Annotated in this window: 48 protein-coding genes and 2 pseudogenes (1 of these 50 cut by a window edge); 45 read left to right on the top strand and 5 right to left on the bottom strand. The window is 40.1% G+C overall.

The genetic code is table 11. The features are described 5' to 3' along the window. From mnmA to purH, 17 genes are all read left to right on the top strand, one after another. On the top strand, positions 1-234 hold the 3' end of the coding sequence (gene mnmA / locus HMPREF2780_RS06175) for a tRNA 2-thiouridine(34) synthase MnmA (RefSeq protein WP_105026378.1). It extends 888 nt beyond the left edge of the window; 234 of the gene's 1,122 nt are visible here — the last part of the coding sequence; its start codon lies off the left edge, out of view; the stop codon is at positions 232-234. Between the two features lie 137 nt (positions 235-371). Next, entirely contained in the window at positions 372-2,291 is a 1,920-nt protein-coding gene (gene mnmG, locus HMPREF2780_RS06170) for a tRNA uridine-5-carboxymethylaminomethyl(34) synthesis enzyme MnmG (protein ID WP_105026391.1), read from the top strand. Positions 2,292-2,633: 342 nt separating this feature from the next. Next, entirely contained in the window at positions 2,634-4,613 is a 1,980-nt protein-coding gene (locus HMPREF2780_RS06165) for a DHH family phosphoesterase (RefSeq protein WP_199774048.1), read from the top strand. Then, a complete protein-coding gene (gene rplI, locus HMPREF2780_RS06160) occupies positions 4,610-5,062 on the top strand; it encodes a 50S ribosomal protein L9 (RefSeq protein WP_011999581.1) in 453 nt (150 codons plus the stop codon). The genes HMPREF2780_RS06165 and rplI overlap by 4 nt, the downstream gene beginning before the upstream one ends. A 26-nt stretch (positions 5,063-5,088) precedes the next feature. Then, positions 5,089-6,444 carry a replicative DNA helicase gene (gene dnaB, locus HMPREF2780_RS06155; protein WP_008808062.1) on the top strand — a complete coding sequence of 452 codons (1,356 nt, stop codon included), beginning with the start codon at positions 5,089-5,091 and terminating at the stop codon, positions 6,442-6,444. Position 6,445: 1 nt separating this feature from the next. Next, the gene (locus HMPREF2780_RS06150) at positions 6,446-6,736 is read left to right on the top strand and encodes a Veg family protein (protein ID WP_011999582.1); all 291 of its coding nucleotides are present in this window, start codon (positions 6,446-6,448) and stop codon (positions 6,734-6,736) included. Positions 6,737-6,860: 124 nt separating this feature from the next. After that, positions 6,861-8,048, top strand: a complete 1,188-nt coding sequence (locus HMPREF2780_RS06145; protein WP_048777298.1) for a pyridoxal phosphate-dependent aminotransferase — start codon at positions 6,861-6,863, stop codon at positions 8,046-8,048. Beyond that, entirely contained in the window at positions 8,026-8,808 is a 783-nt protein-coding gene (recO, locus tag HMPREF2780_RS06140; RefSeq protein WP_105026376.1) for a DNA repair protein RecO, read from the top strand. The genes HMPREF2780_RS06145 and recO overlap by 23 nt, the downstream gene beginning before the upstream one ends. Next, a complete protein-coding gene (plsX, locus tag HMPREF2780_RS06135) occupies positions 8,805-9,806 on the top strand; it encodes a phosphate acyltransferase PlsX (protein ID WP_045772604.1) in 1,002 nt (333 codons plus the stop codon). The genes recO and plsX overlap by 4 nt, the downstream gene beginning before the upstream one ends. Then, the gene (locus HMPREF2780_RS06130; RefSeq protein ID WP_008808067.1) at positions 9,803-10,042 is read left to right on the top strand and encodes an acyl carrier protein; all 240 of its coding nucleotides are present in this window, start codon (positions 9,803-9,805) and stop codon (positions 10,040-10,042) included. Before plsX ends, HMPREF2780_RS06130 begins: the two co-directional genes overlap by 4 nt. Before the next feature lie 152 nt (positions 10,043-10,194). Beyond that, on the top strand, positions 10,195-10,902 hold the full coding sequence (gene purC / locus HMPREF2780_RS06125; RefSeq protein WP_048777302.1) for a phosphoribosylaminoimidazolesuccinocarboxamide synthase: 708 nt from the start codon (positions 10,195-10,197) through the stop codon (positions 10,900-10,902). Between the two features lie 18 nt (positions 10,903-10,920). Beyond that, positions 10,921-14,664 carry a phosphoribosylformylglycinamidine synthase gene (locus tag HMPREF2780_RS06120; protein WP_105026375.1) on the top strand — a complete coding sequence of 1,248 codons (3,744 nt, stop codon included), beginning with the start codon at positions 10,921-10,923 and terminating at the stop codon, positions 14,662-14,664. Between the two features lie 83 nt (positions 14,665-14,747). Further along, entirely contained in the window at positions 14,748-16,190 is a 1,443-nt protein-coding gene (purF, locus tag HMPREF2780_RS06115; protein WP_105026374.1) for an amidophosphoribosyltransferase, read from the top strand. A 42-nt stretch (positions 16,191-16,232) separates the two neighbouring features. Further along, complete coding sequence (purM, locus tag HMPREF2780_RS06110; RefSeq protein ID WP_061584782.1) at positions 16,233-17,255, top strand: phosphoribosylformylglycinamidine cyclo-ligase; 1,023 nt, start codon at positions 16,233-16,235, stop codon at positions 17,253-17,255. Further along, the gene (gene purN / locus HMPREF2780_RS06105) at positions 17,252-17,803 is read left to right on the top strand and encodes a phosphoribosylglycinamide formyltransferase (protein ID WP_105026373.1); all 552 of its coding nucleotides are present in this window, start codon (positions 17,252-17,254) and stop codon (positions 17,801-17,803) included. Before purM ends, purN begins: the two co-directional genes overlap by 4 nt. A gap of 59 nt (positions 17,804-17,862) precedes the next feature. Continuing rightward, positions 17,863-18,570, top strand: coding sequence for a suppressor of fused domain protein (locus HMPREF2780_RS06100; protein WP_061596350.1), 708 nt, complete (start codon positions 17,863-17,865; stop codon positions 18,568-18,570). A gap of 32 nt (positions 18,571-18,602) precedes the next feature. After that, positions 18,603-20,150: a bifunctional phosphoribosylaminoimidazolecarboxamide formyltransferase/IMP cyclohydrolase gene (purH, locus tag HMPREF2780_RS06095; protein ID WP_061596348.1), complete on the top strand. Its 1,548-nt coding sequence runs from the start codon at positions 18,603-18,605 to the stop codon at positions 20,148-20,150. A gap of 328 nt (positions 20,151-20,478) precedes the next feature. Here purH and HMPREF2780_RS06090 read toward each other — a convergent pair whose 3' ends face one another. Further along, on the bottom strand, positions 20,479-21,195 hold the full coding sequence (locus HMPREF2780_RS06090) for a GntR family transcriptional regulator (RefSeq protein ID WP_008808077.1): 717 nt from the start codon (positions 21,193-21,195) through the stop codon (positions 20,479-20,481). A gap of 106 nt (positions 21,196-21,301) precedes the next feature. Here HMPREF2780_RS06090 and HMPREF2780_RS06085 point away from each other — a divergent pair, with 106 nt between their 5' ends. From HMPREF2780_RS06085 to HMPREF2780_RS06055, 7 genes are all read left to right on the top strand, one after another. Further along, positions 21,302-23,128 (top strand): glycoside hydrolase family 35 protein, encoded by a 1,827-nt coding sequence (locus tag HMPREF2780_RS06085; protein ID WP_199774047.1) that lies wholly within the window; start codon positions 21,302-21,304, stop codon positions 23,126-23,128. After that, the gene (locus tag HMPREF2780_RS06080; protein WP_008808079.1) at positions 23,125-23,601 is read left to right on the top strand and encodes a PTS sugar transporter subunit IIB; all 477 of its coding nucleotides are present in this window, start codon (positions 23,125-23,127) and stop codon (positions 23,599-23,601) included. The genes HMPREF2780_RS06085 and HMPREF2780_RS06080 overlap by 4 nt, the downstream gene beginning before the upstream one ends. 26 nt (positions 23,602-23,627) lie before the next feature. Continuing rightward, positions 23,628-24,542, top strand: a complete 915-nt coding sequence (locus tag HMPREF2780_RS06075; RefSeq protein WP_105026372.1) for a PTS mannose/fructose/sorbose/N-acetylgalactosamine transporter subunit IIC — start codon at positions 23,628-23,630, stop codon at positions 24,540-24,542. Then, positions 24,529-25,347, top strand: coding sequence for a PTS system mannose/fructose/sorbose family transporter subunit IID (locus HMPREF2780_RS06070; RefSeq protein WP_105026371.1), 819 nt, complete (start codon positions 24,529-24,531; stop codon positions 25,345-25,347). Before HMPREF2780_RS06075 ends, HMPREF2780_RS06070 begins: the two co-directional genes overlap by 14 nt. Positions 25,348-25,358: 11 nt before the next feature. After that, positions 25,359-25,766 (top strand): PTS sugar transporter subunit IIA, encoded by a 408-nt coding sequence (locus HMPREF2780_RS06065; RefSeq protein WP_008808082.1) that lies wholly within the window; start codon positions 25,359-25,361, stop codon positions 25,764-25,766. 150 nt (positions 25,767-25,916) lie between these two features. Beyond that, positions 25,917-27,080: an SIS domain-containing protein gene (locus tag HMPREF2780_RS06060; protein ID WP_061596346.1), complete on the top strand. Its 1,164-nt coding sequence runs from the start codon at positions 25,917-25,919 to the stop codon at positions 27,078-27,080. A 225-nt stretch (positions 27,081-27,305) separates the two neighbouring features. Next, positions 27,306-28,340 carry an aldose epimerase family protein gene (locus HMPREF2780_RS06055; protein ID WP_105026370.1) on the top strand — a complete coding sequence of 345 codons (1,035 nt, stop codon included), beginning with the start codon at positions 27,306-27,308 and terminating at the stop codon, positions 28,338-28,340. Positions 28,341-28,435: 95 nt separating this feature from the next. Here the strand turns inward: HMPREF2780_RS06055 and HMPREF2780_RS06050 are convergent, their stop codons facing one another. Genes HMPREF2780_RS06050 through HMPREF2780_RS06040 form a run of 3 tightly spaced genes read right to left on the bottom strand, consistent with a single transcriptional unit; the run spans position 28,436 to position 30,342 of the window. Beyond that, positions 28,436-29,449, bottom strand: a complete 1,014-nt coding sequence (locus tag HMPREF2780_RS06050) for a DUF4097 family beta strand repeat-containing protein (protein WP_061596342.1) — start codon at positions 29,447-29,449, stop codon at positions 28,436-28,438. After that, entirely contained in the window at positions 29,442-30,026 is a 585-nt protein-coding gene (locus HMPREF2780_RS06045) for a DUF1700 domain-containing protein (protein WP_061596340.1), read from the bottom strand. The genes HMPREF2780_RS06050 and HMPREF2780_RS06045 overlap by 8 nt, the downstream gene beginning before the upstream one ends. Then, positions 30,013-30,342 (bottom strand): PadR family transcriptional regulator, encoded by a 330-nt coding sequence (locus HMPREF2780_RS06040; RefSeq protein WP_061596338.1) that lies wholly within the window; start codon positions 30,340-30,342, stop codon positions 30,013-30,015. Before HMPREF2780_RS06040 ends, HMPREF2780_RS06045 begins: the two co-directional genes overlap by 14 nt. 209 nt (positions 30,343-30,551) lie before the next feature. Here HMPREF2780_RS06040 and HMPREF2780_RS06035 point away from each other — a divergent pair, with 209 nt between their 5' ends. From HMPREF2780_RS06035 to HMPREF2780_RS05955, 17 genes are all read left to right on the top strand, one after another. Continuing rightward, a complete protein-coding gene (locus HMPREF2780_RS06035; RefSeq protein WP_011999604.1) occupies positions 30,552-30,683 on the top strand; it encodes a teichoic acid D-Ala incorporation-associated protein DltX in 132 nt (43 codons plus the stop codon). Positions 30,684-30,728: 45 nt separating this feature from the next. Then, entirely contained in the window at positions 30,729-32,252 is a 1,524-nt protein-coding gene (gene dltA / locus HMPREF2780_RS06030; RefSeq protein ID WP_414261551.1) for a D-alanine--poly(phosphoribitol) ligase subunit DltA, read from the top strand. Beyond that, positions 32,249-33,496, top strand: a complete 1,248-nt coding sequence (dltB, locus tag HMPREF2780_RS06025) for a D-alanyl-lipoteichoic acid biosynthesis protein DltB (RefSeq protein ID WP_105026369.1) — start codon at positions 32,249-32,251, stop codon at positions 33,494-33,496. The genes dltA and dltB overlap by 4 nt, the downstream gene beginning before the upstream one ends. Before the next feature lie 20 nt (positions 33,497-33,516). Further along, complete coding sequence (gene dltC, locus HMPREF2780_RS06020; RefSeq protein ID WP_005591431.1) at positions 33,517-33,756, top strand: D-alanine--poly(phosphoribitol) ligase subunit DltC; 240 nt, start codon at positions 33,517-33,519, stop codon at positions 33,754-33,756. After that, a complete protein-coding gene (dltD, locus tag HMPREF2780_RS06015) occupies positions 33,749-35,017 on the top strand; it encodes a D-alanyl-lipoteichoic acid biosynthesis protein DltD (protein WP_045634520.1) in 1,269 nt (422 codons plus the stop codon). The genes dltC and dltD overlap by 8 nt, the downstream gene beginning before the upstream one ends. Before the next feature lie 109 nt (positions 35,018-35,126). Further along, positions 35,127-35,612 (top strand): GNAT family N-acetyltransferase, encoded by a 486-nt coding sequence (locus tag HMPREF2780_RS06010; protein ID WP_105026368.1) that lies wholly within the window; start codon positions 35,127-35,129, stop codon positions 35,610-35,612. A gap of 631 nt (positions 35,613-36,243) precedes the next feature. Beyond that, a complete protein-coding gene (locus tag HMPREF2780_RS06005) occupies positions 36,244-36,537 on the top strand; it encodes a WXG100 family type VII secretion target (protein ID WP_008808099.1) in 294 nt (97 codons plus the stop codon). Positions 36,538-36,606: 69 nt separating this feature from the next. Beyond that, entirely contained in the window at positions 36,607-39,969 is a 3,363-nt protein-coding gene (gene esaA / locus HMPREF2780_RS06000; RefSeq protein WP_105026367.1) for a type VII secretion protein EsaA, read from the top strand. Between the two features lie 9 nt (positions 39,970-39,978). Next, positions 39,979-40,476 carry a type VII secretion protein EssA gene (gene essA / locus HMPREF2780_RS05995; RefSeq protein WP_158672298.1) on the top strand — a complete coding sequence of 166 codons (498 nt, stop codon included), beginning with the start codon at positions 39,979-39,981 and terminating at the stop codon, positions 40,474-40,476. Continuing rightward, positions 40,476-40,730, top strand: a complete 255-nt coding sequence (locus tag HMPREF2780_RS05990) for an EsaB/YukD family protein (protein WP_061411952.1) — start codon at positions 40,476-40,478, stop codon at positions 40,728-40,730. The genes essA and HMPREF2780_RS05990 overlap by 1 nt, the downstream gene beginning before the upstream one ends. A 21-nt stretch (positions 40,731-40,751) precedes the next feature. Beyond that, on the top strand, positions 40,752-41,912 hold the full coding sequence (gene essB, locus HMPREF2780_RS05985) for a type VII secretion protein EssB (protein WP_105026365.1): 1,161 nt from the start codon (positions 40,752-40,754) through the stop codon (positions 41,910-41,912). Next, positions 41,890-46,356, top strand: a complete 4,467-nt coding sequence (gene essC / locus HMPREF2780_RS05980) for a type VII secretion protein EssC (protein WP_105026364.1) — start codon at positions 41,890-41,892, stop codon at positions 46,354-46,356. Before essB ends, essC (HMPREF2780_RS05980) begins: the two co-directional genes overlap by 23 nt. Positions 46,357-46,375: 19 nt before the next feature. Further along, complete coding sequence (locus HMPREF2780_RS05975; RefSeq protein WP_061599920.1) at positions 46,376-46,795, top strand: DUF5082 domain-containing protein; 420 nt, start codon at positions 46,376-46,378, stop codon at positions 46,793-46,795. A 9-nt stretch (positions 46,796-46,804) separates the two neighbouring features. Continuing rightward, complete coding sequence (locus HMPREF2780_RS05970; protein ID WP_061597396.1) at positions 46,805-47,101, top strand: hypothetical protein; 297 nt, start codon at positions 46,805-46,807, stop codon at positions 47,099-47,101. Beyond that, positions 47,101-47,841: a DUF4176 domain-containing protein gene (locus HMPREF2780_RS05965; RefSeq protein WP_008808107.1), complete on the top strand. Its 741-nt coding sequence runs from the start codon at positions 47,101-47,103 to the stop codon at positions 47,839-47,841. The genes HMPREF2780_RS05970 and HMPREF2780_RS05965 overlap by 1 nt, the downstream gene beginning before the upstream one ends. Next, entirely contained in the window at positions 47,841-50,564 is a 2,724-nt protein-coding gene (locus HMPREF2780_RS05960) for a polymorphic toxin type 15 domain-containing protein (protein WP_105026363.1), read from the top strand. The genes HMPREF2780_RS05965 and HMPREF2780_RS05960 overlap by 1 nt, the downstream gene beginning before the upstream one ends. A 16-nt stretch (positions 50,565-50,580) precedes the next feature. Beyond that, positions 50,581-51,120 (top strand): T6SS immunity protein Tdi1 domain-containing protein, encoded by a 540-nt coding sequence (locus HMPREF2780_RS05955; protein WP_061599914.1) that lies wholly within the window; start codon positions 50,581-50,583, stop codon positions 51,118-51,120. A gap of 45 nt (positions 51,121-51,165) precedes the next feature. On the opposite strand, the pseudogene HMPREF2780_RS05950 reads toward HMPREF2780_RS05955, so the two are convergent. Next, positions 51,166-51,777 (bottom strand): annotated as a pseudogene (locus HMPREF2780_RS05950) (transposase); the annotation flags it as partial. Between the two features lie 293 nt (positions 51,778-52,070). Here HMPREF2780_RS05950 and essC (HMPREF2780_RS05945) point away from each other — a divergent pair. From essC (HMPREF2780_RS05945) to HMPREF2780_RS05930, 4 genes and pseudogenes are all read left to right on the top strand, one after another. Next, a pseudogene (gene essC, locus HMPREF2780_RS05945) lies at positions 52,071-54,560 on the top strand (type VII secretion protein EssC); the annotation flags it as partial. Positions 54,561-54,572: 12 nt separating this feature from the next. Then, the gene (locus HMPREF2780_RS05940) at positions 54,573-54,908 is read left to right on the top strand and encodes a hypothetical protein (RefSeq protein ID WP_061582603.1); all 336 of its coding nucleotides are present in this window, start codon (positions 54,573-54,575) and stop codon (positions 54,906-54,908) included. A 19-nt stretch (positions 54,909-54,927) separates the two neighbouring features. Then, a complete protein-coding gene (locus HMPREF2780_RS05935; RefSeq protein ID WP_061599087.1) occupies positions 54,928-57,105 on the top strand; it encodes a hypothetical protein in 2,178 nt (725 codons plus the stop codon). After that, the coding region (locus tag HMPREF2780_RS05930) for a hypothetical protein (RefSeq protein ID WP_158672297.1) at positions 57,106-57,671 on the top strand (566 nt) is incomplete at its 3' end.

The raw sequence follows: 57,671 nt of genomic DNA, 5'->3' as shown, positions 1-57,671 counted from the left end.
AAAGAAATGCCAGAAGAATTTACTATGGAATGTACAGCTAAGTTCCGCTACCGTCAGCCTGATTCTAAGGTGACAGTACATGTCAAAGGAGACAAGGCAGAGGTCATCTTTGCGGAGCCACAGCGCGCCATTACACCAGGACAGGCAGTTGTCTTTTACGATGGCGAAGAGTGTTTAGGTGGCGGTTTAATTGACAAAGCTTATAAGAATGGTCAAGTCTTGCAGTACATTTAGATTGACAATTCAGTACAATCTGCTAAAATAAGATAAGCAATACCTATGATGGTCAAAGCTCATGGATGTTGCAGGCTTTTTTGTCCTGCACTTCTGGAGACTTGGCCTTTTTTGGTGAAAAAACGAAGGAAAAAGAAATGTCACACAATTTTACTGAAAGTTATGATATTATCGTGATTGGAGCAGGGCATGCTGGGGTTGAGGCATCGCTGGCTGCTAGTCGAATGGGTTGCAAGGTTCTTTTAACAACCATCAATATTGAGATGCTGGCCTTTATGCCTTGTAATCCCTCTATCGGAGGGTCTGCTAAAGGGATTGTTGTCCGTGAAGTAGATGCATTGGGCGGAGAAATGGCCAAGAATATTGACAAGAGCTATATCCAGATGAAAATGCTTAATACCGGCAAAGGCCCTGCAGTTCGGGCTCTTAGGGCCCAGGCGGATAAAGAGCTTTATTCCAAAGAAATGCGGAAGACTGTTGAAAATCAAGAAAATCTGACCTTGCGGCAAACCATGATTAATGAAATCTTGGTAGAAGATGGTAAGGTCATTGGGGTTAAAACGGCAACTCATCAGGAGTATGCAGCTAAAGCCGTCATTGTTACGACTGGAACAGCTTTGCGGGGAGAAATTATTATTGGTGATCTCAAGTATTCATCTGGTCCAAACCATAGCTTAGCAGCAATTCCTTTGGCAGATAATCTGCGTGACCTAGGATTTGAAATTGGTCGTTTTAAAACTGGAACTCCTCCACGTGTTAAGGCGTCATCTATCAATTATGACGTGACTGAGATTCAGCCAGGTGATGAAAAAGCCAATCATTTCTCTTACACATCTCGTGATGAAGACTATGTGAAAGATCAAGTGCCTTGCTGGTTGACTTATACCAATCCAGAAAGTCATGAAATTATTCAAAATAACCTGCATCGTGCTCCTATGTTTTCAGGTATCGTTAAGGGTGTGGGTCCTCGCTATTGCCCGTCAATTGAGGATAAGATTGTCCGTTTTGCGGACAAGGAACGCCACCAGCTTTTCTTAGAACCTGAGGGTCGTGATACAGAAGAGGTTTATGTGCAAGGGCTGTCAACTAGTTTGCCAGAAGATGTGCAGAAGGACTTGGTTCACTCTATCAAGGGTCTAGAAAATGCCGAAATGATGCGGACAGGCTATGCCATTGAGTACGATATGATTATGCCTCACCAGTTGCGGGCAACCTTGGAAACCAAGAAAATTTCAGGTCTCTTTACAGCAGGTCAGACAAATGGGACTTCTGGCTATGAAGAAGCTGCAGGTCAAGGGATTATCGCTGGGATTAATGCGGCCTTGAAAATCCAAGGTAAGCCGGAGTTAATCTTGAAGCGCAGTGATGGATACATTGGAGTCATGATTGATGATTTGGTCACCAAGGGAACCGTAGAACCTTATCGACTTTTGACTAGCCGAGCTGAGTACCGTTTGATTCTCCGCCATGACAATGCCGATATGCGTTTGACAGAGATGGGGCGAAAAATTGGTCTGGTAGATGATGAGCGCTGGGCTCGTTTCGAGATTAAAAAGAATCAATTTGACAATGAAATGAAGCGTTTGGAATCCATCAAGCTAAAACCTGTCAAGGAAACCAATGCTAAGGTAGAAGAGCTTGGCTTTAAGCCTCTGACAGATGCAGTAACTGCCAAAGAATTTATGCGACGTCCGGAAGTGTCTTACCAGGATGTGGTTCAGTTCATTGGTCCGGCGGCAGAGGAGCTTGATGAAAAGATTATCGAGCTAATTGAAACAGAGATTAAGTATGAAGGCTATATTTCCAAAGCTCTTGATCAGGTTGAAAAGATGAAGCGCATGGAAGAGAAGCGCATTCCGGCTAATATTGACTGGGATGATATTGATTCGATTGCGACAGAAGCAAGACAGAAGTTTAAGAAAATCAATCCAGAAACAATTGGTCAGGCGAGTCGTATTTCTGGTGTCAATCCAGCAGATATTTCTATTTTGATGGTTTATTTGGAAGGAAAAGCACGTAGTATTTCAAAAAATAAAGAAAAACAAAACCACGTTTAATAAAAAACGTGGTTTTTACACTATATTTACAATATTGTAAATATAGTGTAAATAATATTCGCCTGATATGGATTGAGTTTAAAAGCTTGTGAAAAAAAGAATTTTTAATTATTAAACATGACTAAATAACTAGCTTTCTTGAGTGGAGTAACCAATATGTTTACTTTGCTGTAAAATTGTTTTACAACTATGACAACAAACAATTAACTAGAGGATGATGCAATCCATCGAGAAATAATTACTAATTTTACAAAAAGTTTAAACATCACAAATAAGCTTAGAACCAGTAGAAACTCGCTTTTTTCTTGAATTTATGGTAAAATGGCGGATAAGAGGTTTGTGATGAAAAAATTTCATTTTGCCCCAATTCACTTTGTAATGCTGGGCGTTATTTCTTTTGGAATCTTAGCAGTTTTACTGCGAGCGTTTGGTGAAGGAACGCTTGTTTTGCTTGCTGCCTTCTTGGTGCTGGCCTTTTTGGTTTCCCTTCTAATTTATCAACAAAAGTTTTTTGAAACAGCAGAATTTGAACAAATTCAGTATGTTAATCACCATGCAGAAAATAGTTTGGCATCTTTACTAGATAAAATGCCTGTTGGAGTCATTAAAATTAAAGAAGAAACTGGTGAAGTTGAGTGGTTTAATCCCTATGCTGAGTTGCTTTGTACAACAGAAGATGGGGATTTTGATACACAAATGCTACAGCAGATGATGGAGACAGGCTTAGAAGGTTCTGGTCGCTACATGACAATCGGTGACAAGAAATATTCGATTTATCTGGATCGTTCCTCTAATGTTTTCTACTTTTTTGATGCTTCTAATGAGTATGATGCAACTGCAGAATTAGCAACTACACGCCCTGTTATTGGTATTATATCTGTTGATAACTATGATGATTTAGAAGATGTTGTATCAGATTCGGATATCAGTCAGATTAATAGTTTTGTTGCCAATTACATTGCTGAATTCTCTGATCGCCATCGTATGTTTTATCGTCGTGTAGGTATGGATCGTTTTTATCTTTTTACAGATTTTACGGTACTTGATCAGTTAATGCAGGATAAATTTTCAGTTATTGATCAATTTAGAATCGAGGCCAAGAATCGTGAAATTCCTCTGACTCTCAGTATGGGCTTTGCTTATGGGGATGGGGACCACGATCAAATTGGTAAAACGGCTTTGTTAAATCTAAACCTAGCTGAGGTTCGTGGAGGAGATCAGGCTGTTGTAAAAGAAAATGCTGATGGCAAGAATCCTATCTTCTTTGGAGGTGGCTCTGCTGCAGCTGTGAAACGTACACGTACACGTACTCGGGCCATGATGACAGCTATTTCGGATAAAATCCGTAGTGTTGATCAAGTTTTTGTTGTAGGTCATAAGAATTTGGATATGGATGCCTTGGGTTCGGCAGTTGGAATGCAACTTTTTGCAAGCAATTTAATTGATAAGACGTATGTTGTCTATGATCAGTATCAAATGGCTGCAGATATTGAGAGAGCTGTCAATAAACTCCAAGACGAAGGTCAGACTAATTTGGTAACTGTTGCAGAAGCTATGACGATGGTGACGGGAAACTCCTTACTCATTATGGTTGACCATTCTAAGCTCAGCTTGACCCTATCTAAGGATTTTTATAAACAGTTTTATCAGACTATTGTAATTGATCATCATCGACGGGATGATGACTTCCCAGAAAATGCTGTCATTACTTATATTGAAAGTGGAGCCAGCAGTGCTAGTGAGCTTGTGACGGAATTGCTTCAGTTCCAAAATTCTAAGAAAAATAGATTAAGTAAGATGCAAGCCAGTGTTTTGATGGCTGGAATGATGTTGGATACTAAGAATTTCACATCTCGCGTTACTAGTCGGACATTTGATGTGGCTAGTTATTTACGGACACGGGGCAGTGATAGTGTGACCATTCAAGATATTTCTGCAACTGATTTTGATGAATATCGGGCGGTCAACGAGCTGATCCTACGAGGTAATAAGATATTACCAAACGTCATCGTAGCTAGTGGGCCAGAAGATAAGAGTTATCAGACGGTCGCAATCAGTAAGGCAGCGGACACTATGCTTGCTATGTCGGGGATCGAAGCAACCTTTGTGGTAAGTAAAAATACGCAAGGTTATGTTTCGATTTCAGCTCGAAGTCGTAGTAAGATTAATGTCCAACGCATTATGGAAAATATGGGTGGTGGCGGCCACTTTAATCTAGCAGCTGCTCAGATTAAAGACCTTACGGTTGCAGAGGTTACTCGGAAATTAAATCAAGAAATCATTGATGAAGTGATCAAAAAAGAAGAGGAGATAGTAGAATGAAAGTTATTTTTTTAGCAGATGTGAAAGGTAAGGGCAAAAAAGGGGAAGTAAAGGAAGTTCCTACAGGATATGCTCAAAACTTTTTGATTAAGAAAAATTTAGCGAAAGAAGCAACTGCTCAAGCTATTGGTGAGTTGCGGGGTAAACAGAAATCTGAAGAAAAAGCTCATGCTGAATTAGTGGCAGAAGCTCAAGCAATTCAGGCCAAATTAGCAGAAGAAGCGACTTTGGTTGAATTTACTGAAAAAGTTGGTCCGGATGGTCGGACATTTGGCTCTATTACCAGCAAAAAAATTGCAGAAGAGTTAGAAAAACAATTTGGTATTAAGTTGGACAAACGCAATATCAAAGTGGATTCACCGATTCGTTCAGTAGGTCTGATTGATGTTCCAGTGAAGATTTACCAAGATATCACAGGTGTCATCAATCTGCGTGTCAAGGAAGGATAAGTAAGTAGGGGAGAGAGGAGTTCTTTATGGCAGAGATTGATGAATTACGAGCACAGCCTCAAGATATTTTAGCTGAGCAGTCTGTTCTGGGAGCTATTTTTCTTGATGAGAGCAAGCTCGTTTTCGTTCGTGAATATATCGAGCCAGCTGACTTCTTTAAGTATGCCAATCGTTTGATTTTCAAAGCCATGATTGATCTGGCTGATCGTGGTGATGCGATTGATGCGACGACTGTTCGCAATATTCTGGATAGCCAGGATGATTTACAGAACATTGGTGGACTCAGCTATTTGGTTGAAGTGGTTAACTCAGTGCCAACCTCTGCCAATGCGGAATATTATGCTAAAATCGTAGCTGAAAAAGCTATTTTGCGTCGCTTAATTGCTCGGTTGACAGACTCTATCAATCAAGCTTACGATGGAGCAAGCCCAGCAGATGAAATTATTGCTGGGGCGGAGAAGGCGCTCATTGATGTCAGTGAGAATGCTAACCGTAGTGGTTTTAAAAACATCAAAGATATCTTGAATATCAACTTTGAAAACTTGGAGGTTCGTTCTCAACAAACTTCTCATATCACAGGGATTGCGACTGGCTATCCTGAGTTGGATAAGATGACCACAGGTCTACATGAGGAAGAATTGATCATTTTGGCAGCACGTCCTGCGGTCGGAAAAACTGCTTTTGCCCTTAACATTGCTCAGAATATTGGGACCAAACTAGATAAGACTGTCGCTATTTTCTCTTTGGAAATGGGGGCAGAGAGCTTGGTAGACCGGATGTTGGCTTCTGAAGGAGTTATCAATTCGCATTCTATCCGTACAGGACAACTAAGCGATGAAGAATGGCAGAAAGTAACCATCGCTCAAGCAAATCTGGCACAAGCCAGCATTTATATTGATGATACACCAGGGATTCGGATTACAGAAATTCGCTCGCGGGCGAGAAAGTTGGCTCAAGAAACAGGCAATTTAGGCCTAATTTTGATTGACTATTTGCAGTTGATCACAGGAACCGGACGCGAAAATCGTCAGCAAGAGGTATCAGAAATTTCTCGTCAGCTGAAGATTTTAGCAAAAGAGTTAAAAGTACCAGTAATCGCCTTGAGTCAGCTCTCTCGTGGAGTAGAGCAACGACAAGATAAACGGCCAGTGCTGTCTGATATCCGGGAATCTGGATCTATCGAGCAGGATGCGGATATCGTAGCCTTTCTCTATCGGGATGATTATTATGATCGTGCTGGCGAGGAAGAAGAAGGTATTCCAAATAACAAGGTGGAAGTTATTATCGAGAAAAACCGTAGCGGTGCGCGTGGTACGGTAGAATTGATTTTCCAAAAAGAATACAACAAGTTCTCAAGTATTTCTAAAAGGGAGGAAGTATAAAATGAGTGATGCATTTACAGATGTAGCAAAAATGAAAAAAATTAAAGAAGACATCAAGGCACATGAGGGGCAGATTGTCGAGATGACTCTGGAAAATGGGCGGAAGCGTCAAAAGGATAAAAAAGGACGTTTGATTGAGGTTTATCCTTCTTTATTTATAGTAGAATATACAAATGACAATGTTCCAGCTGGAGACTCTGCAAGTACTTATGTAGAATCTTATACTTACTCAGATATTTTGACAGAAAAGAACTTGATTCGCTATTTTGATGATGAAAGCGAAGAACAATAAAGAAAGGATACAAGATTGGGCTTGAGCTGCAATCTTTTTCCTTTTGTGTGATTACAGTCAGTTTTTGCGACGGTCTTTTATTTGTAGTATAATATTTGAAAAGATAAAGATACGGAGGCAATGTATGGATTTAACGAAACGTTTTAATAAGAATTTAGATAAAATTGAAGTATCGATGATTCGTCAGTTTGATCAGTCCATATCAAGTATTCCCGGGGTTTTACGCCTAACTTTAGGTGAGCCAGATTTTACAACTCCGAACCATGTAAAAGAAGCGGCTAAGGTTGCCATTGATGCCGATCAGAGTCATTATACCGGTATGAGTGGTTTGCTTGAGCTAAGACAGGCAGCGAGCGAGTTTGTCAAAGAAAAATATAATTTAGACTATAAACCAGAAAGCGAAGTGTTGGTGACTATTGGTGCAACAGAAGCTTTGTCTGCAACCTTGACAGCTATCTTAGAAGAAGAAGATGTTGTTTTACTTCCCGCACCTGCTTATCCAGGATATGAGCCGATTGTTAATCTTGTAGGAGCTAAAATTGTCGAGATTGATACAACAGAAAATGATTTTGTCTTGACCCCTGAAATGCTAGAAAAGGCTATTTTGGAGCAAGGTGAAAAAGTCAAGGCTGTCATCCTGAACTATCCAGCCAATCCAACTGGTGTGACCTATTCTAGGGAGCAAATCCAGGAATTGGCAGTAGTGTTGAGTAAATATCCAGTCTTTGTTGTCTGTGATGAAGTTTATTCGGAGTTGACTTACAGAGAAGAGGCTCATGTTTCCATCGGTCAGTACCTACCTAAGCAAGCCATTGTTATCAATGGTCTTTCCAAATCTCATGCTATGACTGGTTGGCGATTAGGCTTTATCTTTGCGCCTGCTGAGTTTACCGCTCAGATCATCAAGAGCCACCAATATTTGGTAACAGCTGCAAATACTATGGCCCAATTTGCAGGGGTAGAAGCCTTATCGGCTGGAAAAGACGATGCTCTTCCTATGAAGAAGGAATACATCATAAGGCGAGATTATATCTTGGAAAAGATGAGGGACTTAGGCTTTAAAATTATAAAACCAGACGGTGCTTTTTATATCTTTGCTAAGATTCCGGATGGATTTACGCAGGATTCGTTCGCTTTTCTAAAAGATTTTGCTGAGAAAAAAGCTGTTGCTTTTATTCCAGGTGCAGCTTTTGGCCAGTATGGGGAAGGCTATATTCGGCTTTCCTATGCAGCTAGTATGGAGGTCATTCAAGAGGCTATGAAGCGACTCAAGGAGTACATGGAAGAATATGATGCAGTCCATCACGAGTAAAGCGTTGGTCCTCTATAATCGAAACTTTCGTGAAGACGACAAATTAGTAAAAATCTTTACAGAACAGGCTGGCAAGCGTATGTTTTTCGTGAAACATGCCACCAACTCTAAGCTGAGTCCTGTTATTCAACCCCTTACATTGGCAAATTTGCTTATGAAGGTGAATGATGATGGTCTGAGTTATATTCAGGATTACCAGGATGTCCAGCCTTTTACTCGGATTAATAGTGATTTATTCATCATGGCCTATGCAACCTATGTAGCAGCTCTGGCAGACGCTAGTATTCAGGATAATCAAGCAGATGCAGCTCTTTTCGCTTTTCTGACAAAAACCTTAGAGCTAATGGAAGCCGGTTTAGACCATGAGATTTTGACAAATATTTTTGAAGTTCAGATTTTGTCTCGTTTTGGTGTTTCTCTGAATTTCCATGAATGTGTCTTTTGTCACCGAACTGGATTACCTTTTGATTTTTCCTTTAAATTCAATGGTGTCCTCTGTCCAGACCACTATCATGAAGACGATCGTCGTTGTCATCTTCATCCTAATATCCCATTTTTACTTAATCAATTTCAGGCAGTGGAATATAGCACTCTGGAAACTATTTCACTAAAAGCAGAAATTAAGCAACAACTGCGCGAATTTATAGATCAAATTTACGACGATTATGTTGGAATTCATTTGAAATCAAAGAAATTTATTGATTCTCTAGGAGACTGGGGAAGTATTTTAAAAGATAAAGAAAATAAGGAGTCAATATGAAAAAAATTGCCATTGATGCTATGGGAGGCGACTTTGCCCCCCAAGCCTTGGTAGAAGGAGCTAATCAAGCTCTTCAAGAGTTTTCAGATATCGAGCTGATTTTATATGGAGATGAGGCCAAGATCAAGCAGTATCTGACTGCAAGTGAGCGAGTTAGCATTGTCCACACAGATGAAAAGATTAATTCTGATGATGAGCCAACCAAGGCCATTCGTCAAAAGAAGAACTCTAGCATGGTCTTAGCTGCTAAGGCTGTTAAAGCAGGAGAAGCAGATGCTGTTCTTTCTGCTGGGAATACAGGTGCACTTTTAGCGGCAGGCTTCTTTATCGTAGGTCGCATTAAAAACATTGATCGACCAGGTCTGTTGTCAACTCTACCAACCGTTGATGGTCAGGGATTTGATATGCTAGATTTAGGAGCTAATGCGGAAAATACAGCTCATCACCTATATCAGTATGCCAAGTTAGGATCTTTTTATGCTGAGAGCGTGAGAGGAATTAAGAAACCACGTGTAGGTCTTTTGAACAACGGGACAGAAAGTAGCAAGGGTGATCCTTTACGTAAGGAGACCTATGAACTACTTGCTGCAGATTCCTCTCTTAATTTTATTGGAAATGTGGAAGCGCGTGAGTTGATGAATGGTGTAGCTGATGTTGTAGTGACAGATGGATTCACCGGAAACGCAGTCTTAAAGTCTATTGAGGGAACAGCGCTCAGCATTATGGGGCAGCTTAAGAAGAGTATTTTAGGTGGTGGTCTCAAGGCCAAGTTGGGTGCCTTGCTTTTAAAAGATAGTCTGAAGGAACTAAAGTCTAGACTAGATTATTCTGATGCTGGAGGAGCCGTATTATTTGGTCTAAAAGCACCAGTTGTTAAGACTCACGGCTCAAGTGATGCAAAAACAGTTTGCAGTACGATTCGTCAAATTCGAACAATGCTACATACGGATGTGGTTGGTAAATCAGTTACAGAATTCTCAAAGGAGGAAACACAATGACGCAGGAAACAATCTACCAAAAGATCGTATCTATTATTCAAGAACGCCAAGGTAAAAGTTTTGAGGTAACTCCGGAATTAAGCTTTAAGGATAATCTTGGGGCGGATTCTGTTGATATGATGGAATTTATTCTGACCTTAGAAGACGAATTTGGAATTGACATTTTAGATGAAGATATTGATCGTCTATGCAGTGTTGCAGATGTAGTAGCATATATTGAGAAAAAAACAAAGTAGGCCTTGACCTACTTTTTTCTATATTTTGATAAGGAAGGTAGTTTAAATAAAAAAATCAATGGAAGTTAGACATAAAATACGGATACAGCTTGTAAATATCTAGTTCGTATGATAAAATGAAGGCATAAAAATTACGAAAGGCGAACATTAAAATGTCAAATAAATTGATATATTCGGGAAAAGCCAAAGATATTCTTGCTACAGATGATGAGGATGTGATTGTAGCACATTATAAGGATCAAGCTACCGCTTTTAATGGGGTTAAGAAAGAACAGATTGTTGGTAAGGGAGTACTCAATAATCAGATTTCATCATTTATTTTTGAAAAACTGAATGCTGCGGGTGTAGCCACGCATTTTATTGAAAAGATTTCAGATACAGATCAACTCAACAAAAAAGTAAAGATTATTCCATTAGAAGTAGTGCTTCGGAACTATACAGCAGGATCTTTCTCTAAGCGTTTTGGAGTAGAAGAAGGGATTGCACTTGAGACCCCGATTGTGGAATTTTACTACAAAAATGATGATTTGGACGATCCTTTCATCAATGATGAGCATGTAAAATTCTTGAAGATTGCTAACGACGAAGAAATTGCCTTTTTGAAAGAGGAGACTCGTCGGATCAATGAGCTTTTATCAGACTGGTTCCGCCAAATTGGATTGAAATTGATTGATTTCAAGTTAGAGTTCGGCTTTGACAAAGAAGGAAAAATTATTCTAGCAGATGAATTTTCACCTGATAACTGCCGTCTCTGGGACGCAGAAGGACACCACATGGACAAGGATGTTTTCCGGCGTGGTCTTGGTGAATTAACGGATGTTTACCAAGTTGTTTGGGAGAAGTTGCAGGCGATTAAGTAAGGACGGGTGTGAAAAGTCATGGACAAGCGTATTTTTGTAGAGAAGAAAAATAACTTTGGTATCAAGTCACAGAGTTTAATGAAAGAGCTGATATATAATCTCCAGTTAAAAACATTATCAGATCTTCGTATAATTCAGGTTTACGATGTTTTTCATCTGGCAGAAGACTTGTATACTCGGGCTGAAAAACATATTTTTTCTGAGCAAGTAACAGATAGATTGCTGACAGAAGAGGAAGTAGAGGTTGCACTTGCAGAAACAGCGTTTTTTGCTATCGAAGCTCTGCCGGGTCAGTTTGACCAACGCTCAGCTAGCGCTCAGGAGGCTTTATTGCTCTTGGGCAGTGATAGCAATGTAATTGTAAATACAGCTCAACTTTATTTAGTCAACAAAAATATTGATGCCAATGAACTGAAGGCGATTAAGCGTTATCTTCTAAATCCTGTGGATTCTCGCTTTAAAGATATTCTCTCAGGCCTCCGTCCTCAGGAATTTTCAAGCTCTGACAAGGAAATTCCAAATTTAGACTTTTTTGAAAACTATTCGGCAGAAGATTTTTTGCTCTACAAGTCTGAACAAGGTTTAGCTATGGAAGTCGATGACCTCCTATTTATTCAGGATTATTTCAAATCCATTGGGCGCGTGCCAACAGAGACAGAGCTAAAGGTCCTAGATACTTATTGGTCTGATCATTGCCGTCATACAACCTTTGAGACTGAGTTGAAAACGATTGATTTTTCAGCCTCTAAGTTCGAAAAACAATTGCAGGCTACTTATGATAAATACTTAGCTATGCGCAATGAGTTGGGACGTGGGGAAAAACCGCAGACTCTCATGGATATGGCGACTATTTTTGGTCGTTACGAAAGAGCCAATGGGCGTCTAGATGATATGGAAGTGTCTGACGAGATCAATGCCTGCTCAGTAGAGATTGAAGTGGACGTGGATGGAGTTAAAGAGCCTTGGTTGCTGATGTTTAAAAATGAAACCCACAACCATCCAACAGAAATTGAGCCTTTTGGTGGGGCTGCGACTTGTATCGGAGGAGCCATTCGTGATCCGCTTTCTGGTCGTTCTTATGTTTATCAGGCTATGCGGATTTCTGGTGCGGGTGATATTACTCAGCCGATTTCTGAAACACGGGCTGGCAAGCTTCCTCAGCAGGTTATTTCAAAAACTGCAGCGCATGGCTATTCTTCCTACGGGAATCAAATTGGTCTAGCAACGACCTATGTCCGTGAGTATTTCCACCCAGGTTTTGTAGCTAAGAGGATGGAGCTTGGAGCGGTTGTCGGAGCGGCTCCTAAAGAAAATGTTGTTCGTGAAAAACCAGTAGCGGGTGATGTGGTCATCCTATTAGGTGGAAAGACAGGGCGCGACGGAGTTGGTGGGGCAACAGGCTCTTCAAAGGTGCAAACTGTAGAATCTGTAGAGACAGCAGGAGCAGAAGTTCAAAAAGGGAATGCCATTGAAGAACGCAAGATTCAACGCCTTTTCCGTAATGGAAATGTAACTCGACTTATTAAGAAATCAAATGACTTTGGAGCAGGTGGTGTCTGTGTAGCTATTGGTGAATTGGCAGATGGTCTCGAAATCAATCTAGATAAGGTACCTCTTAAATACCAAGGGCTCAATGGAACAGAAATCGCTATTTCTGAGTCTCAGGAACGAATGGCTGTTGTTGTTCGTCCTGAGGATGTAGATGCCTTTATTTCGGAATGTAACAAAGAAAATATTGACGCTGTTGTCGTTGCGACAGTGACTGAAAAACCAAATCTGGTTATGCACTGGAATGGTGAAACAATTGTCGACTTGGAGCGTTCTTTCCTTGATACAAATGGCGTTCGTGTTGTAGTTGATGCCAAGGTGGTTGACAAGGATGTCAAGCTACCTGAAGAAAGGACAACATCAGCTGAAAGTCTTGAAACAGACCTGTTAGCTCTTCTATCTGATCTGAATCATGCTAGCCAAAAAGGTTTACAAACGATTTTTGACAGTTCTGTAGGACGTTCAACCGTAAATCATCCACTGGGAGGCCGTTATCAAATAACTCCAACAGAAGCTTCTGTTCAAAAATTACCTGTTCAGTCTGGTTTTACGAATACTGCATCTGTGATAGCTCAGGGCTTCCATCCGTATTTGGCTGAGTGGTCACCTTACCATGGGGCAGCATATGCAGTGATCGAAGCAACTGCTCGATTGGTTGCCACTGGTGGAGAATGGTCTAAGGCTCGTTTCTCATACCAAGAGTACTTTGAGCGGATGGATAAGAAAGCTGAACGTTTTGGTCAGCCTGTATCTGCCCTTCTAGGTTCTATTGAAGCACAGATTCAGCTAGGACTCCCGTCTATTGGTGGTAAGGACTCTATGTCAGGTACTTTTGAAGAATTGACAGTGCCTCCAACTCTAGTTGCATTTGGTGTAACAACAGCAGATAGTCGAAAAGTCCTATCTCCAGAGTTTAAGGCAGTGGGAGAGTGGATTTACTATATTCCAGGACCAGCCCTATCTCAAGAAATTGATTTCGAGACTGTAAAGGCAAACTTTACACAGTTTGCAAGTCTTCAAAAAGAACATAAAATCAGTGCGGCATCAGCGGTTAAATATGGTGGAGTACTTGAAAACTTAGCTCTTATGAGTCTGGGGAATCGTATAGGAGCAAAAGTAAACTTAACAGATCTGTCAACTTGTTTAACTGGTCAGCTAGGTGGTTTTATCTTTACATCTACAGAGGAGATTCCAAATGTAGCTAAGATTGGACAAACAACCCAATTGTTTACATTGACCGTAAACGATATTGACATAAATGGTTTAAATGTGCTCAATGCTTTTGAAGGAAAGTTAGAAGCAGTTTACCCAACTGAATTTGAACAATCTAAAGTTTTAGAGGATGTCCCTGCACTAGTCTCTGATATAGTGATAAAAGCCAAGGATACAGTAGCTGAGCCACTAGTTTATATTCCAGTATTTCCTGGAACCAACTCAGAATATGACTCAGCTAAAGCCTTTGAAGCAGCTGGGGCCAAGGTCAATCTAGTTCCCTTTGTTACTTTGGACGAAGTGGCCATTGTCAAGTCTGTTGACACAATGGTTGACAACATTGACAAGGCAAATATCATCTTCTTTGCAGGTGGTTTCTCTGCTGCAGATGAGCCAGATGGGTCAGCTAAGTTTATCGTCAACATCCTGCTCAACGAGAAGGTCAAGAAAGCCATTGATGCTTTCATCAGTCGTGGTGGCCTCATCATTGGTATCTGTAATGGATTCCAAGCTCTAGTTAAATCCAGTCTTCTTCCTTACGGAAACTTTGAAGATGCAGGTGCTAGTAGCCCAACTCTCTTTTACAATGATGCTAATCAACACGTGGCTAAGATGGTTGAAACCCGCATTGCCAATACTAACTCGCCTTGGCTGACTGGTGTGCAAGTGGGAGATATCCATGCTATTCCGGTTTCACATGGTGAAGGGAAATTTGTTGTAACGGCTGAGGAATTTGCTGAACTGCGTGACAATGGTCAGATTTGGAGCCAGTACGTAGATTTTGATGGTCAGCCAAGCATGGATAGTAAGTATAATCCAAATGGCTCTCTCTACGCTATCGAAGGGATTACAAGCAAGAACGGCCAAATCATTGGTAAAATGGGTCACTCAGAACGTTATGAAGACGGTCTTTTCCAAAATATTCCAGGCCAGAAAGACCAGAAATTATTTGAAAGTGCTGTTCGTTATTTCCAAGCGGGTCAAGATAACACTGGCTTGTAATAGAAAGTAATCAAAAAGGAGTCTACTTGGTCTGAAAGGCCAGGTTTTCTCCCTTTTCAGGATAAAAGAATTTAGGTAAAAAAATGACATACGAAGTAAAGTCACTTAATGAAGAATGTGGTGTTTTCGGTATTTGGGGACATCCGGATGCGGCTAAATTGACCTATTTTGGGCTCCATAGTCTTCAGCACCGAGGTCAGGAGGGGGCAGGAATCCTCTCCAATGACCAAGGACAACTAAAGCGCCATCGTGATATGGGACTTCTATCAGAAGTGTTCAGAAATCCAGCTAATTTGGATAAACTGACTGGAACGAGTGCGATTGGGCACGTTCGTTATGCGACTGCAGGAGAAGCTTCTGCGGATAATATCCAGCCTTTCATTTTTCGTTTTCATGATATGCAGTTTGGATTGGCTCATAACGGGAATCTAACTAATGCCGAATCTCTTAAGAAAGAATTGGAACAAAGAGGCGCTATTTTCAGCTCAACCTCTGATTCTGAAATCTTGGCTCACCTGATTCGCCGTAGTCACAATCCGAACTTGATGGGCAAAATCAAGGAGGCACTCAGTCTTGTCAAAGGTGGGTTTGCTTATATTCTACTTTTTGAAGACAAGTTGATTGCGGCTCTTGACCCAAATGGCTTCCGTCCTCTTTCAATCGGGAAAATGGGGAATGGAGCAGTTGTGGTTTCTTCTGAAACTTGTGCCTTTGAAGTCATCGGTGCTGAGTGGATTCGCGATGTGAAGCCAGGAGAGATTGTTATCATTGATGACAGTGGCATCCAGTATGATAGTTATACGAATGATACCCAGTTGGCGATTTGCTCTATGGAGTATATCTACTTTGCCCGCCCTGACTCTAATATTCATGGTGTTAATGTCCATACAGCCCGCAAGAGAATGGGGGCTCAATTGGCGCGTGAATTCAAACATGAGGCGGATATCGTAGTCGGTGTTCCGAATTCTTCACTAAGCGCAGCCATGGGCTTTGCGGAAGAATCTGGTCTGCCAAACGAAATGGGGCTTATCAAAAACCAATACACCCAACGCACCTTTATCCAGCCGACTCAAGAATTGCGGGAGCAAGGGGTGCGGATGAAACTGTCTGCTGTTTCGGGCGTTGTCAAAGGCAAACGTGTGGTTATGATTGATGATTCCATTGTTAGGGGGACAACCTCTCGCCGTATCGTTCAGCTTTTGAAAGAAGCAGGTGCATCTGAAGTTCACGTTGCTATTGGAAGTCCTGCGCTAGCTTATCCATGTTTCTATGGGATTGATATCCAGACGCGTCAGGAACTGATTGCTGCCAATCATACCGTTGAAGAAACCTGCCAAATCATTGGTGCGGATAGCCTGACCTATCTTTCGATTGATGGCTTGATTAGCTCTATCGGGATTGAAACAGATGCACCAAACGGTGGTCTCTGTGTCGCTTACTTTGACGGTGACTACCCAACTCCTCTCTACGACTATGAAGAAGAATATCGTAGAAGCTTAGGGGATAAGACGAGTTTTTACAAATAGACAGATGAAATTCTCCATGAAAGAAAAGGAAGAGGAGACAAAATGACAAATAAGAATGCATACGCTCAATCTGGTGTGGATGTTGAAGCGGGTTATGAAGTTGTTGAACGGATTAAAAAGCACGTGGCTCGTACGGAGCGTGCAGGGGTAATGGGAGCTTTGGGTGGCTTTGGTGGCATGTTTGACCTTTCAAAGACGGGGGTCAAAGAACCCGTCTTGATCTCAGGGACTGACGGTGTCGGAACTAAGCTCATGTTGGCTATCAAGTATGACAAGCACGATACCATCGGGCAGGACTGTGTGGCCATGTGTGTCAATGACATCATCGCTGCAGGTGCGGAGCCCCTCTATTTCCTCGACTATGTGGCGACTGGTAAGAATGAACCAGCCAAGCTAGAACAAGTCGTTGCTGGTGTGGCAGAAGGTTGTGTGCAGGCAGGCGCTGCCCTCATCGGTGGGGAAACGGCTGAAATGCCTGGTATGTATGGCGAAGATGACTACGACTTGGCTGGTTTTGCAGTCGGTGTGGCTGAAAAATCTCAAATCATTGACGGCTCAAAGGTAGCAGAAGGCGATGTTCTTCTCGGGCTTGCTTCAAGTGGGATTCACTCAAATGGTTACTCACTCGTGCGTCGTGTCTTTGCGGACTACACGGGTGAGGAAGTCTTACCAGAATTGAAAGGCAAGAAACTCAAGGAAGTCCTTCTTGAGCCGACTCGTATCTATGTCAAAGCTGTCTTGCCACTCATCAAGGAAGGGTTGGTCAACGGTATTGCCCACATCACAGGTGGTGGCTTTATCGAAAATGTCCCACGTATGTTTGCAGATGACTTGGCTGCTGAGATTGAGGAAAACAAGGTTCCAGTGCTTCCGATTTTCAAAGCTCTTGAAAAGTACGGTGAAATCAAGCATGAAGAAATGTTTGAAATCTTCAATATGGGTGTGGGACTCATGCTGGCAGTTAGCCCTGAAAATGTAGGCCGTGTCAAGGAATTGTTGGATGAACCAATCTATGAAATTGGTCGCATCGTCAAGAAAGAAAACGAAAGTGTCATCATCAAATGAAAAAAATAGCGGTTTTTGCCTCTGGTAATGGCTCAAATTTTCAGGTGATTGCCGAAGAATTTCCAGTGGAGTTTGTTTTTTCAGACCATCGTGACGCCTATGTGCTCGAGCGTGCAGACAAGCTCGGCGTTCTGTCCTATGCTTTTGAACTCAAGGAGTTTGAGAACAAGGCAGACTACGAAGCAGCTCTTGTTGAACTCTTGGAAGAACACCAGATTGACTTGGTTTGCCTAGCAGGATATATGAAAATCGTTGGGCCAACTTTGCTCGCTGCTTACGAGGGTCGGATCATTAACATTCATCCAGCCTACCTACCAGAATTTCCAGGAGCTCATGGAATTGAGGATGCTTGGAATGCTGGGGTTGCTGAGAGCGGCGTGACCATTCACTGGGTAGACTCAGGTGTAGATACAGGCAAGGTCATCAAACAAGTCCGTATGCCACGTCTTGCTGATGATACTATCGAAAGCTTTGAAGCTCGCATTCATGAAGCAGAGTACAAGTTGTATCCAGAGGTGTTGGATAGTTTGGGAGTTGCACGAAAATAAGAAGGAAGTCATAGATGATTTTGTGGCAAGGATTAAAAGTCATCTGCTAAGGAGAATTTATGGGTTTATTTGATTTTTTTAAGAAGAAATCTTCTGGTGAGGAAAAGCCGATTGAAGATGGAGACAAAACTGTTGTTCAATCTGATAATACAGATGATAGCGCTCCAGGATGGGAAGCCATTGATGCAGAATTTGATCGTCTCTATCCTGATCAGCCCAATCCCCGGCATTATGGAACACTTATCAAATATATGTTTGGAGGTCCAGATCCTCTTGATGGTATCAGTGTTTATGATGCGGGGGAATTTTGGCATTTTGTTGGCTATGGCTTGTCGGAGTTATACACAAAAGAAAGCTCAGACCCTGAATACAGTGGTTATGGGATTGAATTGACTTTTAAGTTAAAGAAATCAGATAATGACGAAGAAGAAATCAAAAATGGCTGCGGTTTATTGCAATATGTGGCAAGATATATTTTTAAAACGGGTAAAGTTGTTTTACCAGAAGAATACATTTACACCAAGCAAACGGTAGGAATTGATGCCCATCAAAAATCAAAGTTGACAGGTTTTCTGACTGCTCGCGATAATCTAGCTAAGCCCCTAGACACTCCGCATGGAAAAGTAGAATTTGTAACCTTGATTGGTGCGACAGATGCAGAACTGCGAAGCGTGTATGAAAGTGAAACAAGTAAGCTTGAGGTAAGAAAATTATTGCAAGAACTTGGGAATCAGATTACAGACTATGATCGCCAGTCTTTAGTTTAAATGATGTGAAAGATACAAGGAAAGGAAAGAAAATGACTAAACGCGCCTTAATCAGCGTCTCAGACAAAGCAGGCATTGTTGAATTTGCCCAAGAACTCAAAAAACTCGGTTGGGAGATCATCTCGACAGGTGGAACAAAGGTTGCCCTCGATAGTGCTGGGGTAGAGACCATTGCTATTGACGACGTGACTGGCTTCCCAGAAATGATGGATGGTCGTGTCAAGACCCTGCACCCGAATATCCACGGTGGGCTCCTCGCTCGTCGTGATCTCGATAGCCATTTAGAGGCGGCTAAAGATAATAATATTGAGCTTATTGACCTTGTGGTGGTCAACCTTTATCCATTCAAGGAAACGATTCTCAAATCAGATGTGACATACGCTGATGCGGTGGAGAATATCGATATCGGCGGGCCATCTATGCTTCGTTCAGCAGCTAAAAACCACGCCAGCGTAACAGTTGTGGTAGACCCTGCTGATTATGCTGTAGTTCTTGAAGAATTGTCAGCCAATGGCGAAACTACTTACGAAACTCGCCAACGTTTAGCAGCAAAAGTTTTCCGCCACACAGCGGCTTATGATGCCTTGATTGCAGAGTATTTTACTACTCAAGTCGGAGAAAGCAAGCCTGAAAAATTGACCTTGACTTATGACCTCAAGCAAGCTATGCGTTACGGTGAGAACCCTCAACAGGATGCGGACTTCTACCAAAAAGCCTTGCCGACAGACTACTCGATTGCTTCAGCAAAACAGCTCAACGGTAAAGAATTGTCCTTCAATAACATCCGTGACGCTGATGCGGCCATTCGTATCATTCGTGACTTCAAAGGCCGTCCAACTGTTGTGGCTTTGAAACACATGAACCCATGCGGTATCGGTCAAGCTGATGACATCGAAACTGCTTGGGATTACGCTTATGAGTCTGACCCGGTGTCTATCTTTGGTGGAATTGTCGTCCTTAACCGTGAGGTGGATGCTGCGACAGCTGAGAAGATGCATGGTGTCTTCCTTGAAATCATCATTGCACCGAGCTATACAGATGAAGCGCTAGCCATTTTGACCAACAAAAAGAAAAACTTGCGTATCCTCGCCTTGCCATTTGATGCTCAAGATGCTAGTGAGGTAGAGGCAGAATACACAGGTGTTGTTGGTGGTCTCCTTGTTCAAAATCAAGACGTGGTCAAAGAGAGCCCAGCTGACTGGCAAGTGGTGACCAAGCGCCAACCAACTGAGACAGAAGCGACAGCTCTTGAGTTTGCTTGGAAGGCAATCAAGTATGTGAAATCAAACGGTATCATCGTGACCAACGACCACATGACACTTGGTGTTGGCCCGGGTCAGACTAACCGTGTGGCCTCTGTTCGTATCGCCATTGATCAAGCTAAAGATCGTCTTGATGGTGCTGTGCTTGCTTCCGACGCCTTCTTCCCATTTGCCGATAACGTGGAAGAAATCGCCAAAGCGGGTATCAAGGCTATCATCCAGCCTGGGGGCTCGGTTCGTGACCAAGAGTCTATCGAAGCTGCGGACAAATATGGTTTGACCATGATCTTCACTGGAGTGAGACATTTTAGACATTGATAATAGACCTGTCCATTTTCTATATATTTTTCCTTTTAAAGACTCTAGGTAAAGGAAGAAACGCCTTAGTTAAGTAGGAAATTTGTTTGTTTGACGAAAGTGAGTCAACAAACTTTCCATAAAACAAAAGCTAAAAAAGCTATCGATTCAGTTAATCGGTAGCTTTTTGTTTAAATAAGTGTTCATATTATATATTTTAGCAAACAAATTAAAGGTATCTAACAAAATAACTTTTCATTTTAGGTAAAACACGATATAATATAAACATCAATGAAAGCGCTTTTACAAAAGGGTGTAAATGCTTGATAGAGTTCGTTTTTTACTACTATTAACGACTTTTATCAGAGGCAATAAACTTAATCTTATAAAAGTCTCCGCGTTTGTAACTCTCAACATATTCCAGGATTTGTCCAGTACTTTCAAGCTGAGTAGTTTTCACTTGATGTACAGAAGGAAATTGAGGATCGATTCCTAGTTTTTCAGCTACATGCTTAGGTGTTGGGAAAACAATTTCGTTGATTTCTTCAAAGGGTTCATCGTTCATATGAATATGATAATCTGCTTTGAAGCGACCATAAATAGAACTATAGTACTCTAAGTTTGGATAGTTCGCATTTACATATTGTTCTGGGATATAGGATTGCTGATAGATATAGGTCACACCATTGGTTTCTCTGACCCGTTCGATCCTATAATAGAATTGGTTGCTCTTTAGACCGAGTTTGTCTAGAATGGCTCCATCGTTTCCACGCTCAATGGATAAGACAGTGACATGGTCACTTTGGGATGGAAAAACCTCTACATCAGAAAATTCGACTAGTTTATGCTTACGGGCTCTAGATACGAAGGTGCCTTTTCCTTGCTGGCGGATAATATATCCGTCGTTGGCAAGATCGTTTAGTGCTCTGACGACAGTGATAGAACTAACATCATACATCTGTATCAATTCAGCCTCAGTGTAAAACTTATCACCATTTTCAAATTGACCAGAAATGATTTTTTGTTTTAGTTCATCTTTTATGTATTGGTATTTAGGGATTGCCATTGTTATTTCACCTCACTTCTATTCCCTCTTACTAGAATTTTACCATATTTTCTAAAAAATAGTTCAAAACTATTGACTTTTTTTCAAAATATTATTATATTAATTAATGAAAGAGTTTTCTTTGAAAGAGGGTGGGCGTTTGGAAAGATTTGAAGTGTCTGATAATTTTCTACTAGATCAGAAGCCATTTAAGATTTTATCGGGTGCAATCCACTACTTTCGAGTGCATCCAGATGACTGGCATCATTCGCTTTACAACTTAAAAGCTTTAGGATTTAATACGGTTGAGACTTATGTTCCTTGGAATGTACATGAGCCCGAGAAGGGACGGTTCAATTTTCAAGGACAGTTGGACTTAGAAAGGTTCTTGCAGATAGCTCAAGACTTAGGACTTTACGCTATTGTTCGACCGTCGCCTTTCATCTGTGCAGAGTGGGAGTTTGGTGGCTTACCAGCTTGGCTCTTGACAGAAGACATGAGGATTCGTTCATCTGATCCCAGATTTATTGAGGCTGTAGCGGCTTACTACGATGAACTGCTTCCTCGCTTAACGCCTAGATTATTGGATCGGGGTGGCAATATTCTCATGATGCAGGTTGAGAATGAGTATGGTTCCTATGGTGAGGATAAAGCTTATCTCAGAGCTGTCAGAGACCTAATGATAGAGCGAGGCGTAACCTGTCCACTCTTTACCTCAGATGGCCCTTGGCGAGCAACTTTAGAAGCAGGTACACTGATTGATGAGGATTTGTTGGTTACTGGAAACTTTGGTTCTCGAGCAGATGAAAATTTTGCTTCGATGAAAGAATTTTTCCAAGAGCATGACAAGAAGTGGCCACTCATGTGTATGGAATTTTGGGACGGCTGGTTTAATCGTTGGAAGGAACCTATTATTACAAGGGATCCTGAGGAATTAGCAGAAGCCGTTCATGAGGTTCTCAAGCAAGGTTCGATCAATCTTTATATGTTTCATGGGGGAACCAACTTTGGTTTCATGAATGGTTGTTCAGCGCGTGGAACAATTGATCTCCCGCAAGTCACTTCCTATGACTACGATGCCTTGCTAAATGAAGCTGGAAATCCAACACCCAAGTATTTTGCAGTTCAAAAGATGTTAAAGACTTATTACCCAGAATTCCCACAAATGGAACCTCTGGTGAAAGGCAGCTTTGAACAAAAAAATATTTCCTTGAGCGACAAGGTTAGTTTGTTTGAAACTTGGGCGGATTTGGCAGAACCTGTTCAAAGTCTCTATCCTAAAAAGATGGAGGAACTAGGACAGAACTACGGTTATCTACTCTATCATACAGAAGCTGACTGGGATGCAGATCAAGAAAAGATTCGTATTATTGACGGTCGCGATCGGATGCAACTTTTTGTAGACCAAGAACATATTGCTACCCAATATCAAACTGAAATTGGTGCAGATATCTTTGTCGATAGACAGGTCAAAACGAAGCATAGTATTGACATCCTCGTAGAAAATATGGGTCGAGTCAACTACGGCCATAAACTCTTGGCAGATACTCAGAGAAAAGGTATCCGAACAGGGATCTGCAAGGACTTACACTTCATGCTAGATTGGCAACATTACTGCCTTACTTTAGATCAACCTGAAAAGATTGACTTTTCAAAAGAATGGTACCCGGGGCATCCAGCTTTCTATGCCTTTGATTTTAACCTAGAAATGAAAGCGCTTAAAGACACCTATCTTGATTTGACAGACTTTGGGAAAGGCGTCGCTTTTATCAATGGAGTCAATATTGGGCGTTTCTGGAATGTCGGGCCAACCTTATCTCTTTATATTCCTCATGGCCTTCTAAAGGAAGGAGCAAACCGTATCATTATTTTTGAGACGGAAGGGGAATTTAAAGATTCTATTCATCTTGTTAACCAACCTACATTTAAAAATATAAAGGGGGAAAATTTATGACAATCGTAGGGAATCGAATCGACGGACGTCTGATTCATGGACAAGTAGCCAATCTTTGGACTACTAAGCTTAATGTGACACGCATCATGGTAATTGATGACGAAGTGGCACAAAATGATATTGAAAAGAGCGGGCTCAAGTTGGCAACACCGCCAGGAGTGAAGCTCAGCATTCTGCCAATCGCTAAAGCAGCAGAAAATATCTTGGCTGGAAAATATGACTCACAACGACTCTTTATCGTTGCTCGTAAACCAGACCGTTTCCTTCGTTTGGTAGAGGCTGGTGTGCCACTAGAAACACTTAATGTCGGAAATATGTCTCAGTCAGACGAAACTCGTCCAATCACTCGCTCCATCAATGTGGTTGATGCGGATGTGGAAGCTTTCCACAAACTGCATGAAAAAGGCGTGAAGCTGACAGCTCAGATGGTTCCAAATGATCCGGTTGCGGATTTTATGAATTTGTTAAAATAAGGAAAAATTTTTAGGAGGTCTTTGTCATGATACAATGGTGGCAAATTTTACTACTCACTCTGTACTCAGCTTATCAAATCTGCGATGAGTTGACGATCGTTTCATCAGCAGGCTCACCAGTCTTTGCTGGTTTCATTACAGGACTTGTCATGGGAGATTTAGGGACAGGTCTCGTTATCGGAGCTTCTCTTCAATTGACGGTACTCGGTGTTGGTACTTTCGGTGGAGCTTCTCGTATTGACGCGACTTCTGGTGCCGTTCTTGCAACTGCCTTCTCAGTAGCACAAGGTATCAAACCAGAAATTGCGATTTCAACTATTGCCGTTCCAGTAGCAGGTCTTTTGACTTATGCGGATATCCTTGGTCGGATGAGTACAACTGCCTTTGCACACCGTATTGATGCTGCAATCGAACGCTTTGACTATAAAGGAATTGAACGCAACTATCTCCTTGGTGCTCTTCCTTGGGCTCTCTCTCGTGCCCTTCCAGTCTTCTTAGCTCTTGCTTTTGGTGGTGCTTTTGTTCAATCTATTGTAGACTTTGTTGAACAATATAAATGGATTGCGAATGGTTTGACCCTTGCAGGACGTATGCTTCCAGGTCTTGGATTCGCCATCTTGCTTCACTACTTGCCTGTGAAACGTCACCTTCACTATCTTGCTCTTGGTTTTGGCTTGACAGCAATGTTAACAGTGCTCTACAGCAACGTTCAAAGCCTTGGTACTGCAGTGTCTAGCATTGTTGGCTCTGAAGTGTTCTCTAAACTTCCAAAAGAACAAGCTATTACTTTTGTTAACAACTTCAAGAGTGTATCTATGATTGGTATTGCCATTATCGGTGTCTTCCTTGCAGTACAACACTTCAAAAACAGCCAACGTACAGTCGTAGCTGCTCCAGTAACTGAATCAGAAAGCGGGGAAATTGAAGATGACGAATTCTAATTACAAACTCACTAAAGAGGATTTCAAACAAATCAACAAACGTAGCCTTTTCACCTTCCAATTGGGTTGGAACTACGAACGGATGCAGGCTTCTGGTTACCTTTACATGCTTCTTCCACAATTGCGGAAAATGTATGGAGACGGCACACCCGAATTGAAAGAAATGATGAAATTGCATACGCAATTCTTCAATACTTCACCATTCTTCCACACCATTATCACTGGTTTTGATTTGGCCTTGGAAGAAAAAGACGGTGTCAACTCTAAAGATGCAGTTAACGGGATCAAGACAGGTCTCATGGGACCATTTGCCCCTCTTGGAGACTCTATCTTTGGATCTTTGGTTCCAGCTATTATGGGATCTATCGCAGCAACAATCGCGTCACAAGGTCAACCATGGGGTATTTTCCTTTGGATCGCGGTAGCAGTAGCCTATGATATCTTCCGTTGGAAACAGTTGGAATTTGCTTATAAAGAAGGTACCAACTTAATCAACAACATGCAAAGTACCTTGACAGCTTTGATCGAAGCTGCTTCTGTACTTGGTATCTTCATGGTCGGTGCCTTGATCGCGTCTATGATCAATGTCGATGTATCATGGATGCCACACATCGGGGACAAAGCTATCGATATCCAAGACATGCTTAACTTGATCTTCCCACGTTTGGTTCCAGCTATCATCACAGGTGTAATCTTCTGGTTGCTTGGACGTAAGGGTATGAACTCTACAAAAGCTATCTTGCTCATCATTCTTGCAGCAGTTGCTTTCTCAGCATTCGGTCATTTCTTCTTTGGAATGGCGTAATGGAGTAATTTATGAGTAAGCAATTAGTATTAATTAGCCACGGTCGTTTCTGTGAAGAGTTAAAACACAGTACAGAGATGATAATGGGCCCACAAGAGTCCATCCATAGTGTTGCCTTGCTTCCAGAAGAAGGACCAGACGATTTTTTGGCAAAATTTTTAGATACTATCAAAGATTTTGATGACTATCTGGTATTTGCAGATCTCTTAGGAGGCACACCATGTAATGTTGTTAGTCGCTTGATTATGGAAGGTAAAGAAATTGAACTCTATGCTGGTATGAATTTACCAATGGTGATTGAGTTTATCAATTCTTCCTTGATCGGCGCCGACAGCAACTATCAAGAAAAAGCTGCCGAAAGCATTGTTAAAGTCAACGACCTCTTAGCAGGACTTGCTGACGATGATGAAGACGAGTAGGCAGGTGTCGAAAAAAGTCTTGTAGACACCAGTCACTATTTAGGGTTTTATAGACTACAAATGAGGGGAGAGGGAGCTTTTCCTCTCCTCTTTTTTAAGAATAAATGTTTGAAAACATTCGAATAAAATAGAAAGGAAACAAAAAAGAAAATGCTTAATTATTCAAGAGAGCAATTAGTAGACTTAGGAGCTGAAATCACCACGCGCGAAATCCACCAACAACCACAAGTTTGGCAGACAGCCTTCGATGCTTATAGAGCTCACCAAACTGAAATTGAGGCTTTCATAGACTCGATTGATGGTAAGCATGACTATGTCAAGGTTATCTTTACTGGAGCGGGTACTTCTGCCTACGTTGGGGATACTTTAATTCCCTATCTCAGAAGTATTTACGATGAGCGAAAATGGAATTTCAACTCGGTTGCGACAACGGATATTGTAGCCAATCCTTTGACTCATTTGCGTAAGGATGTTCCGACAGTCTTGGTTTCCTTTGCCCGTAGTGGTAATTCTCCTGAGAGTGTAGCAACAGTCGATTTAGCTAAACAGTTGGTAGATGAGCTTTATCAGGTAACAATTACCTGTGCAGCAGAAGGGAAATTAGCCCAGCAGGCTCATGGGGACGAGAGAAACCTGCTTTTGCTCCAACCTTCTCCATCTAATGATGCTGGTTTTGCTATGACATCGAGCTTCACTTCTATGATGCTAACGGCATTACTGGTCTTTGATACATCCGAACTTGCAGTAAAAGAGGAAAAAGTTGCGTCTTTGATTGCTTTAAGCCAGCAAACTTTAGACCGAGTAGATGAGATTCAAAATTTGGTAAACTTAGACTTCAATCGCGTTATCTACCTGGGAGCAGGCCCCTTCTTTGGTCTAGCCCATGAGGCTCAATTGAAGATTCTAGAATTGACGGCCGGCCAAGTGGCAACAATGTATGAAAGTCCAGTCGGCTTTCGACATGGACCAAAGTCCTTGGTCAATGAGCAGACAATTGTCCTGATCTTTGGATCGACAGATCCATATACCAAGCAATACGATCTAGATTTAGTCAGAGAAGTTGCTGGAGATGAGATTGCCCGCAAGGTTATTTTGCTGACAGACAAGGCAGAAGGATTGGCAAAAGTAGAAGAAGTAGAAATGGCAAGTGAATTACTGGATGATATCTATCGGACCTTCCCTTATATCATTTATGGCCAGCTTTTTGCTTTGCTTACTTCTTTGAAAGTTAAAAATCGACCAGATACACCTTCGCCAACTGGTACAGTTAACCGTGTTGTGCAGGGAGTCGTTATTCATCCTTTTGCTAAATAGGAAAAAAGAGGATTAGTTGTAGTGCTTGGCTCTACTCAATAGGATTTAAGCGAACAAGATTCTTTCGAAAAGTGCCCACAGCTGGTTTGATAAAGTAGAAGAAACTCTTTAATAAGTAGGTGTTTTTAGGATGGGTACTGTGTTATAGTAAAAGAAGTATGGGATAGGAATTGCTAAAGAAGATTCTGATTTCCCTCTTTTACATTTTCATCACAAGGAGTTATTATGAAATCGTATCAAAAAGATCTATTTGGAGAGTTTCAAGGGCAAAACATTTTTCGCTTCACCTTTGAAAACGATCTGGGCTATCGTCTCAGTGTTATGAACTATGGAGCGACGATCCTGGAATACCAAACACCAGATAAAAAAGGCCAGTTTGCTAATGTTGTTTTAGGATTTGATCAATTTGAAGATTATATTGGCAATAGCCCTAAACATGGAGCCAGTATTGGACCTGTAGCTGGTCGAATTGCCGGGGCAAGTTTTGAATTGGGTGGAGAAACCTATCACCTGGAAGCCAACAATGGTCAAAACTGCAATCACAGTGGATCGACTGGTTGGGACAGTGCTGTTTTTCAAGTGGAAGAAGTCACTGACGAAGGCCTAGTCCTTTTTACAGAAAGAGCAGATGGGACTGGAGGTTTTCCAGGTCATCTCAAGGTTTGGATTTCTTATACACTTTCTGAAAAAGGGGAGCTGGAAATTTCTTATCAGGTACAAACTGACCGAGATACCCTTATCAATCCAACCAACCATAGCTATTTTAATCTTTCAGCTGATTTTGCTCAGACCATTGATGACCATGTCTTTCAGGTAGATAGCTTGGGGGTTTATCCAATTGCGGCGGATGGAGTACCAGCTAAAGAGGTAGAAACAAGTGATTTTGTAAAGCATCTGCAGCAAGCTATGCTCCTGAAGGACCTCTTTGCTGAAAAGGATGAGCAGGTTCGATTGGTGTCAGGCCTAGATCATCCTTTTGCACTGAAGCCAGGACATGAAACGGCAGGCTTCCTCTATCATCAGGAATCCGGGCGTTTCTTGACCTTTAAGACAGAGGCGCCATGTTTGGTAGTCTATACCGCAAATTGTGTTGATGAAGAAATTCGTTTTGCTGGTCAGACAATGAAACAGCACAATGGAGTAGCGCTTGAAATGCAGGCTCTTCCTGATGCTATACATAGCCATCAGAAAGACCAGGTCATTGTTAGGGCTGGTCAGGAGTTTACCAGCACAACCACTTATCATGCAATTGCTAAATAAAAAATAGGCAGGGATAGATATCCCGGTCTATTTTTTTATGTATTCATATCCATCCACAGACGGATGCAGTTTTTGGTGGAAGTGTTAAAATAATTTTACTCAGCAACAGACAGCTCGATACTTCCGGCGCTATCTCTTACAAAAACTTTTCCGCTACTCTTATCCAGTTGGCGTTTCAGTTTAGAACCAACCTCGTCATTTTCACCTGTGATAGATTGAAAATTGTGGGGGACAGTGATGCTACCCATGCTTGTTTCTATATCAAATGAAAGAGTTTCAAGGCTTTCTTTGACTAAGTTTAGCTGAATATCACCTAAGCTATTGTCAATATTGATATCACCTGACAGAGTGAGTTGCTGAGAGTTAATGCTACCTGATGAAAGCTTAATTGTGCTATCTGATAGCTTACTTTTATTTAGGTTGATATCCCCTAGAGAACTTGCTAAATACCCTTTTTCAACAGTAGTGTTATCGATAGTCACACTGCCTGATGAGAGCTTAAGATCCAATTTTTGGATGGTCAGATCAGATAAAGAGACATCTCCAAGAGAATTCGATAAGTCTCCCGTGGAAATCGTACTGTTTTTGACGGTTAGGCTGCCTGCTGAAAGACTAAGGTCTAATTTTTGAACGGACAAGCCAGATAGGGAAACGTCACCTAGACTGCTGTTGCCTTTAAGGGTTGAAAGTTTTGTTCCCTTAGGTAGGCTGAGGGTAACCGTTGAACGCCCTCCTTCGTTGTCAAAAAAGTTCAAGATAGAACGGATGCCACTGCTCCAGCCGAAAGTTATCAGGGGCCTTGGTTGCTGAATCTTTAAGGTTCCTTGATTGGCTGAGGTAACAATTCGCTCAGAAGCTTCCTTGCCTTGATAATAGGTCAAATGTGTTTTATCATCTTCTGATTCTTCAATGACTAGGTTTCGATTTCCGAGATCGATATCCAGAGCAGAAATATCGGAGAAGTCCTCTGTCTTTTTACTGTATTTGGTATGATTGGCTTGCAACAAGTGGTTTATGCCACCAGTTGCAGTTCCTGTAGCAATCAAAGCACCTCCTAGTAGACATGCTGAGATTCCGACAGTTAGTAATGTTTTTTTCCAGTTAGGCATGGCGTGCTCCTTTCTTTGAAAGTCGTTTCGCTAGCTTGATAAAGTTGTTTTTGGTGAACTGTATGAGCGGTGAAACACCTAAAGCGCAGAAAGCGGATAGTCCAAAACCTAGAAGGCTGATTCCAATAGTAAGTAGGAAACTAGGAATCGAAACTCCTAGTGAGATGGTCAGGCTGTCCCAGATCGAGCTGATACCAAAGACAAAAAAGGCGAAAGAGCCGATAGCTAGGACAAAAGCAAAAACTCCAATCAAGAAGAAGAAGACAAAGACTAAAATAGCGACGACCAGAGCCAGCGGAATAGCTAGAGGTGCTGCTAGAATAGATAGGATAGCAATTTGGATAACATTCTTAGTATTCTTTGGCTCGTCTTCTTCTATGATCTTATCTAAGAGGTTGACCATGATTTCATGTGCGGCTTCACGAGGACTGCCGAGTTCGGCTATGACTTGGGATTCATTTTCAGGACCTGCTTCATCAAAATACTCAACAAAGTAGTCCATAGCTTCTTGATAATCGTGTCTGGGGAGTTTCTTCAGATATTTATCTAACTGAGCGAGATATTCAGTTCTTGTCATGATGGATGTTCCCTTCTATAATATTGTTGATTGTACTAATATACTGATTCCATTCTTCTCTGAGCTTGTTGAGCTGGTCGAGCCCCGAACCTGTGAGAGAATAATATTTTCTTTTACGACCTTGAAACTCTTGTGAGTAGGTGGTTAGGTAGCTATTCTTTTCTAATTTTTTCAGAATTGGGTAAAGAGTGGACTCTTTGATATTGGCTAACAATTTAATGGTCTGGCTGATTTCATAACCGTAGGAATCTTCTTTTTCTACGAGAGCCAAAATGAGAAACTCAATTAGGGCTGATGAGGTTGGGAAGTAATACACATTTTTTCCTCCTTTATCAATATAAAAAATATTTATATATAATTATTTTATATATAAATTATATACATAATAAAATGACTTGTCAAGAAAATATATAAAAATTTTATATATAAATTTTTTCACTTAGAAACAAAATAGATTTAGGATTGAAAACTGAGTGAATAAAATGGTAAAATAGAGTATATTTATTGAATGATTTGGAATGACGAATGAAAAAACATCAAACAATTTACACTTTTTTGTGGAGAACCCTGCTTTATTTTGTTATCTTTTTAGCACTTCTCTATTTCTTTAGTTACCTGGGTCAAGGCCAGGGTGGCTTTATTTACAATGAATTTTAAGATTAAAAGAGGTATCCTTTCGTGACGAATACGACCATTAACGATATGATTGAAACAATTGAGCACTATGCTCAGACACAACCAGACTTTCCTGTATACAATGTATTGGGAGAGGTTCATACATACGCTGACTTGAAGGCTGATTCAGATTCGCTAGCTGCTAAGATTGACAGTCTTGGTTTGCCTGCTAAATCTCCTGTCGTGGTCTATGGTGGCCAAGAGTACGAGATGCTTGCGACCTTTGTAGCCTTGACCAAGTCAGGTCATGCTTATATTCCGATTGATAGTCATTCAGCTTTGGAGCGCGTGGCAGCAATTGTAGAAGTTGCTGAGCCAAGCTTGATCATTGCAATTGCAGACTTTCCTATGGAAGTAACTGTTCCAAGCCTGAGCTTAGCAGAATTACAGGCAAGCTTTGCTCAAAAGGCAGCTTATGAAATCACTCATTCTGTCAAGGGAGATGATAATTACTACATTATCTTTACCTCTGGAACAACAGGAAAACCCAAAGGGGTTCAAATTTCCCATGACAATTTGCTGAGCTTTACCAACTGGATGATTACGGATAAAGAGTTCGCAACGCCTGCGCAACCGCAAATGTTGGCTCAGCCTCCGTACTCGTTTGATTTGTCTGTTATGTATTGGGCACCGACTCTGGCTTTGGGAGGAACGCTGTTTGCACTTCCAAGTGCTATTACGCAAGACTTTAAGCAACTCTTTGAAACTATTTTGAGCTTGCCGATTGCTATCTGGACCTCAACACCATCTTTTGCAGATATGGCCATGCTCTCAGATGATTTCAATAGCCAAAAGATGCCGGGTCTGACTCATTTCTACTTTGATGGAGAAGAGTTGACAGTCAAGACAGCTCAAAAACTGCGTGACCGTTTCCCAAATGCTCGTATCATCAATGCCTATGGACCGACAGAAGCGACTGTGGCTTTATCAGCTGTGGCTGTTACAGATGAAATGCTAGCTACCATGAAACGTCTGCCAATAGGCTATACTAAGGAAGATTCTCCAACCTTTATCATTGATGAAAACGGCCAGAAGCTTCCGAATGGTGAGCAAGGAGAAATTATCGTTTCTGGTCCAGCTGTGTCCAAGGGTTATATGAACAATCCAGAAAAAACAGCAGAGGCTTTCTTTGAATTTGAGGGCTTGCCTGCTTATCATACTGGAGATGTGGGTTCTATGACTGATGAAGGACTCTTGCTTTACGGCGGACGGATGGATTTCCAGATTAAATTTAATGGCTACCGCATCGAGCTGGAGGACGTTTCACAAAATCTTAATAAATCAAAATACATTGATTCGGCAGTGGCTGTGCCTCGCTATAACAAGGACCACAAGGTACAAAATCTTTTGGCCTATGTTATCTTAAAAGATGGGGTGGCAGAACAGTTTGAGCGTGAGATTGATATTACAAAAGCTATTAAGGAAGACTTGGAAGATATCATGATGTCTTATATGATGCCATCTAAATTCCTTTATCGTGAATCTTTACCTCTGACACCTAATGGTAAGATCGATATCAAGGGCTTAATCAGCGAGGTCAATAACCGATGATGGAAATTTTAAAACAACTTCCTCACCTAGAACCTTACGGCGACCCCCAATATTTTGTATATATTATCTTAGCAGTTCTACCTATCTTCATCGGGCTCTTCTTTAAAAAAAGATTTCCGCTTTATGAAGTCTTGGTCAGCCTAGCCTTCATCATCTTTATGTTGGTAGGACCCGATCTGACTCAGTTTCTTGCCTTTACCTTTTACGTAGTTTGGCAGACGTTTTGGCTCTTTCTTTACAAGTTTTATCGCAAAAGATGGGATAATAAGTGGGTCTTCTATCTGCACGTTTTCTTGGCAATCTTGCCCTTAACGATTGTGAAAGTCACACCAGCTATTCAAGATCACCATCAGTCCTTGCTAGGTTTTCTGGGGATTTCCTATCTGACCTTCCGATCTGTTGGTATGATGATGGAGCTACGCGATGGGGCTCTGACAGACTTTAGTCTTTGGGAGTTTTTGCGCTTCATGCTCTTTATGCCCACCTTCTCTAGTGGGCCGATTGATCGCTTCAAACGTTTCAATGAAGATTATGTTCAGATTCCTGATCGAGAAGAACTTCTTAATATGCTTGAGAAAGCCGTGCACTATATCATGCTAGGTTTCTTGTATAAGTTTGTCCTGGCTCATATCTTTGGACATTTGCTTTTGGGACATGTCAAGACCTATGCACTTTATACAGGCGGTTTCTTCAACTTAGGAACACTGGGTGTTATGTATGTCTTTGGTTTGGATCTCTTTTTCGACTTTGCAGGCTATTCTATGTTTGCGGTGGCCATTTCCTATCTGATGGGGATTAAGAGTCCGATTAACTTTGACAAACCCTTTCTCTCTCGGGATTTAAAGGAATTTTGGAATCGTTGGCACATGAGTCTGTCCTTCTGGTTCCGTGACTTCGTCTTTATGCGAATAGTCATGGTCCTGATGCGCAATAAGGTCTTTAAAAACCGAAACGTTACCTCGGGAGTGGCTTATTTGATCAACATGACCATCATGGGCTTTTGGCATGGTGTAACCTGGTATTATGTGGCTTATGGAGTTTTCCATGGCTTTGGTCTGATTATTAATGATGCTTGGATTCGCAAGAAAAAGACCATCAATAAAGAACGAAAGACCAAAGGCTTAGCACCTTTACCGGATAACAAATGGACTCAAGCTCTGGGTATGGTTATTACCTTCCATGTTGTTATGCTGTCATTCTTAATCTTCTCAGGATTTTTGAATGATCTTTGGTTTAAAAAATAAAAATAAATGAGGAAAATACAATGGATGTAAAAGCAGAAGTAATCGAAATTATCGATGAATTATTTATGGAAGATGTCTCTGACATGATGGATGAAGATTTGTTCGATGCAGGTGTCCTAGATAGCATGGGAACAGTTGAATTGATTGTAGAATTGGAAAATCGTTTTGATATTCGTGTACCTGTTTCTGAATTTGGTCGCGATGACTGGAATACGGCCAATAAAATCGTTGAAGGTGTAACGGAGCTTCGTAATGCTTAAACGATTATGGCTGATTTTGGGGCCAGTTTTTTGTGCGCTACTGATGGTAGTTGCCTTGCTATTTTTCTATCCGATTAACTACAATCATAATTATGAGAGTGAAAAGCGTTCAGCCGTCACTTTAACGGCAGAAAATTTCAAAAATCGAACCCAAAAGAGTAAGGCTTTGACTGATGAAGAACATCGTTTTGTCCCTTTCTTTGGTTCGAGTGAATGGCTACGCTTTGACAGTCTGCACCCGGCTGTTTTAGCAGAAAAATATGACCGTTCTTACCGACCTTATTTCCTAGGTCAACGTGGAGCGGCCTCTCTCAATCAGTACTTTGGTATGCAGCAGATCCTGCCACAACTGGAAAATAAAACAGCTGTCTATGTGGTATCCCCCCAGTGGTTTACCAAGAAGGGATATGATGCTTCGGCTTTCCAGCAATATTTTAATAGTGATCAGCTGACCAGTTTTTTGAGGCAACAGAGCGGAGATCGTGCCGCCCAATACGCGGCGCAGCGTCTCTTGCAACTATATCCTAACATTGCTATGAAAGATAATGTTCAAAAATTGGCTAATCGGCAAAAATTGACGAGCTTTGATCGTTCTTTTATCCGTTTTATGGCACGGATCAATCGGCGAGAAGATGCCTTTTTCAGCAATTTTGTCGCAGCTAATAACGACAATTATGAAAAATTTGTATTGTCTAAGCTGAAGAATCTGCCAGACAAATTTTCTTATGATGCCTTGGAAGAGGTCGGAACAGAAGAAGCTAAGAAAAACACTAGTAGCAATGATCTTGGAATTGAAAACAAATTCTATAAGAATCGTCTAAAAAGAGCCTTGAAACGCCTCAAGGGTTCTCAGCGGAATCTATCCTATGTGCAATCTCCTGAATACAATGATTTGCAATTGGCTCTGGATCAGTTTGCTAAATCCAAGACCAATGTTCTCTTTGTTATTCCTCCAGTCAATGCTAAATGGATGGAATATACGGGGCTGAGTCAAGAAAAGTATCAGCAGGCTGTTGAGAAAATCAAATATCAGCTGACCGAACAAGGTTTTAATAACATTGCTGATTTTTCGAAGGATGGCGATAAGTCTTACTTTATGCAGGACACCATCCATATGGGTTGGCTAGGTTGGCTTGCTTTTGATAAGGTCGTGGATCCATTTGTGGCAAATCCACAGCCTGCGCCGACTTACAAGCTCAATGACCGTTTCTTTAGCCAGGAATGGGCCCAGTATACTGGTGAACCAGAAGAATTTAAATAGTATTCTTTCAAGATGGGGGCTGGGACAAGAATGTTTCAGCCTCCTTTCTTATAATGTAATGATTGGAAAGGATCAAGAAGCTAGCCACCATTCGGTAAAGGAGGAAAAGATGAAGGTACGTCTATCCAAAGAAGAAGATCTAAAAGCTATCATGGAGATCTATGCTCTGGCTCGTAAGTTTATGAGAGAGCAAGGAAATCCGACTCAGTGGGGAGAGGATTATCCTAGCAAACTTTTAATAGAAGCAGACATAAGCTCTCGTCAGTCCTTTGTTGTAGAGGAGGATGGAAAGATAGCCGGGACTTTCGCTTTTATCATAGGAGAGGATCCAACCTATCAAGTCATTGAAAAGGGAGCCTGGCGTTCGACAGAGCCTTATGGAACGATCCATCGTATCGCTTCAAACGGCCAAGTCAAAGGTCTGGCACGTCAGGTTTTTGATTTTTGCTATCAGGAGATTCCCCATCTACGGATCGATACTCATGCAGATAATAAGCCCATGCAAGCAGCTATCTTGTCTTATGGCTTTACTGAGTGTGGCATCATTTATGTTGCAGACGGAAGTCCTCGGTTAGCTTATGATTACTATCGGTAAATGAAGGCATCTGCTGAGGAGCAGGTGTTTTTTCAAGAAAAGGACTTGGCGATATTACTAGCCTTCTGCCTCTCAAATTTTTTCATACTGGTTTTCGGGTGCTCTTTTGTCTTACCTATTTTAAAAAATTTGCCGACTAATTTGAAGATAGGGTGAGAAAATGATGTTATTTTAAGAAAGAAAATAGGATAAAAGGTAGAGAAAATTCGGAAATAATATGGGTGAAAAGTAAAGGGTATCCAACTAAAAAGTGTACCAGAATGTCTTTTTTGTAAGTGCTTATAAAAAAATATTGATTTATAAATGGGATTTAATATCGTTAATCATTAAGAAAATTAGTGTGGTAAACACGATAAAATAGCTCAATTAAAAATTTGTTTTTTAATAGTAGATAAAATAAATCAGATGTTATTTTACAGTTTTGTTACGTTCACGAAATAGCATAAAAAGCTTTAAAAACAAGGACTATAGCATTAGAAAATAAATAGAAGTATAGGAAATCAGAATTATTGTTGTAGAAATGTAACATAACACATATATTTGTAATTGACGTAAAGAGGGTTTTAGTATAACATAAGTACAAATATACTGTTTAAGTGTATTAGTCTTTAAAAAACAAAGGAGAAAAGATATGGCAGGAGCTATTTCACTTACCCCAGAAGAACTACGTTCACAAGCGAACGTTTATACCTCAGCTGCAAGCAGCATTGAAGCAGAGATTCAAAAAGTGTCAAGCACTAATGATACAATTGCATCAACATGGCAAGGTCAAGCATTTAACGCATATCTTGAACAGTTTGAACAATTGAGAGCAAACGTAAAACAAATGGAAGAACTCCTTGTGAGTGTAAACCAACAACTTGTTGCTTATGCTAATACTGTAGAAGAGCGTGATGCAGCTGATAAAGCATCATTCGGTTTTTAAAAGAAACTAATCATTGCCAGTGCTCTATGTTGAGTGCTGGCTATTTTAATAAAATTTTTAGGAGTGAAAATGTCCCGTTTGAGTGAAAAACATAGAAAAATAATCTCAATTTCTGTTGTATTAATAACTTTAATAGTGATGGCAGGAAGCTTTATTTACATAGCTTTTAAAGACCCTTCTGTGACTCAAGTTGTAGGGAAGGAATCTTCAGAAGCGCGATATGTTTTGGTAAATGAAGATGACGGCTGGGAATTTGAGAATAAAAATTATCAACTAGGGCGTGATTTTGTCACTTTTATTTCTCAGGATGAACAGAATAAGTGGGCGACATCAAATCGTAGTCAAGCCAAAGCAGGCATTGAGAGTGGAGAATACGATGCAATGATTGTTATTCCTAAAAATTTTTCTCAAACAGTGCTGTCTCTCCAAAGTATCGATCCACAAAAGGCTAATATAGAATATCGGATTAGGAATGGACAAAACCAAGTAACTCAGCAAGTTATTGAAAAAAATATCAATAGCATTTTATACAATTTTAATACAAGAATTGTACAAATGTACTTTTCAAGTATCGTTGCTAGTCTTTCAGATGCACAACAGAATGTTACTGGTATGGTGGAGATAGAATCTCAGCATTCAAATTATTTGAAGTCGAAAATTCAGACACCATTTCAGACTTTACCGCAATCTATCAGTAGTGCATCAGCTTTAGCTAACTCCTTACAATCAAGTAGTACAGCTGTAGAGTCTGAACAGAAAGGTTTTGTATCTTCAGTTACATCGCTGGTGAATGGAAACGCTGAGGAAGTTGGAGGAATTGCAGATTCAATTCAACCTGAGGATAAAGGAACAAACTCAAACTCGAACAAGGATAATTATCAATTGAGTGGTTTAGATAATTATTATTCTAAAATGACAAAACAGTTCGCAACATTAGGAGGGAAAGAGTTATCAGAGTTAGGTCAAGATAAAGCAAAAGATTCCTCTCCCAAAATTCAGGGACCCTTATTGCCTCAAGATTCAGAAAACGAAAGAACTCCAAACGCCAGTATCTATGAACGTTTTTTGGAAAATTCGAAACAATACGAAAAAGCTCAGGCGGTAGCTCGAACATCAGTAGAAGTCAATATTAAAAAATTAGAGGGCCAAATTACGGATCTTCAAAATTTACAACAGGTGATTGCTTCAAAATATTATGGAGATAGTAAATTAACTCCTGATACAGCAAGTATTGACAATGTTAAAGAAGCAATCGCTGCTCTAATGAATCCAGATAAGGGATCTAAGTTAGATAAGGACTATTTAGCAAAACTTAATGCAGAAGTAAGTGCTACTCCAGCATCTTCACTATCTTCGTTGATAGATGCTCTTGTCTCTAAAAATGTAATTAGTGAAGATCAAGCAAACCTCTATAAAACAGAATTGACTCTAGTCAATCGTTATTCAACTGATTTTGGTGTAGGAACAGGCACGACCACTTCATATAATTTTATGAACCGTGGAGAAGCAGCTCAATCTGATGGGTTCCAAACAACTGCTACCTTTAATATTGCAACTAGTGGGGATACCATTTCTTTAAGTGGTGAAGGAGTTGCCATTTCAAACAGTGGAGCTGTTGCGTCTCAAATTCAAGCGAGTTTAAATCAGCAACTCGCACCATTTGGTAAAGAGGCTGTTGTTTCAGGATCTTCTAATGGTTTTGCTGTTTCGATTCATAATACAGCAGTTGTAAACACTGCTGTTGAAGACAAACCGACACAAGGGTCAGATAAACAAACTGAGGATACTCAGGACAAAAATTCTAACCACGATGATAAAGTGCAGAACCAAGAGGTGAAGGAACCTGTAGTTCCAAGTTCTTTGCCAGTTACAGTAACTGTAGGTCTATCTTGGTCGCCACAACAAACAGAGAAGCGTTCTTATCAGGAAGTCGATTATCAATGGGCGAATAGTAGTGGCAGCATTGCTTCAGGGAAGTTAGCAGTATTCGATGCTAAAAATGATACACTTGTTCAAGACTTACCAGTAATTCTTAACAACTTCTCATCTTTAGATAAGGCTGCTCAACAAATTACAACAATTTTTTCGGATCCCTCAGATTCAATTGTGACTTTTGCACAGCGCGTTCAAAATAGCAATGTTTCATTAGGAGATTTGGCCAGTCCAAATTCAATCTATTATCGTTACAATAATATTGATAAAAAAGACTTGGCTAAATCTGTTTCGGATGAATTTGCTGAAGCTTATAAAAAAGACGGGGATTATTTATATTCTGAATTAAACAAGAGAATATCAGATATTTCTACTGTTCTAGGATCTCCTGACTCAACAGAAGATTCCGAGAAAGAATTGAGTTTGTATGGTTTATTGAAATCTATTCCAGATAAAAATGAGTATTATGATTTAGTTTTAGAATTAGGAAAATGGTATGATACTGCTAAGGAAACTTTAGATGACTTTTATAAGTCAGATACAGCTTCTAGGGCCGAACAAGAAACTGCTAACACTTCCAAGTTGGAAGGGATTGCTACACAACTGAGAAATATCCAAAAAACAGCAAAAGATATCTCGAAACAAACAGAGACTACTGCAGATGGCCTACCTAAAATGGATGAACTTGTGAAGAGTTTTACAACCGATGCAAATCAATTAGAGCAAGAAGTTAATGGCGTGTTGGAAAATGTCAATAAGTACGCATCTAATACGGATTCTAGTTTGTCTGATAATCAAAAATATGCTGAGGCTTTCAATAAGGTGCTAGCTAATACTAAGAATGGTGGAGCAGATAATGCTAAAGTCTTTAATTTCCTATCTTCCCCTATTGAGGTAAGCGCTATTCGGGGATCAACAGCAAAAGTTTCCATCATTCCTTACTATATGACTATTGTGAGTGCTTTACTTACTATCTCAATCAGTTTCTTTACGATTTATTTGATGAGACCTCGCAGTATTAGTGAAGGAGACAAATTACAGACCCCTTCACGCATTTGGTATAACCTACCTAATACGGCTAAGATTGCATCTATTGCTGTAGTATCATCTTTGGCCTTTGCTTTGATAACATCATCGATGCTTCGTTCTGTATCAAAATTAGTATGGGTTCTTTATACCTTCTTACTATTATTCATTTTGATTAATCTATTTGTATTTCTGTTACGCAAATTTGAGAGAACAATAACTTTGTATTGTTTTACTTTCTTGTTAGGAATTTATTTACTATTGATGCCAATCATAGGCTCATCTACAAAACCTGGAACATTTGTTTCATTGCTCTATCGTTTTTCACCGTTTCAAAATATTGAAAATGGATATGTTGCATTGATGAATGGCATAGGAATTGGATTCTTTACAATTTTCATTTTATTCTTATCCGCTGTAGCCGTAATACTATTAAATTTATTTATCAAGCCGAACAAGGTGGCATCAGTTTAGGAGATAGCAGTGTCTAGAAATAAAATTACAATAACTTTCTATACTCTCTTGGTTATAATAGGACTGTCAATCACTATTGAATCTGTTTTTGCGGATGATAATTCATCTCTTGAAATCCATAATGATGTGATTTATGGTGGAGATCAAGAACAAAAACAGTATGAATACTATGGAAACCAGGCTGATTTGTTTCTTGGGAAAAAGGAAGAACAAAACAAGGCCTTCAAAAAGGAAGAAAAGCGTCAATTCAATGAATTGACTGATAAGATGTTTCGGGAGGAGTGGAACCAAAACAAAAGTGATGCTCCATCAAAAGATCAATTATTTCAGGCAAATTATTCTTTTCCAGAGTTTATAACTAATGATTCTGAAGATACATCGGATTCATTGATAAAAGCTTTGTATGCTAGCTTACTTTTGCTAGGATCAAGCTTGATAGTATTCATTGGTTGGAAGCTAGGGAATGTATTCTCTAATTTTCAGTTACAAAATAAGGAGCAATCTTGATGAATCCCCCAACAATTACAGTAGAACTTGAATATAGAAATCAAACTTATGATGTAATGATTCCAATGGCTGTGACAACTAATCGCTTAAAAGACTTACTTAGAGAGGCGTTGGTCTTGAAGAAAGTAGTTTTGCCAGAGCAATTTGACTTAGTTTTAAAGAATAAACCATTTTTATTAGCTCCTTCAGCTTTTTTGTCTGAATATCCCGTTGGGAATGGTGACCAACTTGAAGTTGTTGCACGCGTAGAATAGAGAGGTAGACCTGTGGCGCAGATGAAAGAATATTATCCTGAGTTAGATATAAATGTTGAGGATGAGAGACTGGACGTCCGTTTGAAGGCCAATCAATTTAAAATAAATGAATTGCCACAATATCAAACATTTTTAGAGAGAGATGTTCACTTTTTGGCTGGAGAGGTGTCGGAGGTGACCGAAGAGGAACTTCAGGTTACGTATGAGATTGAACCTTCTTCTATTCCGCTAGTTAACGCTCTGGAAAAGCTATCGTTAATTGATAGGCTAGTTTTGGCTCAAAAAATGCAATTTTTATCTCGTTATTCACAGACTTTGACAGTGCCATACATTCATCCAAATAACCTTTTTGTTTTAGGTGAATATGTAAAAGTTGCTCATAGAGGTTTCTCTACAGCTGTGATGCCCTTTGTAGAAAATGAAGACTATTTTAAATCATACCGAGCCCTTATTCTTTACATTATCAATCCGAGACTAGATTTCTACGATTTAATCAATGGCTCGAGTGCTCTTAAGAATCCATTTTCTCAAGAGATTCAACAAGCACAGAACTTTGCTGAATTAAATGAATCGTTGAATCAACAAGTTGCAATACAGGTTCAAAAAAGATTAGAAGAGAATATCTACACGCCTAAAAATGAATTTAAGATATATAAATGGGGAATGATCTCATTCGGAATTTTGTTCCTAGTTCTTGCTGTGGTATCTGGCTTTTATCTAGTAAACACAATTCCTTACAAAGATAGAATCATTTCAAGTGAGATTTATTATACAAATCATGAGTATTCCAAGGCTCTAGAAACTTTAGAAAAAGATAATCCAAAGAACTTTCCTAAAGGGACACAGTATGCTTTAGCTGTTAGTGCCATTAAAGAAGATAATCTTAGTAGTGATCAGAAGGAAAATATTTTAAAAAATATTTCTATGAAGACCAATGAAACCATTCTCCTGTATTGGATTTATATTGGATTTGGAGACTATGAAAAAACGCTAGATGCTGCTCAAAATATAGGAGATAATCAATTGATTTTATACGCCTATAGAAAATTGTACAGTCATGTTAGTGGAGATTCTAAAATGAAAGGATCTGAAAAACAAGAAAAACTGAAAGAATATAAGGAACAAATTAAAAATTACGAAGAACTTTTGGAAGGAAAGGATGCTCATGAAGAACAAAAATAATTCCAACCAAATTTTTGATAGCAATAGAAGAACACATTCAGAAGTTTTTTATGACGTATTTTTATTTGGGAATCAGTTTAAACACCTTGAGATTTCAGAAAACCTTCGCCAGATTCAAACAGAGAACGGCCTTATTTGCCTAGATGAAAACAATCAGCTATTATTTAATGGGCAAGTATGGTCAGGAGAATTATTACAGCATTGCATAGCCTATCCTAAAGGTAAGTTGGATATTGTGTATACCAATATCCCACGAAATGAGTTTATTATTTCGGACTTAGCTTCTTCAGCTATTAAATTTAATACGACTGTTTTGGCTCGCTTCAAACCAGAAACAAAAAACTACCATCATTTACAAGTTTTTTCTAATGGGGCCAGAGTATATATTAATGGAGAAAAAATAGCCAATTTTGATGGTCATTTCAAAATAGGAGATAGGCTTGTAATAGATGGCGTAGTAATAGAAAGACGTCCAGATCAGTTCAAGATGATTGGACTGTTACAAGAATTCCATTTAAATTCGAAGCTATTTATTGAAGAAGCCTTGCTAGAGGAGTATCCTGTTGATTTCCCTGATTATAGACGTAGTCCACGGATTTTCTTAAGATCTTCTGAGGATAGAGTTAGGCTCAACTCACCTAAAGGGAAGAAAGAGAAAAAACGTGGAGAAATACTTAGAACAATTGTTCCGCCTCTAGGAATGTTAGTGATGACGGGTGCAGTTACCATTATCAGTCGACGAAACCCAATTATGCTTTTAAGTATGGGAGGAGCCAGTCTTCTAACAGCAGCTTTTTCTGTGTCTAGTTATTGGACGTCTAAGAAAGAAACTGAAAAAGAAAATAAAATACAGGAAGAAAACTATCAAAACTATTTGGTAGAAAAAGAATCCGAGTTAGCAAAGCTGGCTGGGAAACAGAAAGAAGCACTGGAGTATAATTATCCTTCAGTGGCAGATTTGATTTCCCTACTTTGTTCTTATCGTTCTAGAATCTATGAGAAAATGCCTAGTCATGAAGATTTCCTAAATATTCGATTGGGGATTGGAGATGTAAAAAGTAGTTTCAGTGTAGATTTTTCAGAGCGAGAGCAGACAGATGAATGGGAACAATTTGTAAAAAAAGAGATAGTAGAGAAGTATAAACACATTGCTCAATCTCCTATCATTATTTCTTTACGTGATCAAACCTTAGGTTTAGCGGGTTCGCTAGTTTATCTCAATACTGCCATCCAAACGATTCTCTTTCAAATAGCTGCAATGCATTCTTATCATGATGTTCAGTTTGTCTCTTTATTATCTGATGAGGATTATAAGAAATCTTGGGAGGCTTGGAGATGGTTGCCACACTTCCAGCTCCATAATCTGAATTTAAGAGGTTTAATCCACAATGAACAGACAAGAGATGTTGTTTTAAATTCTTTTTATCAGATTATTGTAAAAAGACGCCAGATGGTTAGAGAAAATGCTTCTAAATCTGCAGCCTTAAAGTTTAGCCCACATTATGTGCTGACAATTTTGGATGATTCATATTTGCTTGGTCATGGTCTTAATGAGTTTTTAGCAGAAGACATGACTCAATATGGGGTGACAGTCATTTGGGGGAAAGAAAATCTATCAATGCTCCCTGAGACGGCTACAGCGGTTATTGAATACCAGAATAACGAAACAGCTACATTGGTGAATGATAACCGAGAATATGTGAACCAGGTGTTTGTTCCAAATAAATGGGACGATAGAATCAATGACGCCATTCATAAACTAGCCAATCTAAATCACGTTGAGGTTGAAAAAAATTCCATTCCTGAGGCAATTAGCTTTTTAGGATTGTATAATGTAAAAACAGTCGATGATCTTAATATTCCTAGCCGTTGGTCTGTAGCAGATACTTCAAAAACTCTAGCAGTCCCACTTGGGTTACGTGGAAAAGATGATATTGTTTACCTAAATTTACATGAAAGAGCTCATGGCCCTCATGGTCTGGTAGCAGGTACGACAGGTTCAGGGAAATCTGAAATCTTACAAAGTTATATTTTGAGTTTAGCTGTTAACTTTGCACCTGAAGATGTCGGATTTTTACCGATTGATTTTAAAGGTGGGGGGATGGCGAATCTTTTTGCTAAATTACCTCACTTGATGGGAGCCATCACGAATCTGGACGGAGCGGCATCTGCGCGTGCTCTGAAGAGTATTCGTGCGGAACTTCAAAAGCGTCAACGGGAGTTTGGTCGCTTTGGGGTCAATCATATCAACGCTTATACAAAACTGTATAAAGAAGGCAAGAGATTGTCTGGGACACAAGAAGCGAAAGATTATCCTCAAAAGCCTATTCCTCATCTGTTCTTGATTTCAGATGAATTTGCTGAATTGAAACAAAATGAACCAGAATTCATGGCAGAATTAGTATCGACTGCACGTATCGGTCGATCACTTGGGGTTCATTTAATCTTGGCTACACAAAAGCCTAGCGGGGTAGTAGACGATCAGATTTGGTCCAACTCTCGCTTTAAACTAGCTCTTAAAGTAGCAGATGAGTCAGATTCAAAAGAAATTATTAAGACACCAGATGCTGCAAGTATCATTCAGCCGGGACGTGCTTATCTACAAGTTGGTAATAACGAAATTTACGAATTATTCCAATCTGCTTGGAGTGGTGCAAATTACCAACCAAATAGCTCGAATGAAAAGAAAATAGATGAACGGATTTGGCTTATCAATGATTTAGGACAAGCGGAGCTATTAAGTTCTGACCTGTCTGCTGGGGAGGACTATCAAGAGACTTCAGACGATGAACGTACAGAATTGACTGCAGTAATCGATGAAATTTCTGATTTTGCTACCGAGAATGACGTAATTCTCCCAGATAAGCCATGGTTGCCACCACTTGATACAGAGATACTGACACCAAGCATAGATTATCATCTTCAATGGAAAGAGCCTCGTAAACTATCTGTTCCTTTTGCTCTTTTAGATATACCAGAAAAGCAAGAACAGGTTGTCTTTGATTTTGACTTAGAAGAATATAGCCATTTTGCTATTTTAGGTTCAGCAGGCTTCGGTAAGTCTACAGCTTTGCAAACATTTGTTTTAAATATGGCTCGGATGAATTCTCCAGAGCAAGTCCATTTCTATCTATTTGATTTTGGAACAAATGGTTTGCTTCCTTTAAGAGACTTACCACACGTGGCTGATATCGTAACTTTGCAAGAAGAAGAAAAACTTGTGAAGTTTATAAAGAAAATTAGACAAGAGATTCAAACTCGAAAAGATTTATTATCAGAACATGGTGTGGCCAGTTTGGCACAGTATGAAGCTAAATCAGGCAATTCCTTACCTGTTATTTCGATTATTCTAGACTCCTTTGATTCGATTCAAGAAAGCAACTTAACAGAGTCTATCGAGTCAATTGTTTCTCAAGTGCTACGTGAAGGTGCTAGTCTGGGAATCTATCTAACGATGACTGCTCTTAGAGCAAATAGTTTCAAGCTGGCAATTAACAGTAACCTGCCTACCAGAATGGCCCTGTTTTTAGTAGAAGATAATGGTGTTCGTGAGGTAGTGGGCCGAGAAGCCTTAATTGCGCAAGAAGTCATTGGCCGTGGACAAATCAAGACTGAAGAAGGTGTACATGAGTTCCAAATTTATCTTCCAAGTTCAGGAAGCAATGATATTGAGCGTTTGACTGCAATGGAAGAAGAAATTAAAGCCATGGCTGAAGAATGGGATGGAGAAGTACCATCTGCTATTCCAATGCTTCCGAACGTTGTAGAATTATCAGCGTTTTACCAAAAGAAGGGAGTTCAAGCTATGCTTCATAAATTAGAACTTCCTCTAGCTTTAGACAAAGAAACAACGAATGTAGTTGGTTTTATACCTAAAAAGCATGGCTATTTCCTGATTGCAGAAGATACTGTTCAACAGTCAGAGAGTTTGACACGTACTGTTTTAGAAGGATTTAAATATTTAGGTGATCGAGTAAATAAATATATCTTTAATGCAGGTGGCAGATTTACGCAATATGAAAAAGACTATGGTGAATTGATAGATGAATCAGAATATGTAAGCTTTTTGACGGAATTATCTACAGAAATAGATGAGCGTCAAGAACATGGTTGGGACATTGCCACATTCGTTTACATACCAGAAGCACATTTGCTTAATAATCATATTTTAACGGCTCTTGAACTATTTAAGAAGGTACTGGGACAGGGGGCACGTAATGGTATTTATATCATATTCCAAGGTGTCCAGCGTTCTATAGAATCTGGCTTTGATGAGTTTAATAAGCGTCTTCGGAGCAACATTCCAGCTGGTATATTTGGAACGCGTGTTACTGACCAAAACTTAGTCAATGTTAAAATTCGCATTGGAGAGCCAATTGTAGCTCTTGATGAAGCTTATTATTTTGAAATTCGAGATATTAAGCATATTAAGCTTAATCAATAAAGAATAAAGGAGGATAGCTATGGCTAACGATAAGGCTAAAAATAATGCTTACAATCGTGCACAAGGGCAAAAATATCAAGCGCAAGCTCGAGAATATGAAGCGAAGCATGCTGCAAATGAAGAAAAACTTAGACGTTTGCGAGAAGCTAAAAAGAAATTAGAGACTGCTATTACAGATTATGATACTTTTAAGAAGAATACTGAGAAAATAGAGTCTGATATTTCTGAGTCAGATTTTAAAGGAGATATTCGAAATAAATTTAAAACGTCTGTTAAAACAGTTACAAAAGATATTAATTCGGATATTAATAAACACCAAGCAAATTTATCAAGCCTTTCTGGGGAAATTGCCGGATTAGAGCTTGAGCAAGGAAACCTTCTTAGTTGGGCTGCTAATGCGTGGGATACAGCAGCAAACTTTTTCAAATCATTGGTCTAGGAGGAAATTATGGGAAGAATCGGAGTATCTCCTGATGAATGGAACAGCGCAGTGACAACTGCTGCTAATAATGTATCGAGCGTCTCAGGTGTGACTGTTCAAGAGTTAGGAAAGACAACTTTAGCACGCTTTAAGGCCTTGATTGAAATGGAGAAAAAAATTGAAACCACTTTGACGAATTATAAGACAACTTATGCAGTGACCAGCACCAATAAGATGAAAGAAGTGGCCCAAAAAATTGTTGAAGAAGATGCACAGTTTGGTGCAGATTTTGATAAGAAGACAGCGAATTTGAGGTTTAAATAATGGAACAAGAAGTAGATAAAAGTAAAATCTTATATAGCATCTTTCACAATGACTCTCAAATTTCTTTTGAGGTAACCGACGAGGTTCTGCTTATTGCAAATTTCTTAGGAAATCATCCTCAAATTCTGCGTTCAATTTACAAAGCTTATCGGAAGCTGGATTCGGAGTTTACATATAAGCCTAAGATTGGAGCAACTATTCATGTGGAGTTTGACTATGGGAAAGAACGCTCAGTCACTTTTTCACGTCAACAGATTAAGCTTCGTTTTTTGGAAGCTGATTTTCTGATTTTTATGGCCAAAATCGATGCTATTTATACAGAGATTTTGCCTGTTGGTTCAATTGTTGAGCTAGATGAGGAAATGTTGCCGGCAGCCATTAAAAATCAGTTGGAGTATTCAGGAGTAAGTGAACTAGTTGTTATTACTGGACGAAAACTTCCTTTGCAGGCTCCTTTTGACAAGTATATTGTTGACTATTACGCCTATGTCTGGCCTATAGGTCAACTTCCGGCTACTCGGCCAATGTTCATTTCTAATATGATGATTAAGAGAGTTGTACATCAAGGCTTGAGTCATCCATTGGACGAGACGTTTTCACTTGATGTTCTTCGAGCAACGCAATTGGCCAAAGAACAGATTTCGACAGCCTATATGCCTTCTAAGGATGGCTTAGCCTATTATAAACATTATGCAAAAGACTTGTTTGGCATTGATCTTTTAGAGAAAGAGGTGAAGTAATGGGATTCCACGTAGATGTAGCCGAGCTTATTAAGCTCCGCGATGCTTATCTAGAGTCTGCTGAAAAAGTAGAAGGTGAGTTAGACACGGCCAAAAACGGGATGAATGGTATTATTACGAGTAATTCCATGTATGGAGAAGTCGGTAAGGCGATTAACAATGAGATCAATAACAGTCATAATCCGATTATTGTAGGACTAAAAAATAGCTATACCTTGATGGGAGTAGACTTTCAAAAGACTCTAAGTGATTTTCAATCAACTGTTGGTGAAAATTCTGAAAGTGCTATTTTGGATGAAGAAGTTCTTACTCAAACTAAAACTAAAATGACCAATGCGGATACCAAGCATACAGAATACGAGACAAAGATTGGCAAGATTTATTCGGATATTAATGATTTAATCAGCTTGAGTTGTCCTAGCAGTTCAGTTTCAAGCTCTATTACATCAGCTAATAAAATCCTCCAGGATGCTATAAATAATGTAAATAAGTTTGATACTGCAGATGCGCCTTTACAAACAGATAACATTGTGACGGCTCTTGGTAAGCAGATAGAAGTGGGGAATCAAGCGCAGGCACTGTCCTACACGGATCCACGCTTTGTAGATTTTGCTGCCTTTAGCCAATTGGGAGATGGTATTCAGCAATTGGATACTAAGATCACAGAGGCTAAAGAACAGGCTAAGAAAGAAGCTGAAGAAGCAGCCAAGAAAGCCAAGGAAGAGTGGGAGAAAAATCACCCAGTCACAGCTTGGTTGAAGAATACAAGTGAGGGAATAGGAAACTGGTGGAATGGAGTTAAGCAAGGGACAAAAGACTTGGACATTCCTGTCTTACGTGAAGTCTTACTATTTGGGGAAGGTTTTCTCGGGGCGGCTGGCTCTTTGGTAAGCTCTGTTGCAATTATGGCTAGTGAACTTAATGATCTCATGAACTCCTTAACTTTTGTAGCAATTGAGGCTATTAGTGGTGAAGATATCGCTCCTAAGTGGATGGAAGATGATGTCAATGGTGCCTGGGAAACTGTCAAAGGAGCTGGTGATTATGCTGTTCGCTTTGTGACGGATGAGAAAACTCGGGCAGAAGCTTGGGAAGGAGTTAAGAATGGCGCAGTCAAGATGTGGAATGACTTTTGGGCAGATCCATGGTATAATGCGGGTGGTGTAACATTTGAGGTTGCTTCTTGGTTTATCGGTGTAGGCGAAGTGAAAGCTGGTTTGACGGCAGCCAAAGGAGCTGAAACATTCTTGCAAGGGATTCGAGCCTTTGGTAGTACGGTTGGGAAAGCAGCACTACACAATGCGGACGATATGGCTAGAAGTATCGGACGCCTGGCAACCAAAGGAGACGATGCTATGCGTGGCGCAGCTCGTGGAATGATGAATCTGATTGATGACCCAGCTGCTACAATGGCCCGTTGGGGTGATAATGTTTGGGATGCGGCTGGCAAATTTGGTGATAATATGGCCGAGCGTTTCCCGACTTTTGATAAATTACGTCAGCGTTTAATGAGTAGTGGTGATGAATTGGCCACCGCTACAGCACATTATGGTGACGACTTCGCAGAACATGGGGCTAGAGTTTACAATGTGGGTAATGAAACTGCTGAAGGCTTTGCTAAGTCAGGAGCTGGTCGAACAGCAGCTAGTGAGTTTACCCAAGAGACTAGCGAACAACTGGCTAAGCATGGAGATGATGTAGCTCGTCACGGTGATGATCTTGCTCGAGAACTTGATTCAGCAGAGGCAGGCGAACGTCTGGCTCAGGAAGCAGAAGACTATCTGAAAACCCATGATATGGCAGTTAGAGAAAATCTGAGCATTAAGCCTGAGTTAGAAGAAGCTTTTGCGCGTCAAGCAGAGAATGCAGCTAATCTAGAACGGGAGTTGGTAGGAGCAGGAGCTCGTGCCAGTGCCGAGTCTGGTCAAGCCTTTGCTCAGCATGGAGATGATGTAGCGAGAGGTTTAGAAGCAGCTAGTGGTGGCGCAGCCAGTCGTGTGAGCCGGGAGTTCAGTTCACAGGCTGGTGAGAGCCTTGCTAAACATGGTGATGATGTCTCCCGTGGGTTGAGACACGCAGGTGGCGGAGGTCGAGCCGGCTCAGAATTTGCGTCTGAGGCGGGAGAAGAGTTCGCACGCCATGGAGATGATGTAGCCAAAGGCTTAGAAGAGACTGCAGAAACAGGAAAACGAGTAGCCGATAATTTTGCAGATGATATTGGGGAAGAGATTCCCCGTCTGGATGAAGTTTCTGTTGAATTTGAATATAAAGATAAATTTGATGAAACTGAATTTTCTCGTCAATTAAAAGGTCAACAAGATGGGTTGAATGATTTGACTGTTCAGGAATACTTTGATAATCGTGAGCGTTATTTGAAGGAAGGCCGTTCTAAAGAGGGTAGTAAGGCTCAGAAAGCAGCTAGGAAAAAAGCGCTAGAAGATAAGACTCGAGAACTTATTTTGTCTGGTGATACTCCTGATGTTGCAGAAAAGAAAGCTAAAGAATGGATGAAAGAACAGGCGGCTCTTCATGATCCTGACCAAATTGCCGGTGGAGATCCAACAAAAATTAGAGGTGTGGGTGACAGTCGTATCAATTCTTCACTAGGCGTTCAGTGGAAAAAGCGGATTGATGCCATGGACGAACAAATACGAAAACTAGCCGCAGGTCTGTCTCCGGAAGAACTTAAGACTACCTATCTCAATATTAACTTAAGTTATTAACTAGAAAGAGGAAAAGATGTTAGAAAACTTTATAAAAGTGGCAGATATGCCCCAAGAAGTTATTGAAAAATATAAGGATCAAGTTCCAGCTGAGTTAGTTCAAATTTGGCAGGAGGATGGTCTGGGAACCTTTTTAGATGGTTATCTAAAAGTCATCAATCCAGATGACTACCTTGAACTTCTCCAAGATAGTTATTTCAGAGGAGATGTCGCTTTTCCTATGTTCGTGACAGCATTTGGAGATATTGTTACTTGGGAAGAGAACGCCTACGTGGGAATTGTCCAATATAATATTAAAGATTTAGATATTATTTGTAAGGGTCTGGATTTATTCATTCGATTTTTAGATAACGAATATATTACAAAAAAATTTGAACTGGATTTATATAGACAAGCTGTGTTAAAACATGGTCCCTTGTCTTATAACCAATGTTTCGGTTTTGTTCCTTTACTAGCCTTGGGAGGCTTTAAAGATGTGGAACATATGGATAAGGTAAAAACCTTGGAGCACATTTACCTCATGTACCAGCTCACAGGCGGAGTAATGGATGATTGATAACAAAAAACGGCTCTTTGTCAACTGTAGTGGGTTACCAAAAAGTCATATCCTGGAGAGGACAAGGTTTGTTCTCTCTTTTTTTGATAGTCAAAGCGATAAGAATACGTTTTTTAAAATTGTCAAAGTTCCAAAATCCGAAAGCGTTGCGCTTGATGAGCTTGATGAGATTATTCGTAGCTTCTAGTTTTGCGTTTGAGTAGGGCAGTTCCAGTGCGTCCATGATCTTGTACTTATCTTTCAAAAAGGTCTTAAAAACAGTTTGAAAGATAGGCTTCACACACGAAGTGGTATCTTCAATGAGTCCAAAGAAATGGTCAGCCCGTTTCTCTTGGAAATGAAAAAGCAAGAGTTGATAAAGCTCATGTGTTCTGGAAGGTAGTTGAGTTTCGTTTTAAACTCGAATTCTTTCAATTTACGAATGGCGGTGGAATTAGAGACAGCTAGGTATTCAGCGATGGCCGTCATAGGGACTTTCTCAATCAATTTTTGGACTATTTTCTGGTTGACGATGACTGCGATTTGGTGATTCTTCTTGACTAAGGAAGTCTCTGCGGCCACCATTTTCCTACAGATTTTACAGTGGAAACGGCGCTTTCTCAATCGAATGAGAGTCTTGTAACCCGCACACTCTAAATAGGGAATTTTTGATTCTTTCTAATGATGGTTTTGTCGCTTTTCAGTATAGGTCTTATGGGACTTTTTTTCTACAACAAATAGGCTCCATCATTCCTACAGTGGTTTTATCCACTACAGAAATTATAGAGCTTCATTTTCAAGTGGTTTTCTTTTTCTCTTCTTTTCTCCTGTCTTGTTCATTTCCTTCCATTCACCGTCCTATCCCTCGTATGGTATAATAGAACAAGAACATTTTCTTTCTAGTACCTTGAAAATTCTATATTTTTCGCTTGCTTATCTGCTCTGCTATTCCCTCAAAAAATAAAATGACTGACCTAGTGCAACTCAACCTCCACGAGAAGGCTCATGGACCGCACGGTTTGATTGCGGGGACGACTGGTTCTGGTAAGTCTGAGACTATCCAGTCTTATATCCTGAGTCTAGCCGTCAATTTCCACCCGCACGATGTGGGCTTCCTACTCATTGACTATAAGGGTGGAGGAATGGCCCATCTCTTTAAGAAACTGCCTCACCTGCTAGGGACCATCACCAACCTAGATGGGGCCCAGTCTATGCGGGCCTTGGTTTCGATCAATGCGGAGCTAAAACGCAGACAGCGTCTCTTTAACCGTTATGAAGTAAACCACATTAACCAATACCAGAAGAAATTTAAAAATGGCGAAGCCAAAGAACCTCTGCCCCACCTTTTCCTCATCTCAGATGAATTTGCAGAGCTTAAGGTCAACCAGCCAGACTTTATGAAGGAGCTGGTTTCTACGGCTCGGGTCGGGCGTTCCCTCGGTGTTCACTTGATCCTTGCCACTCAAAAACCATCTGGGGTCGTGGATGACCAGATCTGGTCCAACTCTCGTTTCAAGCTAGCCCTCAAGGTGGCAGACCGAAGTGACTCCATGGAAATGCTCCATACACCAGATGCAGCAGAAATCACGCAGGCTGGTCGTGCTTACCTGCAAGTCGGTAACAATGAAGTCTATGAACTCTTCCAATCAGCCTGGTCAGGAGCAGATTACCAGCCGGACAAGGATGAACTGGGGATCGAAGATCACACCATCTATCGTATCAACGACCTAGGCCAATATGAAGTCCTCAATCAAGACCTCTCTGGACTGGATCTGGCCGATGAAATCAAGGAAGTACCGACAGAGCTTGATGCCATCGTCGAAAATATCCAGCTCTTGGCAGAGAACCAAGAGATCGCTCCCCTACCACAGCCGTGGCTACCACCGCTCCGTGAGCGCATGACATTAGATGAGCTTGAAGCGGTTGATTTCCATAAGGAATGGAATAAAAAGCCAAGTGATCTCGAGCTTCTCATCGGGATGGCAGATATTCCGCAAGCACAAAAGCAAGAGCCAGTCTCTATCAATCTATCTAAGGATGGAAATATCCTCTTGTATGGTAGTCCAGGGACAGGGAAGACGACCTTCCTGCAAAGTGCAGCGATGGATCTAGCTAGAAAGTACAGTCCAAAGGATGTCACACTTTACTTGATGGACTTTGGTACGAATGGGCTGGCGCCTTTGAGCCATCTTCCTCACGTAGCAGATACCCTACTTTTAGACCAGACGGAGAAAGTGGCTAAGTTTGTCCGAATCATGGAGCGAGAGCTTAATCGACGGAAGAAACTCTTGTCTGACTACGGTGTAGGAACCATAGACCTCTACCGTCAGGCTAGTGGCCAAGAAGAGCCGACAATTGTCATTCTCTTGGATAGCTATGAAGCGATGAAGGAAGAGCCATTTGAAGCAGAGCTCTTCAAGATCTTGATGCGGATTTCCCGCGAAGGTCTCAGCATTGGTGTCCACTTAATCATGACAGCTGGTCGCCAGTCCAACCTGAGAGCTACGCTCTATGCCAACTTCAAGCATCAGATGACTCTTAAGCAAAATGATGTCGGTGAAGTCCGAACTATTCTAGGTAGCACACCGCTTGCGGCGACCATGGAAGATATCAAAGGACGCATCCTCATGAAACGGGATGAAGTTGATGTCGTCCAGCTTGCCTTGCCAGTGGCAGGTATCAGTGATGCACAAGTCATCAATAACCTACGTACAGAAGTCGCTCGAATCCAAGAAGCCTGGACAGGTGAAACACCACAGGCGATTCCGATGGTACCTGAGGAGTTGACAGAGAAGGACTTCTATAGTCGGACAGACGTTTTGAAGCTTCTATCGCAAGAAATTATTCCTTTAGGGTTAGATATAGAAACTGTCAAACCAATGGGTTGGAATCTAAAGCAAGGGTCTTTTGTATATGTAGCCAATAGTGAGGAGCAAATGAGAACAATGACGAAACAATTTTCTATTGTTTCATCAAAAATTAATTCTAATGTTTATATTATCGCTCCAAAGTATAACTTAATACCTGATCTTGATGGTTACACAATTGTATCTGACCCCGAAAATGTGAAAGATTTTATAGAGGCAGTTGAGTTATTAATTTCTGAACGTATGGAGGATCAAGAAAAAGATTTACATACAATCATAGTTATATATGATATGTCTACTTTAGTAGGAGATTTAAATCACCAGCTACAAGATAGTCTAGCTAATATTATTAAAAATGGTCATAAAGTGGGCTATCCGGTATTTGTTGAAACCGATAATCAATTAAGTAAAAAAATTGATTATGCATCCAAAACGGTTCTTCGCATAAAACAAGGTTTAGTTGGATTGAGACTAAATGATCAGTATGTCATAGACGTTTTATCTAAACCTCTTAGAGAGGTGGCATTAGATGAGCAGATTCACTATTTTGTATCACATGGACAGGCAAATAAAATTAAAGTATTAATGGAATAGAAGGAGAAAAAAATGACAAGTAAAGAAGATAGGGTAGCAAGTATTAAAGCAAAATTAGATGCTCTTGATGGAGAAATCGAAGCTCTAAAAGCAGCCCAAAAAGCTTTAAATGATACGAATACTAAAGTAAGTTATAAACCTGACAAGACGAATGTGGATAATTTAAAAGGAAAAAAATATAAAGAAGAAACTGCAGATGAGAAAGATTATTTAGAAGGGCTAGAAAAAGACTTTTCAGCAAAAAAGAGTGAGGTCGATGCAAAACTAACTACTAAAATCAGCACATTAGAATGGGACAAGACTTGCGTATCATTCGAATATACATTAGCAAAAATAAATCCATTTTAAGAAAACGGAGGGAAATGTCATGACAGATAAAATTAAGGTTAAGGGCAAAAAGTACATGTCAGAGAGTTCAGAACGCAAAGAACTATTTGCGACAGAGTATGAGGCGGCAGTAAAGAAGGGCTATCAAGAATTCATGTTGAAGATAGAAGATTCAGAAGCTGATGCTGTCACGGCTTTCTTAAATCTACTAAATGAGCTACAAGAAATGGTTTATGAAGTTTATCCGCAAACTGTTAAAAAATATGCTAAAGTTTTAAGTAACTATGTATCAAGTCTTGAATCTGCTGGATTTAATGATGATGAATTAATTCAGTCTATCAAGGGAGATAATGATAGCGTTCAAGCTAAATTGAAAAAAGAACAATATGACGAAGCAGAAACAGTCAAAAAAGATTTACAAGCTAAATTAGATGCTGCGTTAGATTTGCTGAATGAACCTAAGAGTGATTTTAAGGGATTTGAAGATGGGTTAACTACATCGCTGAATAGTTTAGCAAGTAATAGAAATCAAACTCATGTCGCACTATCTGGTGCTCAAGATACTGCGATTAAGGCGCTTCAAGAGTTAGCGGGTATTTTCACGAGATTGAGAGATGCGATGGCAAATGCGAAGCATATTCATGTAGTTAGTGTTGATGAGATTGCTGGCTATATGGAACTTAAAAAATTGACTGCTGAAAACATGGGAGATCTTGAAGCAATCCAGGATGAAAATGATGGGAAAATGCTTGCAGCTGCATATTCTAAAGACCCCTTTAACGAAATGGCAAAAGTACCATCTAAAGGTGTCAGTGTATCTATGATGACAATCGTTAATAGAACCCTGTTTGGTACGATGAAAGGAGACTTAGATCAAACAACTCCCGAAGAATTAAATGATATAAAATCTTTCGTAAATACTTTATTGAAAAATAATTCAGTAGAAGATGTTCAAAGTTATATGGATAAATTAATGGAAGCAGGAGATCGATTTGGCATATCATTAACAGCTGTTGGTGTAAGTAAGATGCCTGGTTTTCCTAAAAGAAAGGAGAACGAATCAGATGCCTCTTATCAAAAACGGATAGATGATTTTATAGCTACTCAGGAAAAAATGACGCCTGAATTAAGAAAAATACAAAAGGATGTTGAAAAAGCGAATGCTTTGACAAATCTGTATTCGGCAATCTATGTCAGAAAGATGGGACATGTTCCTCATAAGATGCCGCATGGGGGGACTTATGAAGAAAAAAGTTCCATTGATAATCTAAAAATGGGGAATGGAAATATCACTTTTGATGAAATTAAGAAAAGCCAAACAGAATGGAGAACATTTCCTGATAAGCGTGAAACAGTTACTGTAGGGGTCTTTGATACTTATGGAGAAGGTAAAGGACGTGAAATGGCTGCCGAATTGGATAAAATAGAAGAGAAACGTCTAAAAGCCAATCTGAAATTTGTTAGTGATGTAATAAAGACAGGCGGATACTTAGGTGGACCTGAGACTGTAGCGGTTACTCAAGCTATAGGGGCAGTGTTAGATACCGCTGCAAACTCTGATGGCCCTTCTAATGCTAGAGATGCTGCAGCTGGTTCTACTGGTTTATTACCTAAAAAATATCAAGCACCAGTTCGTTCTGGTGCAGGTCTTGTCAAGGCATTTGCTACCTATCATTCTGCTTTAGAACAAATTGACGAAGATAAGGAAAATTCCGAAAAAGAAGCATTCAATACGTTTAACGATGTTGGAGGAGGAAGTGTGTCAACTGGACTTGAAGGAAACCAAAAGGTAATCTCGACACGTTTTTCTTCAGCTTTTGATTTGCAGTCTGCTCTATCTTATGCAGACTATCAAGAAAATGGCTTGCGAAACATCGTTTATCAACAGGCTTTGGCTGAAACGGGTAATAAGGAACAAGCACTAGACAGTTTAAAAGCCTTTGATAAAAAGATGGAAGGCACCAATATTTATAATAGTACGGTGACAAACTTTATTAAAGGGGATAACATTGTTACACCTAAGCCGTCTGAGCTCCAAAATGCGTTTAGTCAAATTCAAGATGAAAAAATCATTCCATCTAAAGGACATTGGCAAGAGTATCAGGAAGCAATTTTAAGGAAAGGGAATGATGCTGATATAACTTATCGGAGTGGAGAGGATATTCGAATCCAACATAATCAGCTGTTTGATCGCTTAGTCGGTTCAGGAGGACAATAAATGAATAAAAGAAAACAAATTATTTTAGTGATTGCTGTCTTACTAGTAGCTTTCTGTAGCTTTGTTTATCTAAAAAAACAATTCTTTTCTTCCTCCAAGCCAAAGGAAGAGACCATAAAGAAAACTCTTGTATTTGATTCTTCGCTGAAAGATATCACTCTAACAAAAGATGGGCGCTATGTCTTAGTTAGTCCTAAAGATGTCAATTGGCAATCTAACGATTTAGTAATTACAAGAAATTATGTAGTTTCCTCTTTTGTATCATATGATCAAACATATTCTAAAGAATATAAAAGATTATCTAGTAAGCTCACAGCATTCGAAATTTTAACCTATGATCTGCGTAAGAAAAATTTTGAAGAAAAGCGTATAGACCTCAAAAAGACTGTAGAGAAGTATACTTCAGAGTATAGCTTGATAGATGATGGTTCTATGGAAAATATAGGGTTCGGTATTCATCATGATAACATAGATTATATAGAAGTTTTTGTATCTAAAAAAAATAATATAAAAGAAAGAAAAACACTATTGTTAAATCTGGAAAATGGGAAATTGACAGAGCTTAG

Origin of the sequence: Streptococcus sp. HMSC062B01, from assembly GCF_001811085.1 — a bacterium.
Taxonomy (GTDB): Bacteria; Bacillota; Bacilli; order Lactobacillales; family Streptococcaceae; genus Streptococcus; species Streptococcus gordonii.
This window is presented reverse-complemented; position numbering and strand designations above follow the sequence as displayed.

Excerpts from the sequence above, each read along its gene's own strand:
- HMPREF2780_RS06145 (WP_048777298.1), top strand. The coding sequence starts at position 6,861 with ATGGATTTAACGAAACGTTTTAATAAGAATTTAGATAAAATTGAAGTA.
- dltB (WP_105026369.1), top strand. The coding sequence starts at position 32,249 with ATGATGGAAATTTTAAAACAACTTCCTCACCTAGAACCTTACGGCGAC.
- HMPREF2780_RS05940 (WP_061582603.1), top strand. The coding sequence starts at position 54,573 with ATGACAAGTAAAGAAGATAGGGTAGCAAGTATTAAAGCAAAATTAGAT.
- rplI (WP_011999581.1), top strand. The coding sequence starts at position 4,610 with ATGAAAGTTATTTTTTTAGCAGATGTGAAAGGTAAGGGCAAAAAAGGG.
- HMPREF2780_RS06075 (WP_105026372.1), top strand. The coding sequence starts at position 23,628 with ATGATACAATGGTGGCAAATTTTACTACTCACTCTGTACTCAGCTTAT.
- HMPREF2780_RS06070 (WP_105026371.1), top strand. The coding sequence starts at position 24,529 with ATGACGAATTCTAATTACAAACTCACTAAAGAGGATTTCAAACAAATC.
- HMPREF2780_RS06085 (WP_199774047.1), top strand. The coding sequence starts at position 21,302 with ATGAAAGAGTTTTCTTTGAAAGAGGGTGGGCGTTTGGAAAGATTTGAA.
- HMPREF2780_RS06165 (WP_199774048.1), top strand. The coding sequence starts at position 2,634 with ATGAAAAAATTTCATTTTGCCCCAATTCACTTTGTAATGCTGGGCGTT.
- essC (WP_105026364.1), top strand. The coding sequence starts at position 41,890 with ATGCTCATGAAGAACAAAAATAATTCCAACCAAATTTTTGATAGCAAT.
- recO (WP_105026376.1), top strand. The coding sequence starts at position 8,026 with ATGATGCAGTCCATCACGAGTAAAGCGTTGGTCCTCTATAATCGAAAC.
- dltD (WP_045634520.1), top strand. The coding sequence starts at position 33,749 with ATGCTTAAACGATTATGGCTGATTTTGGGGCCAGTTTTTTGTGCGCTA.
- HMPREF2780_RS06150 (WP_011999582.1), top strand. The coding sequence starts at position 6,446 with ATGAGTGATGCATTTACAGATGTAGCAAAAATGAAAAAAATTAAAGAA.
- HMPREF2780_RS06100 (WP_061596350.1), top strand. The coding sequence starts at position 17,863 with ATGGGTTTATTTGATTTTTTTAAGAAGAAATCTTCTGGTGAGGAAAAG.
- mnmG (WP_105026391.1), top strand. The coding sequence starts at position 372 with ATGTCACACAATTTTACTGAAAGTTATGATATTATCGTGATTGGAGCA.
- HMPREF2780_RS05955 (WP_061599914.1), top strand. The coding sequence starts at position 50,581 with ATGTTAGAAAACTTTATAAAAGTGGCAGATATGCCCCAAGAAGTTATT.
- plsX (WP_045772604.1), top strand. The coding sequence starts at position 8,805 with ATGAAAAAAATTGCCATTGATGCTATGGGAGGCGACTTTGCCCCCCAA.
- HMPREF2780_RS06005 (WP_008808099.1), top strand. The coding sequence starts at position 36,244 with ATGGCAGGAGCTATTTCACTTACCCCAGAAGAACTACGTTCACAAGCG.
- purM (WP_061584782.1), top strand. The coding sequence starts at position 16,233 with ATGACAAATAAGAATGCATACGCTCAATCTGGTGTGGATGTTGAAGCG.
- HMPREF2780_RS05975 (WP_061599920.1), top strand. The coding sequence starts at position 46,376 with ATGGCTAACGATAAGGCTAAAAATAATGCTTACAATCGTGCACAAGGG.
- HMPREF2780_RS06010 (WP_105026368.1), top strand. The coding sequence starts at position 35,127 with ATGAAGGTACGTCTATCCAAAGAAGAAGATCTAAAAGCTATCATGGAG.
- esaA (WP_105026367.1), top strand. The coding sequence starts at position 36,607 with ATGTCCCGTTTGAGTGAAAAACATAGAAAAATAATCTCAATTTCTGTT.
- HMPREF2780_RS06055 (WP_105026370.1), top strand. The coding sequence starts at position 27,306 with ATGAAATCGTATCAAAAAGATCTATTTGGAGAGTTTCAAGGGCAAAAC.
- HMPREF2780_RS06065 (WP_008808082.1), top strand. The coding sequence starts at position 25,359 with ATGAGTAAGCAATTAGTATTAATTAGCCACGGTCGTTTCTGTGAAGAG.
- HMPREF2780_RS06080 (WP_008808079.1), top strand. The coding sequence starts at position 23,125 with ATGACAATCGTAGGGAATCGAATCGACGGACGTCTGATTCATGGACAA.
- HMPREF2780_RS05935 (WP_061599087.1), top strand. The coding sequence starts at position 54,928 with ATGACAGATAAAATTAAGGTTAAGGGCAAAAAGTACATGTCAGAGAGT.
- dltC (WP_005591431.1), top strand. The coding sequence starts at position 33,517 with ATGGATGTAAAAGCAGAAGTAATCGAAATTATCGATGAATTATTTATG.
- HMPREF2780_RS05965 (WP_008808107.1), top strand. The coding sequence starts at position 47,101 with ATGGAACAAGAAGTAGATAAAAGTAAAATCTTATATAGCATCTTTCAC.
- HMPREF2780_RS06060 (WP_061596346.1), top strand. The coding sequence starts at position 25,917 with ATGCTTAATTATTCAAGAGAGCAATTAGTAGACTTAGGAGCTGAAATC.
- HMPREF2780_RS06045 (WP_061596340.1), bottom strand. The coding sequence starts at position 30,026 with ATGACAAGAACTGAATATCTCGCTCAGTTAGATAAATATCTGAAGAAA.
- HMPREF2780_RS05990 (WP_061411952.1), top strand. The coding sequence starts at position 40,476 with ATGAATCCCCCAACAATTACAGTAGAACTTGAATATAGAAATCAAACT.
- purC (WP_048777302.1), top strand. The coding sequence starts at position 10,195 with ATGTCAAATAAATTGATATATTCGGGAAAAGCCAAAGATATTCTTGCT.
- HMPREF2780_RS06120 (WP_105026375.1), top strand. The coding sequence starts at position 10,921 with ATGGACAAGCGTATTTTTGTAGAGAAGAAAAATAACTTTGGTATCAAG.
- purN (WP_105026373.1), top strand. The coding sequence starts at position 17,252 with ATGAAAAAAATAGCGGTTTTTGCCTCTGGTAATGGCTCAAATTTTCAG.
- dnaB (WP_008808062.1), top strand. The coding sequence starts at position 5,089 with ATGGCAGAGATTGATGAATTACGAGCACAGCCTCAAGATATTTTAGCT.
- HMPREF2780_RS06130 (WP_008808067.1), top strand. The coding sequence starts at position 9,803 with ATGACGCAGGAAACAATCTACCAAAAGATCGTATCTATTATTCAAGAA.
- dltA (WP_414261551.1), top strand. The coding sequence starts at position 30,729 with ATGATTGAAACAATTGAGCACTATGCTCAGACACAACCAGACTTTCCT.
- HMPREF2780_RS06050 (WP_061596342.1), bottom strand. The coding sequence starts at position 29,449 with ATGCCTAACTGGAAAAAAACATTACTAACTGTCGGAATCTCAGCATGT.
- purF (WP_105026374.1), top strand. The coding sequence starts at position 14,748 with ATGACATACGAAGTAAAGTCACTTAATGAAGAATGTGGTGTTTTCGGT.
- HMPREF2780_RS05970 (WP_061597396.1), top strand. The coding sequence starts at position 46,805 with ATGGGAAGAATCGGAGTATCTCCTGATGAATGGAACAGCGCAGTGACA.
- essB (WP_105026365.1), top strand. The coding sequence starts at position 40,752 with ATGAAAGAATATTATCCTGAGTTAGATATAAATGTTGAGGATGAGAGA.
- HMPREF2780_RS06035 (WP_011999604.1), top strand. The coding sequence starts at position 30,552 with ATGAAAAAACATCAAACAATTTACACTTTTTTGTGGAGAACCCTGCTT.
- HMPREF2780_RS06090 (WP_008808077.1), bottom strand. The coding sequence starts at position 21,195 with ATGGCAATCCCTAAATACCAATACATAAAAGATGAACTAAAACAAAAA.
- HMPREF2780_RS05960 (WP_105026363.1), top strand. The coding sequence starts at position 47,841 with ATGGGATTCCACGTAGATGTAGCCGAGCTTATTAAGCTCCGCGATGCT.
- purH (WP_061596348.1), top strand. The coding sequence starts at position 18,603 with ATGACTAAACGCGCCTTAATCAGCGTCTCAGACAAAGCAGGCATTGTT.